The 55,601-nt window shown below is 68.6% G+C and carries 57 protein-coding genes and 2 pseudogenes (1 of these 59 running past the window's edge); 15 read left to right on the top strand and 44 right to left on the bottom strand.

Features of this window, described 5'->3' with window-relative positions:
- The 5 genes from AW273_RS38965 to AW273_RS33510 form a co-directional block, all read right to left on the bottom strand.
- Positions 1–292: the start of an RICIN domain-containing protein gene (locus AW273_RS38965; RefSeq protein ID WP_062357282.1), read on the bottom strand. It extends 2,096 nt beyond the left edge of the window; only the first 292 of its 2,388 coding nucleotides appear in the window; it begins with the start codon at positions 290–292; its stop codon lies off the left edge, out of view.
- Positions 293–334: 42 nt separating this feature from the next.
- Positions 335–1,663 (bottom strand): lectin, encoded by a 1,329-nt coding sequence (locus AW273_RS33525; protein WP_062357279.1) that lies wholly within the window; start codon positions 1,661–1,663, stop codon positions 335–337.
- A 504-nt stretch (positions 1,664–2,167) separates the two neighbouring features.
- On the bottom strand, positions 2,168–3,622 hold the full coding sequence (locus tag AW273_RS33520) for an acyl-CoA synthetase (protein ID WP_062357277.1): 1,455 nt from the start codon (positions 3,620–3,622) through the stop codon (positions 2,168–2,170).
- Positions 3,615–4,913, bottom strand: a complete 1,299-nt coding sequence (locus AW273_RS33515) for an MFS transporter (protein ID WP_062357274.1) — start codon at positions 4,911–4,913, stop codon at positions 3,615–3,617. The genes AW273_RS33520 and AW273_RS33515 overlap by 8 nt, the downstream gene beginning before the upstream one ends.
- A gap of 89 nt (positions 4,914–5,002) precedes the next feature.
- The gene (locus AW273_RS33510; protein ID WP_062357272.1) at positions 5,003–5,863 is read right to left on the bottom strand and encodes an amidohydrolase family protein; all 861 of its coding nucleotides are present in this window, start codon (positions 5,861–5,863) and stop codon (positions 5,003–5,005) included.
- A gap of 72 nt (positions 5,864–5,935) precedes the next feature.
- Here AW273_RS33510 and AW273_RS33505 point away from each other — a divergent pair, with 72 nt between their 5' ends.
- Positions 5,936–6,766 (top strand): PaaX family transcriptional regulator, encoded by an 831-nt coding sequence (locus AW273_RS33505; RefSeq protein WP_062357271.1) that lies wholly within the window; start codon positions 5,936–5,938, stop codon positions 6,764–6,766.
- Here the strand turns inward: AW273_RS33505 and AW273_RS33500 are convergent.
- Positions 6,756–8,105 carry an extracellular catalytic domain type 1 short-chain-length polyhydroxyalkanoate depolymerase gene (locus tag AW273_RS33500; protein ID WP_062357269.1) on the bottom strand — a complete coding sequence of 450 codons (1,350 nt, stop codon included), beginning with the start codon at positions 8,103–8,105 and terminating at the stop codon, positions 6,756–6,758. The genes AW273_RS33505 and AW273_RS33500 overlap by 11 nt on opposite strands.
- A 194-nt stretch (positions 8,106–8,299) precedes the next feature.
- Here AW273_RS33500 and AW273_RS33495 point away from each other — a divergent pair, with 194 nt between their 5' ends.
- Complete coding sequence (locus AW273_RS33495; protein WP_232327725.1) at positions 8,300–8,731, top strand: MarR family winged helix-turn-helix transcriptional regulator; 432 nt, start codon at positions 8,300–8,302, stop codon at positions 8,729–8,731.
- A 32-nt stretch (positions 8,732–8,763) separates the two neighbouring features.
- Here AW273_RS33495 and AW273_RS33490 read toward each other — a convergent pair whose 3' ends face one another.
- Entirely contained in the window at positions 8,764–10,095 is a 1,332-nt protein-coding gene (locus tag AW273_RS33490) for an extracellular catalytic domain type 1 short-chain-length polyhydroxyalkanoate depolymerase (protein WP_232327724.1), read from the bottom strand.
- Positions 10,092–11,516 (bottom strand): endo-1,4-beta-xylanase, encoded by a 1,425-nt coding sequence (locus tag AW273_RS33485; protein WP_232327723.1) that lies wholly within the window; start codon positions 11,514–11,516, stop codon positions 10,092–10,094. The genes AW273_RS33490 and AW273_RS33485 overlap by 4 nt, the downstream gene beginning before the upstream one ends.
- Positions 11,517–12,194: 678 nt before the next feature.
- Here AW273_RS33485 and AW273_RS33480 point away from each other — a divergent pair.
- Positions 12,195–12,602 (top strand): hypothetical protein, encoded by a 408-nt coding sequence (locus tag AW273_RS33480; RefSeq protein WP_062357265.1) that lies wholly within the window; start codon positions 12,195–12,197, stop codon positions 12,600–12,602.
- A 138-nt stretch (positions 12,603–12,740) separates the two neighbouring features.
- On the opposite strand, the gene AW273_RS33475 is transcribed toward AW273_RS33480, so the two are convergent.
- The gene (locus tag AW273_RS33475) at positions 12,741–13,625 is read right to left on the bottom strand and encodes an AraC family transcriptional regulator (protein ID WP_062357263.1); all 885 of its coding nucleotides are present in this window, start codon (positions 13,623–13,625) and stop codon (positions 12,741–12,743) included.
- Positions 13,626–13,719: 94 nt separating this feature from the next.
- Between AW273_RS33475 and AW273_RS33470 the strand changes: the two genes are divergently transcribed.
- Entirely contained in the window at positions 13,720–14,733 is a 1,014-nt protein-coding gene (locus AW273_RS33470; protein WP_062357262.1) for an aldo/keto reductase, read from the top strand.
- 7 nt (positions 14,734–14,740) lie between these two features.
- On the opposite strand, the gene AW273_RS33465 is transcribed toward AW273_RS33470, so the two are convergent.
- The 3 genes from AW273_RS33465 to AW273_RS33455 all read right to left on the bottom strand — a co-directional run bounded on the left by AW273_RS33465 (position 14,741) and on the right by AW273_RS33455 (position 17,537).
- The gene (locus AW273_RS33465; RefSeq protein ID WP_062357259.1) at positions 14,741–15,115 is read right to left on the bottom strand and encodes an SSI family serine proteinase inhibitor; all 375 of its coding nucleotides are present in this window, start codon (positions 15,113–15,115) and stop codon (positions 14,741–14,743) included.
- A 95-nt stretch (positions 15,116–15,210) separates the two neighbouring features.
- On the bottom strand, positions 15,211–16,419 hold the full coding sequence (locus tag AW273_RS33460) for a cellulose binding domain-containing protein (RefSeq protein WP_062357258.1): 1,209 nt from the start codon (positions 16,417–16,419) through the stop codon (positions 15,211–15,213).
- A 170-nt stretch (positions 16,420–16,589) separates the two neighbouring features.
- Entirely contained in the window at positions 16,590–17,537 is a 948-nt protein-coding gene (locus AW273_RS33455; protein ID WP_062357255.1) for a PaaX family transcriptional regulator, read from the bottom strand.
- A 328-nt stretch (positions 17,538–17,865) separates the two neighbouring features.
- On the opposite strand from AW273_RS33455, the gene AW273_RS33450 reads away from it, so the two are divergent.
- The 3 genes from AW273_RS33450 (at position 17,866) to AW273_RS33440 (ending at position 20,047) form a co-directional block, all read left to right on the top strand.
- Positions 17,866–18,612 (top strand): TNT domain-containing protein, encoded by a 747-nt coding sequence (locus AW273_RS33450; RefSeq protein WP_198168491.1) that lies wholly within the window; start codon positions 17,866–17,868, stop codon positions 18,610–18,612.
- 74 nt (positions 18,613–18,686) lie between these two features.
- On the top strand, positions 18,687–19,025 hold the full coding sequence (locus AW273_RS33445) for a PadR family transcriptional regulator (RefSeq protein WP_232327722.1): 339 nt from the start codon (positions 18,687–18,689) through the stop codon (positions 19,023–19,025).
- Positions 19,022–20,047 (top strand): hypothetical protein, encoded by a 1,026-nt coding sequence (locus AW273_RS33440; protein ID WP_062357248.1) that lies wholly within the window; start codon positions 19,022–19,024, stop codon positions 20,045–20,047. The genes AW273_RS33445 and AW273_RS33440 overlap by 4 nt, the downstream gene beginning before the upstream one ends.
- A gap of 143 nt (positions 20,048–20,190) precedes the next feature.
- Here the strand turns inward: AW273_RS33440 and AW273_RS38960 are convergent, their stop codons facing one another.
- From AW273_RS38960 to AW273_RS33420, 4 genes are all read right to left on the bottom strand, one after another.
- Positions 20,191–20,424 (bottom strand): PIN domain-containing protein, encoded by a 234-nt coding sequence (locus AW273_RS38960; RefSeq protein WP_232327721.1) that lies wholly within the window; start codon positions 20,422–20,424, stop codon positions 20,191–20,193.
- Positions 20,425–20,567: 143 nt separating this feature from the next.
- Entirely contained in the window at positions 20,568–20,798 is a 231-nt protein-coding gene (locus AW273_RS33430; protein ID WP_062357246.1) for a hypothetical protein, read from the bottom strand.
- A gap of 255 nt (positions 20,799–21,053) precedes the next feature.
- On the bottom strand, positions 21,054–21,470 hold the full coding sequence (locus AW273_RS33425; protein WP_062357243.1) for a PIN domain-containing protein: 417 nt from the start codon (positions 21,468–21,470) through the stop codon (positions 21,054–21,056).
- Positions 21,446–21,757, bottom strand: a complete 312-nt coding sequence (locus AW273_RS33420) for a hypothetical protein (RefSeq protein ID WP_062357241.1) — start codon at positions 21,755–21,757, stop codon at positions 21,446–21,448. The genes AW273_RS33425 and AW273_RS33420 overlap by 25 nt, the downstream gene beginning before the upstream one ends.
- A gap of 166 nt (positions 21,758–21,923) precedes the next feature.
- Here AW273_RS33420 and AW273_RS37635 point away from each other — a divergent pair, with 166 nt between their 5' ends.
- Positions 21,924–22,103 (top strand): hypothetical protein, encoded by a 180-nt coding sequence (locus AW273_RS37635; protein WP_157556422.1) that lies wholly within the window; start codon positions 21,924–21,926, stop codon positions 22,101–22,103.
- 505 nt (positions 22,104–22,608) lie between these two features.
- On the opposite strand, the gene AW273_RS33415 is transcribed toward AW273_RS37635, so the two are convergent.
- The gene (locus AW273_RS33415; protein ID WP_157556420.1) at positions 22,609–22,953 is read right to left on the bottom strand and encodes a nucleotidyltransferase family protein; all 345 of its coding nucleotides are present in this window, start codon (positions 22,951–22,953) and stop codon (positions 22,609–22,611) included.
- Between the two features lie 171 nt (positions 22,954–23,124).
- On the opposite strand from AW273_RS33415, the gene AW273_RS33410 reads away from it, so the two are divergent.
- Positions 23,125–24,078 carry an ankyrin repeat domain-containing protein gene (locus AW273_RS33410; RefSeq protein ID WP_062357237.1) on the top strand — a complete coding sequence of 318 codons (954 nt, stop codon included), beginning with the start codon at positions 23,125–23,127 and terminating at the stop codon, positions 24,076–24,078.
- 598 nt (positions 24,079–24,676) lie between these two features.
- Here the strand turns inward: AW273_RS33410 and AW273_RS33405 are convergent.
- Together AW273_RS33405 and msrA are read right to left on the bottom strand one after the other, a co-directional pair.
- Positions 24,677–25,006, bottom strand: a complete 330-nt coding sequence (locus tag AW273_RS33405) for a putative quinol monooxygenase (protein WP_030456110.1) — start codon at positions 25,004–25,006, stop codon at positions 24,677–24,679.
- 271 nt (positions 25,007–25,277) lie between these two features.
- The gene (msrA, locus tag AW273_RS33400; RefSeq protein WP_062357235.1) at positions 25,278–25,940 is read right to left on the bottom strand and encodes a peptide-methionine (S)-S-oxide reductase MsrA; all 663 of its coding nucleotides are present in this window, start codon (positions 25,938–25,940) and stop codon (positions 25,278–25,280) included.
- 119 nt (positions 25,941–26,059) lie between these two features.
- Between msrA and rarD the strand changes: the two genes are divergently transcribed.
- A complete protein-coding gene (gene rarD / locus AW273_RS33395) occupies positions 26,060–26,962 on the top strand; it encodes an EamA family transporter RarD (RefSeq protein ID WP_062357233.1) in 903 nt (300 codons plus the stop codon).
- On the opposite strand, the gene AW273_RS33390 is transcribed toward rarD, so the two are convergent.
- From AW273_RS33390 to AW273_RS33310, 17 genes are all read right to left on the bottom strand, one after another.
- On the bottom strand, positions 26,959–27,942 hold the full coding sequence (locus AW273_RS33390) for a polyprenyl synthetase family protein (RefSeq protein WP_062357231.1): 984 nt from the start codon (positions 27,940–27,942) through the stop codon (positions 26,959–26,961). The two genes, rarD and AW273_RS33390, sit on opposite strands and share 4 nt — an antisense overlap.
- 12 nt (positions 27,943–27,954) lie before the next feature.
- Positions 27,955–29,505 (bottom strand): NADH-quinone oxidoreductase subunit NuoN, encoded by a 1,551-nt coding sequence (nuoN, locus tag AW273_RS33385; RefSeq protein WP_062357229.1) that lies wholly within the window; start codon positions 29,503–29,505, stop codon positions 27,955–27,957.
- Complete coding sequence (locus AW273_RS33380) at positions 29,502–31,013, bottom strand: NADH-quinone oxidoreductase subunit M (protein ID WP_062357226.1); 1,512 nt, start codon at positions 31,011–31,013, stop codon at positions 29,502–29,504. Before AW273_RS33380 ends, nuoN begins: the two co-directional genes overlap by 4 nt.
- Entirely contained in the window at positions 31,013–32,917 is a 1,905-nt protein-coding gene (nuoL, locus tag AW273_RS33375) for an NADH-quinone oxidoreductase subunit L (RefSeq protein ID WP_439648649.1), read from the bottom strand. Before nuoL ends, AW273_RS33380 begins: the two co-directional genes overlap by 1 nt.
- Positions 32,918–32,926: 9 nt before the next feature.
- Positions 32,927–33,223 (bottom strand): NADH-quinone oxidoreductase subunit NuoK, encoded by a 297-nt coding sequence (gene nuoK / locus AW273_RS33370; RefSeq protein ID WP_062357224.1) that lies wholly within the window; start codon positions 33,221–33,223, stop codon positions 32,927–32,929.
- Positions 33,220–33,972 (bottom strand): NADH-quinone oxidoreductase subunit J, encoded by a 753-nt coding sequence (locus AW273_RS33365; protein ID WP_062357222.1) that lies wholly within the window; start codon positions 33,970–33,972, stop codon positions 33,220–33,222. Before AW273_RS33365 ends, nuoK begins: the two co-directional genes overlap by 4 nt.
- On the bottom strand, positions 33,965–34,480 hold the full coding sequence (gene nuoI, locus AW273_RS33360; protein WP_083950244.1) for an NADH-quinone oxidoreductase subunit NuoI: 516 nt from the start codon (positions 34,478–34,480) through the stop codon (positions 33,965–33,967). Before nuoI ends, AW273_RS33365 begins: the two co-directional genes overlap by 8 nt.
- A complete protein-coding gene (nuoH, locus tag AW273_RS33355; protein ID WP_062357219.1) occupies positions 34,473–35,819 on the bottom strand; it encodes an NADH-quinone oxidoreductase subunit NuoH in 1,347 nt (448 codons plus the stop codon). Before nuoH ends, nuoI begins: the two co-directional genes overlap by 8 nt.
- Positions 35,816–38,158 carry an NADH-quinone oxidoreductase subunit G gene (locus AW273_RS33350; protein WP_062357307.1) on the bottom strand — a complete coding sequence of 781 codons (2,343 nt, stop codon included), beginning with the start codon at positions 38,156–38,158 and terminating at the stop codon, positions 35,816–35,818. The genes nuoH and AW273_RS33350 overlap by 4 nt, the downstream gene beginning before the upstream one ends.
- Before the next feature lie 41 nt (positions 38,159–38,199).
- The gene (gene nuoF / locus AW273_RS33345; RefSeq protein ID WP_030456125.1) at positions 38,200–39,486 is read right to left on the bottom strand and encodes an NADH-quinone oxidoreductase subunit NuoF; all 1,287 of its coding nucleotides are present in this window, start codon (positions 39,484–39,486) and stop codon (positions 38,200–38,202) included.
- Positions 39,483–40,136, bottom strand: coding sequence for an NADH-quinone oxidoreductase subunit NuoE (gene nuoE / locus AW273_RS33340; protein WP_062357217.1), 654 nt, complete (start codon positions 40,134–40,136; stop codon positions 39,483–39,485). The genes nuoF and nuoE overlap by 4 nt, the downstream gene beginning before the upstream one ends.
- On the bottom strand, positions 40,133–41,449 hold the full coding sequence (locus tag AW273_RS33335; protein WP_062357215.1) for an NADH-quinone oxidoreductase subunit D: 1,317 nt from the start codon (positions 41,447–41,449) through the stop codon (positions 40,133–40,135). The genes nuoE and AW273_RS33335 overlap by 4 nt, the downstream gene beginning before the upstream one ends.
- The gene (locus AW273_RS33330) at positions 41,446–42,099 is read right to left on the bottom strand and encodes an NADH-quinone oxidoreductase subunit C (protein ID WP_062357213.1); all 654 of its coding nucleotides are present in this window, start codon (positions 42,097–42,099) and stop codon (positions 41,446–41,448) included. The genes AW273_RS33335 and AW273_RS33330 overlap by 4 nt, the downstream gene beginning before the upstream one ends.
- The gene (locus AW273_RS33325; protein ID WP_030456129.1) at positions 42,096–42,647 is read right to left on the bottom strand and encodes a NuoB/complex I 20 kDa subunit family protein; all 552 of its coding nucleotides are present in this window, start codon (positions 42,645–42,647) and stop codon (positions 42,096–42,098) included. Before AW273_RS33325 ends, AW273_RS33330 begins: the two co-directional genes overlap by 4 nt.
- Complete coding sequence (locus tag AW273_RS33320; protein ID WP_030456130.1) at positions 42,647–43,006, bottom strand: NADH-quinone oxidoreductase subunit A; 360 nt, start codon at positions 43,004–43,006, stop codon at positions 42,647–42,649. The genes AW273_RS33325 and AW273_RS33320 overlap by 1 nt, the downstream gene beginning before the upstream one ends.
- A 53-nt stretch (positions 43,007–43,059) precedes the next feature.
- Entirely contained in the window at positions 43,060–44,325 is a 1,266-nt protein-coding gene (locus AW273_RS33315; RefSeq protein WP_062357211.1) for a geranylgeranyl reductase family protein, read from the bottom strand.
- Positions 44,326–44,535: 210 nt separating this feature from the next.
- Positions 44,536–45,264 carry a demethylmenaquinone methyltransferase gene (locus AW273_RS33310; RefSeq protein ID WP_062357209.1) on the bottom strand — a complete coding sequence of 243 codons (729 nt, stop codon included), beginning with the start codon at positions 45,262–45,264 and terminating at the stop codon, positions 44,536–44,538.
- 100 nt (positions 45,265–45,364) lie between these two features.
- On the opposite strand from AW273_RS33310, the gene AW273_RS33305 reads away from it, so the two are divergent.
- Positions 45,365–46,579, top strand: a complete 1,215-nt coding sequence (locus AW273_RS33305; protein WP_063910200.1) for an NHL repeat-containing protein — start codon at positions 45,365–45,367, stop codon at positions 46,577–46,579.
- Here AW273_RS33305 and AW273_RS33300 read toward each other — a convergent pair whose 3' ends face one another.
- Complete coding sequence (locus AW273_RS33300) at positions 46,580–46,786, bottom strand: DUF4229 domain-containing protein (protein WP_062340567.1); 207 nt, start codon at positions 46,784–46,786, stop codon at positions 46,580–46,582. It abuts the gene before it with no gap.
- A 240-nt stretch (positions 46,787–47,026) separates the two neighbouring features.
- On the opposite strand from AW273_RS33300, the gene AW273_RS36785 reads away from it, so the two are divergent.
- Positions 47,027–47,251, top strand: coding sequence for a BldC family transcriptional regulator (locus tag AW273_RS36785; RefSeq protein ID WP_030456135.1), 225 nt, complete (start codon positions 47,027–47,029; stop codon positions 47,249–47,251).
- A 272-nt stretch (positions 47,252–47,523) separates the two neighbouring features.
- On the opposite strand, the gene AW273_RS33295 is transcribed toward AW273_RS36785, so the two are convergent.
- Positions 47,524–47,763: a hypothetical protein gene (locus AW273_RS33295; RefSeq protein ID WP_030456136.1), complete on the bottom strand. Its 240-nt coding sequence runs from the start codon at positions 47,761–47,763 to the stop codon at positions 47,524–47,526.
- 10 nt (positions 47,764–47,773) lie between these two features.
- Positions 47,774–48,661, bottom strand: a complete 888-nt coding sequence (locus tag AW273_RS33290; RefSeq protein WP_062357205.1) for a hypothetical protein — start codon at positions 48,659–48,661, stop codon at positions 47,774–47,776.
- A gap of 134 nt (positions 48,662–48,795) precedes the next feature.
- Between AW273_RS33290 and AW273_RS33285 the strand changes: the two genes are divergently transcribed.
- Positions 48,796–49,092, top strand: a complete 297-nt coding sequence (locus AW273_RS33285; RefSeq protein WP_034385986.1) for a PLDc N-terminal domain-containing protein — start codon at positions 48,796–48,798, stop codon at positions 49,090–49,092.
- Positions 49,093–49,099: 7 nt separating this feature from the next.
- On the opposite strand, the gene ccsB is transcribed toward AW273_RS33285, so the two are convergent.
- From ccsB to AW273_RS36780, 5 genes and pseudogenes are all read right to left on the bottom strand, one after another.
- Positions 49,100–50,023 (bottom strand): c-type cytochrome biogenesis protein CcsB, encoded by a 924-nt coding sequence (ccsB, locus tag AW273_RS33280; protein WP_062357203.1) that lies wholly within the window; start codon positions 50,021–50,023, stop codon positions 49,100–49,102.
- Positions 50,013–51,560, bottom strand: coding sequence for a cytochrome c biogenesis protein ResB (gene resB, locus AW273_RS33275; RefSeq protein ID WP_062357201.1), 1,548 nt, complete (start codon positions 51,558–51,560; stop codon positions 50,013–50,015). Before resB ends, ccsB begins: the two co-directional genes overlap by 11 nt.
- Positions 51,557–52,285: a cytochrome c biogenesis CcdA family protein gene (locus AW273_RS33270; protein ID WP_062357199.1), complete on the bottom strand. Its 729-nt coding sequence runs from the start codon at positions 52,283–52,285 to the stop codon at positions 51,557–51,559. Before AW273_RS33270 ends, resB begins: the two co-directional genes overlap by 4 nt.
- Positions 52,272–52,850: a TlpA family protein disulfide reductase gene (locus AW273_RS33265; RefSeq protein ID WP_062357197.1), complete on the bottom strand. Its 579-nt coding sequence runs from the start codon at positions 52,848–52,850 to the stop codon at positions 52,272–52,274. The genes AW273_RS33270 and AW273_RS33265 overlap by 14 nt, the downstream gene beginning before the upstream one ends.
- A gap of 382 nt (positions 52,851–53,232) precedes the next feature.
- Positions 53,233–54,247: pseudogene (locus AW273_RS36780) on the bottom strand (ISL3 family transposase); the annotation flags it as partial.
- Positions 54,248–54,465: 218 nt separating this feature from the next.
- On the opposite strand from AW273_RS36780, the gene AW273_RS33250 reads away from it, so the two are divergent.
- Together AW273_RS33250 and AW273_RS39450 are read left to right on the top strand one after the other, a co-directional pair.
- Complete coding sequence (locus tag AW273_RS33250; RefSeq protein WP_062357191.1) at positions 54,466–54,873, top strand: hypothetical protein; 408 nt, start codon at positions 54,466–54,468, stop codon at positions 54,871–54,873.
- A 258-nt stretch (positions 54,874–55,131) separates the two neighbouring features.
- Positions 55,132–55,293: pseudogene (locus AW273_RS39450) on the top strand (hypothetical protein); the annotation flags it as partial.
- Between the last annotated feature and the right edge of the window lie 308 nt (positions 55,294–55,601).

Genomic DNA, 55,601 nt, shown 5'->3' with positions numbered 1-55,601 from the left:
CCGTCAGCCTGAGCGGCGTGGTCAGCCGGTAGGTGCCCGCGGCCAGTTCGACGACGATGTCACCGGACATGGCGGCGTTCAGCGACCGGACCGCCGTCTGGGCCGCCGAGATCGAGCACGGCTGCGCCGAGGTGCACGCGGTGCCAGAACCGGTGGCCGAGACGTACAGGGTCGTGGTCGCCGCGGCGGCCGGGGAGACCGGGGCCGCGACGGTGACCGCCACGGTGAGCCCGAGCGCGGTGGTCCCGGCGGACAACACCCTTCTCAGGGCGGATAAGGAGAACGGGAGCATGGAGCCTTCCTTGGGGGGAGCGTTCGGCCGGGGGCCGCTTTCTCAGGCGCGCGTCCAGCGCTGGTTGGTGCCGCCGTGGCAGGCCCAGATGTGGATCCGGGAGCCGTTGGCGGTGCCGTAGTTGGACACGTCGAGGCACTTGTTCGCGCCGACGGCGGTGATGCTGCCGTCGGAGTTGAGGCGCCACTTCTGGTTGTTCTGGCCGTTGCAGTCCCAGATGGTCACCGCGGTGCCGTCGGCGGTGCCCGCGCCGCTCACGTCGAGGCACTTGCCGCCGTAGACCCGCAGCTCACCGGCGGCGGTGGTGGTCCACTGCTGGTTGGCCTGCCCGTTGCAGTCCCAGAGCTGGATCACCGCGCCGTTGGCCTGGGAGGCGCCGCTGACGTCCAGGCAGCGGCCGGAGCCGACCCCGCGCAGCGGAGCGGTCGCGCCCGGAGACGTGGTGGGCGTGGGCGACGGCGAGGGGTTGGGGTTGGTGCCGCTGCCGAACTGGGAGAAGAACTTCCACACCTCGCCCTTGGTCCAGGTCGTGACACCGCTCTCCGCGTAGGTGCCGTCGACCGGGCCGGGCATGTGCCCGTTGTCGAAGGCGGCCCAGACGACCGGGTAACCGGAGCGGCAGCCCGAGTAGGTGGTGAGGGTGTGGCTGCGGCTGCCGGCGGCGGGCTCCGGCGGGTTCTGCGCGGTGCATCCGTTGTTGCGGACGAACCGGTCGCGCAGCGACCGTCCCTGGGAGATGTTCAGCACGTTGTCGCTGATCCCGTGCAGGCCCATGTACGCGATGGGCTGCGTGCCGCCCTCACACCCGCTGAGCTGGGCGCCGGCGAAGACGGCGACCGCGCGGAAGACCGTGGCCCGCGAGCACGCCAGGGAGTAGCTCATGCCGCCGCCGTAGCTGAACCCGGTGGCGAAGCGCTGGGTGGTGTCGACGCACAGGTCGCTCTCGATGCGCGCGATCATGTCGTCGACGAAGCGCACGTCCTCGCCGCCGGAGTTGGCCCAGCCGTTGCCGAAGCCCTGCGGCGCGACCAGGATCGCGCTGTTGTTCGACTGCTCCTGCTGCCCGTAGTAGGACCAGGCGGTCCCGCTGGTGCCGCCGGAGGAGACGTCGTTCATGGTGCCGCCCCGCCAGTGGAAGGCGAAGATCAGCCGGTACTGCCGGTTGTTGTCGTAGCCGTCGGGCACCCGCAGGATGAACTGCCGGCTCTTGCCGCTGCTCTGGATGGTGTGGGTGCCGCTGCGGAGCGTCGGCGCCTTCCCGCACCCGGCGGTCGCCGCGGCGCCGGCCGGTGTCGCCGTCAGCCCTGCGGCCAGCACCAGCCCGGCCGCCGCCACGACGGCCGTGAGAATCGATCTTAACCTTGACGTCATGCGACTTCCTCTGCGCTCGGTAGGACGATGAGGTCGCTCTCGACCGGCTTCAGGGCAGGCGAAGAACAGGGCCGGCGCGTCCGGCGTGCTGTCCAAGGGGAGACGAGGCGGCCCGGCCGGTGACCGGAGTGGCACAACCGGATACCAGCCGGGGCCGCCGTGACATCTGTGTGGCGCATATCGGTCTGATCAGGAGCTCGGGAGCAGGAAGAGCCTTCTCACCAGCGGCTCCTCATCGACGACCTCTGCGGAGGGATGCGGCGTCCATCCTCAGACGATGCGCAGTTCACCGACATGTGAGCGTTAACACGCACACATGTCGCCACAGCTCCTTTCTTCCTGTGAATCCACCCTGACAGGTCTTGCGTAGCAAACAACAGCCGACTGGGCAGCGTCAAGAGTATGAAACATTCCGAGAAACAGCGGGGCGTGTCGCGGCGCCAGAGGTCCTGGGGTTTCGGACCTCCCTGCGCCGTTCGCGTAGATCACGAGCCGCTGAAACCTTCATCTCGGCACGCCGAGCGCACGCAGTTCCAGTTTGCGGATCTTGCCGGAGCCCGTCTTCGGGAGGGCGTCGACGACGTCGAAATACACCGGGATCTTGTACTTCGCGAGCCGGTCGCGCAGGAAGCCGGTCAGTTCCCCGGCGCTCACCTCGGCGCCCGCCACGAGCACGAGGAAGGCACGGCCCACCTCACCCCATCGGGGGTCGGGCACGCCGACCACGGCCGCCTCCGCCACCGCCGGATGGGTGAACAACACGGCCTCGACCTCGGCCGGATAGACGTTCTCGCCGCCGGAGATGTACATGTCCTTGACGCGGTCGACGATGGTGAGGTGCCCCTCGTCGTCCATGACCCCGACGTCGCCGGAGTGGAACCAGCCGTCCTCGGTGAGGGCGGCGGCGGTCGCCTCGGGGTTGCGCCAGTAGCCGGGGGTGACGTTCGGCCCCTGGATGAGCACCTCGCCGGGGGTTCCGGCGGGGGCGTCCACCCGCACGTCGGCGAAGAAGACCGGCACCCCGGCCGAGCCCGCCCGGCGTTCGCTGTCGGCCGCCTCCAGGAAGGTGGCGCCGGGGGCCGTCTCGGTCAGCCCGTAGCCCTGGCAGAAGACCAGGCCGCGCTCCTGGTACGCCCGGATCAGCGCCACCGGGATCGGCGCCCCGCCGGACATGAGGGTGCGCAGTGACGACAGGTCGGCGTCGTGCCAGCGGGGCGACCGGGCGAAGTCGGCGAACATGGTGGTGACCCCGAACATCCACGTGACGCCGTGCTCCTCGATGAGGTCGTAGCAGCGGTCGGCGTGCCACGACGGCATGATCACCGAGGTGCCGCCCTTGAGGAAGGTCGGCAGGAGGGTCTGGTTCAGGGCCGCGACGTGGAAGAGCGGCGCGCTGATCAGCGTCACCTCGGTGCTCGTCAGGTCCACGCCGATCATCATGTTGACGCAGTTCCACACCAGGTTGGCGTGGGTCAGCATGGCGCCCTTCGGGCTGCCGGTGGTGCCCGAGGTGTAGAGGATCAGCGCCACGTCGCCCGGTGCGACCGCCACGTCGATCGGGGCGGGGTCGCCGGCCGCGATCCACGCCTCGATCCCGTCGAGGTCCACCGCCGGGATCTCCAGCTCCGTCGGGGCGTACGCGGGGTCGTGCACGAGGAGGGACGCGCCCGAGTCGCGCAGCATGTAAGCGATCTCGGGCGCGGCCAGGCGGAAGTTCAGCGGGACGAACACCCCGCCGAGCAGGTGGGTGGCGAACATGGTCTCGGCCAGCGCCACGTGGTTGGGGCCGAGATAGGCGACCCGGTCTCCCGGCCGGATGTCCAGCCGGGAGGCCAGGCGGGTGGTCCTTTCGTGGAACTCGGCGTAGGTCACCGGACGGCCGGCGTACACGAACGCGGTCCGGCCGGGGCTCATCCGGGCGCGGCGGGCGGGCCAGCCGCCGAGCCCGGCGTTACGCATCGGTGGCGGCGAGGTCTCGGGTGCTGGTCTCCCGCAGCGCCAGCACGCAGCCGACCGTCACCAGGCAGCACACGGCGATGACGATGGAGATCGCCGTCGTGCCGCCGCCGCCCGACGAGGCGTCGAGCTGGGCGAACAGCAGCGGTCCGAGGCCGGCGCCGAGCCCGGCGAACTGGTAGCCGAGCGAGGCGCCCGTGTACCGGTTCCTGGTGGGGAAGAGTTCGGCGTAGAGGGCGGCGAGCGGGCCGTACATCAGCGGGTGGATGATCGCCTGGCCGAGCACCAGCGCCAGGGTGAGCACCACGACGCTCCCGGTGTTCACCATCGGGAACAACACGAACGCGAAGGCGGCCATCAGCAGCGCGCCGGTCAGCACGACGGGCCGCCGGCCGGTCCGGTCGGAGAGCGCCGACCAGCCGATGATGCTCACCACGGCCAGCGCCGACGAGAGGGTCAGGCCGTTCAGCACGTCCTGGCGGGCGAAGCCGGTCCGCACCCCGTAGGCGATCAGGTAGGTGGTGAGCGTGCCCTGCGCCACGAAGGCCGACAGGCCGACGCCCACGCCGAGCAGCAGGGTCCTGGGGTGGTCGCGGAGCACCTCCAGCAGCGGCATCCGGGTGGTGCGCCCGGCCGCCGCGAACACCGGGGTCTCCTCGACCCGCAGCCGGACGAACAGCCCGACGGCCAGCAGGAGGATGCTCAGCAGGAACGGCACCCGCCAGCCCCAGCTCAGGAACGCCTGTTCGTCGAGGAGCGCGGCGGTGCCGCTCAGCGCGCCGGTCGAGAGCACCATGCCGAAGGGGGCGCCGGCGTTGGTGAAGCTCGCCCACAGACCGCGCCTGCTGGTGGCGTGCTCGGCCGACATCAGCACGGCCCCGCCCCACTCGCCGCCGATGGCGAGGCCCTGCACGATCCGCAGCGCGACCAGCGCGACGGGGGCGAGCACGCCGATCTGGTCGTAGGTGGGCAGCACGCCGATGAGGAAGCTCGCCAGACCCATCAGGGTCATGGTGAGGACCAGCATGCGCTTGCGGCCGAGCCGGTCGCCGAAGTGGCCGAAGATCACCCCGCCCAGGGGCCGGGCGAGATAGCCGGTGGCGAAGGTGCCGAAGCTGGCGACCGTGGCCGTGAGCGGGTCGAGGGTGGAGAAGAAGACCTTCCCGAACACCACCGCCGAAGCGGTGGCGTACAGCAGGAAGTCGTAGTACTCGATGACGCTGCCCAGGAAGCTTGAGGCCACCGCGCGGCGGAGCTGAACCTGGCTGTGGGGTAAGACCGACGGGTCCGACATGACAAGCTCCTCGATCAGGGAGTGAGCCGCTGCGCCTGCTGCCCGGAGGTTAGGCACATTCATGACGGACGTCAATCCTTTGCCCACTATCAACTCAGACCGAGCAGCCGGGCCGCGTTCTCCTTGAGGATCTTCGGCCGGACCTCGGGCTTGATGTCGAGCTTGTCGAAGTCGGCGAGCCACCGGTCGGGCGTGATCATCGGATAGTCGGAGCCGAACAGCACCTTGTCCTTGAGCAGCGTGTTGGCGTACCGGACGAGGATCGGCGGGAAGTACTTCGGCGACCAGCCCGACAGGTCGATGTAGACGTTGGGCTTGTGGGTGGCGACCGCCAGCGCCTCGTCCTGCCAGGGGAACGACGGATGGGCCAGGATGATCCGCAACTCGGGGAAGTCCACGGCGACGTCGTCGACCAGCATCGGGTTGGAGTACTTCAGCCGGATCCCGCCGCCGCCCGGCAGGCCCGCGCCGATGCCGGTCTGGCCCGTGTGGAACAGCGCCGGCACGCCCAGCTCCTCGATCGCCTCGTAGAGGGGGTAGGCCGCCCGGTCGTCGGGGGCCATGCCCTGGACGCTCGGGTGGAACTTGAAGCCGCGCACGCCGTACTCGCCCACCAGCCTGCGGGCCTCCCTGACCCCCGCCCTGCCCTTCCACGGATCGACGCTGGCGAACGGGATCAGCACGTCGGCATGGGCGGCGCAACTCTCCGCGACCTCCTCGTTGGAGATGCGCGGATGCCCGGTGGCGTGCTCGGCGTCGACGGTGAACACCACGGCCGCCATGCCGCGCTCGCGGTAGTGGGCGGCCATCTCGGGGATCGTCGGCCGGGCCCCCTCCTTGAAGTACTTCGCCGAGGCGGCGGCCAGGTCGTCGCTCAGCGAGGCGTGCCCGTCGGCGGAGACCTCGGCGTGCGTGTGGACGTCGATGGCGACGAGTTCGCCGACGTTCATGGGACCTCCTTGGGCACAAATCTGACTTTCGTCAATTATGTGCCTGACATCTGGCCCGTCTACGCTTTCGTTGTGACCATCGGCGGCGACGGACCGGCCGCGCCCTCCGCGCGCCCCCAATCCCTGATCTTCAGCTTCCTCGGCGTCTACGCCCTCGACCGCGGCACCGCCATCTCCTCCGGCAGCGTCATCGAGGTCTTCGCCCGACTCGGCGTCTCCGAGGAGGCCGTCCGGTCGACGCTCGCGCGCATGGTCAAACGCAACCTGCTGGTCCGCCACCGGCTCGGCCGGCGGGTCTATCTCGGGCTCACCCCCCACGCCGAGACGGTGCTGCGCGACGGCCGCCGCCGCGTCTGGGAGACCGGCGCGGTGAACCGCGACTGGGACGGCACCTGGACCGTCGTCGGCTTCTCGTTGCCCGACAGCCGCCGGAGCACCCGCCACGACCTGCGCTCACGCCTCGTCTGGGCCGGGTTCGGGCCGCTGCAGAGCGGGTTGTGGATCACCCCGGGCACCAAGGACGTCACCGGCGTCTTCGACGGGCTCGACGTCGACGACCACGTGACGGTGCTGACCGCGCGGGCCTACACCCCGACCGAGGCAGCCGACCTGGTCGCCAAGGCCTTCGACATCGAGCAGATCGCCCGCCGCTACCGCGCCTTCCTGGCCCGCTGGGACGTGCCCAACCCGCTCCCCGAGGCCCCCGACGACCTGGTCAGGCAACTCCTGCTGCACACCGACTGGCTGCAGCTCGTCCGGCAGGACCCGCACCTGCCGGCCGAGCATCTCCCCGACGACTGGCCGGCCATCCGGGCGGAGCAGGTCTTCCACGCGCGCGCGGAAGAATACGTGCGCCCCGCCCGGACGGTCGCCGACGGCGTCCTGGACGAACTCATCCCATGACGCAGGCCGTGCCGTTGAGCGCGAACCCGGCCGGGTTCCCGTTGGTGCCGCTGTGGGTGCCCTGGACGCCGAAGCCGGCCCGGCCCTGCGGCGCGATGGCGCCGTTGTAGGCGACGTTGCGCGCGGTGACCTGCGTGCCCGACTGGGTCACGGTGGCGTTCCACGCGTTGGTGACCCGCTGGTCGCCCGGCCACGACCAGGTGACGGTCCAGCCGTTGACGGGCGTCGTGCCGGTGTTCGTGACGCTGACCTCGGCGGTGAACCCGTTGTTCCACGTGTTCGGCACGTAGGTGACCCGGCACCCGGAACCGGGGTTCGGCGACGGGCTGGGCGACGGAGACGGACTGGGCGAAGGCGAAGGAGAGGGAGAAGGGGACGGAGACGGGGACGGGGACGGAGATGGGGACGGGCTCGGCTCACTGGTCAGGCCGAAGAACTGGATCGCGGCCGCGGCCATGCCGCTGCTCGGGAGGCTGTGCCCGGCGCCCTGGATGCTGTAGGCCTCGACCCGCACCGTGCCGGACGAGTCGGCGTAGCGGCGGCGGTTCCAGTTGGCCTGCGGGGTGTCGCTGCCGGTGGGCGTCTGGCTCAGCCCGAACACGTTCGTCCACTGGTCGATGGCCTGCTGGTGGGTGGCGTAGTAGACGAGGTTGTCGTTGGTGCCGTGCCAGAGCTGGACCCTCGGCCGAGGGCCGCTGTAGCCGGGGTAGGCGGCCCGGACCAGGTCACCCCACTGCTGCGGCGTCTTGTTGATGCGCCCGGAGGCGCAGTCGCTGACCCCCGGCGACGGGACGTAGTCGGCCTCGTTCGGGAAGCACGCGAACGGCACCCCCATGAACGCCGCTCCGGCCTTGAACACGTCGGGGTAGTTGCCGAGCATGATGTTGGTCTCCATGCCGCCGGCGGAGCTGCCGGTGACGAAGAGACGGTTGGCGTCGCCGTTGTGGCGCTGCCGCGTGTAGGTGACCATCGACATCAGCGACACGGGGTCGCTGCCGCCGTTGCGCACCTGCGAGGCCGCCGACCACGAGTCGAAGCAGTTGCCCTTCTTCGACGCCGACGGGTAGATGACGATGAAGCCGTACTGGTCGGCGAGCGACCGGAACTCCGAGCCGGAGTAGAACCCCGGTCCGGAACCTCCGCATCCGTGCATGGCGAGCACGATCGCCGGGCTGGGCCGTACGTTGTCCGGCACGTACAGGTGCATGCGCAGGTTGCCGGGGTTGCTGCCGAAGCTGGTCACCTCGGTCAGCGTCGCGGCGGCCGCGGGTTGTCCGGCCGCCAGGATCGTGGCGGCGTACACCACTCCGGCGGCGACGACGGCGGTCAATCGCTTCATCGGCCCTCCTCTGGTCGACGTCCTGACGACAGCCGGTATACGAGCGCCGCGGAACCCCGGTCAAGCGTCGCCCGTTCAGGATCACAATCGAGCGATCATGGAAATGCGCTGCTCACGCTGGTCATCGGGCCATTGCTTATCAAGTAGCTTGATATTCACGCCCGGAAACTTACATCGCCCGTTATGGTCATGCGGTGAACCCGCCCAGGCTGAGCTATCTGGTCTACCGGCTGGAGCGCCGCATCCGCGCCCGGCTCGACGAGGCCCTCGCGCTCCACGGCGTCACGACGACCGAATACATGGCGCTCAGCGAACTTCGTGTACGCGACGACCTGTCGTCGGCCGAACTGGCCCGGATCGCCTTCGTCACCCCGCAGGCGATGCACCTGGTCGTCCGCGACCTGGAGAAACGCGGTCTCATCCACCGCGACGCCCATCCTGACGGCGGGCGGATCCTGCGTGTCCGTCTGTCGCGCCAGGGCCGGGCGGCGCTGCGGAGGTGCGACCGGGCGCTCGACGGCATCGAAGACGACATGCTGGCCGGCCTCGACGACAGCACACGCGTCACGTTGCTGGAGGCCCTGACGTGGTGCACCCGTGCGCTGCACCCGCCCGGGCCTGGGTGATCGCCCGAAATCACCCAGACCCGGTGGTGGACTCAGGCGTTGCCGCCCCAGGTCCACCGCTGGTTGGTGCCGCCGTGGCACGAGTAGAGCTGGAGGCGGGTGCCGTTTCCGGTCCCGGCCGCGTCCAGGCACAACCCTGACTGAACGCCGGCGATCGTGCCGTCGGAGTTCAGCCGCCACTTCTGGTTGGCGCCGCCCCAGCAGGAGTAGGTCTGGATCCTGGCCCCGTTGCCGGTGCCGGCGGCGTCCAGACACTTGCCGCCGAGAACCCGCAGCTCCTGCGCCGAGGTGAGGGTCCACCTCTGGTTGGTGCCGCCGTGGCAGTCCCAGAGCTGGGTCTGGGTGCCGTCAGCGGTGCTGGAGTTCGGCACGTCCAGGCAGCGCCCGGACGCGACGCCCCTGACCTGCCCGTCGCCGCCCGGGGTGGGGGTCGGCGTGGGCGTCGGCGTGGGGCTGGGGGTCGGAGTCGTCCCGTCGAGGCCGAAGAACCGGATGGCGTGGGCGGCCATCCCGGAGTGCGGCAGGTTGTGCCCCGCTCCGCTGATCGTGTAGGCCTCGACCTGGCCCGAGCCGTAGACCCGCCGCGTCCAGCCCGACTGCGGGCTGGTCGTCGAGGCGGGCGTCTGGCTCACGCCGTGGACGTTGGTGAACTGGTCGACCTCCTTCTGCAACATGGTGAAGTTGAGCACGTCGTCCGCGGTTCCGTGCCAGGCCATCAGCCGGGGCCGGGGCCCGGTGTAACCGGGGAAGGCGTTGCGCACCAGGTCACCCCACTGCTGCGGGGTCCGGTCACCGCACCCCGGCGGGCCGAGGCAACCGAAGGGCACCCCGGCGAAGGGGGCCCCGGCCTTGAACACGTCGGGGTAGGTGGCGAGCAGGTTGACGGTCTCCATCGCGCCCGAGGAGAACCCGGTGGCGAACACCCGGGCGGGGTCGCCGTTGTGACGCTGCACCACGTAGTCGACCATCGACACGATGGAGACGGTGTCGCTGCCGCCACCGTGCCGGAGCGCCTCGTTCGACCACACGTCGAAGCAGTTCGACAGGCCGTTGGCGCTCTTGTTCGCCTGCGGGTAGATGACGACGAACCCGTACCGGTCGGACAGGGACCGGAACTCCGTCTGCTGGAAGAAATCGCTCGCCCGGCCGTTGCAGCCGTGCATCGCCACCAGGATCCCGGGGCGCGGGGTCACGGTGTCGGGGACGTACAGGTGCATCTGGATGTTGCCGGGGTTGTTCCCGAAGTTACCGATCTGCGTCAGCGACGCGGCCTTGGCCGTCGGCGCCTGGGCCACGAGACCGGCCAGCATGGCGATCAAGGCCGCGATCACCGCCGCGATCGGTAGCGAGGGGGACCGGGTCACGTCCGGGTCCACCTCTGGTTCGCGCCGTTCCAGCAGGAGTAGACCTGGATCAGGGCGCCGTTGCCGGTTCCGGCAGCGTCCAGGCACAGGCCCGACTGCACGTTCCTGATGCTGCCGTCGGAGTTGACGGTCCACTTCTGGTTGGCGCCGCCCCAGCAGGTGTAGATCTGCACCTTCGCGCCGTTGCCGGTCCCGGCGGCGTCGAGGCACTTGTTGCCGTAGACCCGCAATTCCTGCGCCGAGGTGTAGCTCCACTGCTGGTTGCTGTTGGAGTGACAGTCGTAGAGCTGGACCTGGACGCCGTCGGTCGTCGAGGCGTTCGGCACGTCGACGCACCGGTTGGACTGCTGCCCGCGGATCTGTCCCGAGCCGCCCGGGGTGGGCGTGGGGGTCGGCGAGGGCGAGGTGCCCGGCGTCGGCGAGGTGGTCGGCGAGGGCGACGGGTTCGGGGTCGCGGCGTTGAGGGCGTTCAGGACCGAGTTGTACGCGGCCTTCTTGTTGCCGCTGCTGTCGAAGAGCAGCGGGGTGGTGTTCGCGCCCAGCCAGGAGTCGCTGTCACGCACGCCCCAGACGGTGATGCCGGTGCAGCGCGGCACCGCGAGGCAGTCGTTGACGACGTTCTGATAGGTCTGGGCCGAGCCGCCCTGGATGTCCAGCTCGGTGATCTGCACGTCGACGCCGAGCGCGGCGAAGCTCTGGATGGTCGTGCGGTAGTTGCTGTTGTACGCGCTCTGGCTGTTGAAGTGGGACTGCAGGCCGACGCAGTCGATCGGCACGCCGCGCTGCTTGAAGTCGCGGACCATGTTGTAGACGCCCTGCGTCTTGGCCCAGCTCCAGTTGTCGATGTTGTAGTCGTTGTAGCAGAGCTTGGCCGACGGGTCGGCGGCCCGCGCGGTGCGGAAGGCCACCTCGATCCAGTCGTTGCCGGTGCTCTGGAGGTTCGAGCTGCGGCGTCCGCCGGAGTTGCCGTCGGCGAAGGCCTCGTTCACGACGTCCCAGGCGTAGATCTTGCCCCGGTAGTGGCTCATGACGCCGTTGATGTGGTCGATCATCGCCTGGCGCAGGCTGCTGCCGCCCAGCGACTGCATCCAGCCGGGCTGCTGGTTGTGCCAGGCCAGCGTGTGGCCGCGGACCCGCTTGCCGTTCTGCACGGCCCAGTTGTAGATCCGGTCGCCCGCGGTGAAGTTGAACTGCCCCCGGTTGGGTTCGGTGGCGTCGATCTTCATCTCGTTCTCGGCGGTGATCATGTCGAACTCGCGGTTCGCGATCGTCGTGTACTGCGAGTCACCCAGCTTGCCCTGGGCGATGGCGGTGCCGAAGTACCGTCCGCTCTGCTGCGCGGCGGCGGCCAGCGTGCTCCCGGCGGCGTCCGCCGGCACCGTCACCATCAGCGCCGCGCCCACGATTCCGACGACGCTCACGACACCGGCGCCGAAGACCCTGCGAAGGGAGGATGAGGGTAATGCGTTCATACCCATGCCTGACTCCATAACTGAAATCACCGAAAGAGGGATATGCGGGAACCCGGCGAACGACGCCGCACCCCAGACCGCTGGCGCGCACCACTGATGGCGTCATGACCGGCGGCCCTCTGATCACCACATCAGGCTGGGCCGACCGCCTCGGAGACTTAGTGTGGAAACCCAACCGAAACATGTCAACACCGGAGCGAAATTTTCGGCAGCCATGCATCCTGGCCTGATATCGCCCCCGTGCCCGCGGACAGGGATCGACGAGGCAGCGCGACGCAGGCGGGCGACGAAAATTTACCGGCACCGGAAAGCTGCAAGTTTCATGCTCACGCCGTAAATTACGGACACCGAAACGGCTTGTCAGCGGGTGACGCCGCGCCGGAACCGCCCCCGACGCCCCTTGACGCCGTCCCACCCGCTGTATTTACTCACCGCCAGCACCACCGACGCCGGGACGCCGAAGGGAGGTCGCACTACGATGTGATAGCGCTAACAGGGCCGAGCCTGTCCGGCGCGACGTCGTAGGGCCTGGGTGGCACCACACTCCTGGGTCCCCGTGTCCGTCGCTCTGCCCCCTTCCCGGAGGCAGGGCGACGCCCGGACGACGTCCACGAAAGGAACCGTCGGATGCGCCCGACTCTCCGCACGATCCTGATCATCGCCCTGATCGCCGTGCTCGACGTGGCCGTGATCGGCGGCATGTTCTGGCACCTCGACGAGGTGAAGCGCAACACGCTGTTCGGCGACGGCGACAGCGTCATCCGAGGGCTCGGCGACCCCACCCGCGAGCAGTACCTGGACGAGATGCGCAGGCGGCTGCTCGGGGCCTACCCCGCCTTCGCCCTGGCGGCGGTCCTCTTGGTCAATCTGCTGTTCCTGGCCAGACGGCAGGGGAAGTGGCCGGCGGTCGCGCAGGCGGTGCTCGTCGGTTACGTCGCCGTGACGGCGCTCTACTGGAACCCCACCTGGTACGACGATCACGACACCGGGTTCACCCCGCCCGTGATCAAGCTGTTCTCCGCGCCCGCCCCCTGACCGATCGGTCCGAGCAGCGCTGCGGACACCGAATCGTACGGCTCCAGTTCCACCGCTCGCCGGAGCAGGCCCGAGTGGTCTGGTCCACGCGCCGCGTCCAGCGCCCGGCGTGAAACTTTCACGCCGGACGGCAGCCCGTCACCGGTTCCGCGCCACGGCCGCCAGTCGCGCGGCGTCCCGGCCGGGGGAGGCGCCGAACGCCTTGCGGTATTCGCGGCCGAACTGCGACGGGCTCTCGTAACCGACGAAGTAACCGACCTCCGCGACGTTCCCCGATCTGGTCATGAGCAGGGTGCGGGCCGCCTGGAGCCGGATCTGCTTCTGGAACTGGACCGGCGTCATCGACGTCGCCGCGCGGAAGTGCCGGTGGAAGGACGACGCGCTCATCCCGCACAACCCGGCCAGGTCGGCGACGACGAGATGCTCCCGGTAGTGCTCGCGGATCCAGCGGATGCCCCGCGAGATGAGCGCGAGGTTGCCGTCGACGAGACCGATCTGCCGCACGAGCGCGCCCTGGTCGCCGCTGAGGAGCCACCAGAGGATCTCCCGCTGGTATCCGGGCGCGAGCACCCGCAGGTCGTCGGGCCGGTCGGCGACGCGCAGCAGGCGTACGACCGGATCCAGCAACTCCGGTGTCGCGTCGCTCACCGCCAGCCCGGTGAAGGCCGGGGGCGGCCCGGTCACGGCGACCTCCAGCAGCAGCGGCGCGACGACGGCCGGGCTCAGCGCCATGCTGAAGACCACGAACGGCTCGTCCGGGCTCGCCTCCAGCGCCTGGCCGATCACCGGGAGGTCGACCGACACGACGACGTACTGCCCGGCGCGATAGTCGTACGGGACGCCGTTGAGCACCGTGCGCTTGACGCCCTGCGCGACGATCGCGAGCGACGGCTCGGAGACCGTGGCGACCGGCGGGGTCGGACACGCCACGGACGCGATGGTGACCCCGCCCGTGATCGTCCTCTGACGGTCGCCGGCGGTGTGGCGGATGATCAGCCGCCGCATCTCGTCCAGGAGCTCCATGCGCGCCAGTCAACCACCCTCGTTGACAGGATCGGGCAAGGCGGCGGCAGGATCGGGCTCACGGCCCGACCGCCCGGCTTGGTGGACTGACCACATGAAACGCAGAACTCTCGGCGCGACCGGGATGTCCGTCAGCGAGTTGTCCCTCGGCGCGATGATGTTCGGCAGCATGGGCAACCGCGACCACGACGACGCGATCCACGTCATCCACCGCGCGCTCGACGCGGGCGTCAACGTGATCGACACCGCCGACGTCTACTCCCACGGCGAGTGTGAGGAGATCGTCGCCAAGGCCGTGAAGGGCCGCCGCGACGACGTGGTGATCGCCACCAAGTTCGGGCTGCCGATGGGCGAAGACCCCAACCGGCGGGGTGGTTCCCGCAGGTGGATCGTCAGGGCGGTCGACGACAGCCTGCGCCGCCTCGACGTCGACCACATCGACCTCTACCAGATGCACCGCCCCGACCACGAGACCGACGTCGGCGAGACGCTCTCGGCCCTGACCGACCTCGTCCGCGCCGGCAAGATCCGCGCCTTCGGCTCCTCCATGTTCCCCGCCGAGCTGATCACCGAGGCGCAGTGGGCCGCCCAGCGCACGGGCGGCCACCGGTTCCTGACCGAGCAGTCGATGTACTCCGTCTTCACCCGCAAGCCCGAGGCGGCCGTGTTCCCGACCGCCCACCGCCACGGCATGGGCGTCCTGACGTTCAGCCCGCTCAACGGCGGCTGGCTCTCCGGCCGCGCCGACCTGGCGACCGGCCACCGCGCCTCACTGCTGCCGGGCCGGTATGACCCGGCGACCCCGGCCGGCGCGCTCAAGGCCGCCGCGCTCGCCGAACTGACCGACCTCGCCGCCGAGGCCGGGCTGACCCTGCCGCAACTCGCGGTCGCCTTCGCGCGGGCACACCCGGCCGTCACGTCCGTGCTGATCGGCCCGCGCACCGCCGACCAGCTCGACGGGCTGCTGCCCGGCGCCGAGGTCGACCTGACCGGCGACATCCTCGACCGCGTCGACGCCATCGTCCCGCCGGGAACCGACCTCGACCCCAGGGACAACTACGAGACCACCCCGCCCGCCCTGCGGCACGCCCGCCTCCGCCGCCGCTGAACGCGCCTCAGAAGGTGAAGACGGCCCCCGTCGCCGCGATCATCTCGCATCGGTTCCCGAAGGTCCTGGCGTAGCGGATCGGCTTGCCCTCCCAGACGCCGACGGCCGTGACCCGGTGCGGGAGGTATTCCTTGGTGCAGATCTGGCCGGGTCCGTGCGTCAGCCTGCCGAGGTCGCCCCGCACCGGCCGGAGCAGGTCGCAGGCCTGCGTGGGAGTGGTGTGCGTGCCTCCGTCCGGATCGCAGAAGAGCTTGGCGGCCGTCGGCGCTCCGCCGTCGACGGTCATGGTGAGGATCAGGGCTCCGACGGGCGTTTCGGCCACGGCCGGGTGGGCGGCGAACAGCGGGACGGCCACGACGGCCGCGGCGAAGAAGGCACGCATGAGCACGAATCGTATTCACTTGATTCCGGAGAGTCACGTATCGGCGTACACCAAAGACCCGTGGCCGATCCGGCCACGGGCTGGTGACGCCTATGTCAGGTGGCGGTGCAGGTGACAGTGGCCCCCGCGCCGGTTCCGGTGCCCTGGAAACCGAGGGTGGCACTCTGCCCGGCTGCCAGTCGCCCGTTGTAGCTCTGGTTGGTGACGGTCACGGATCCGCTGGTGCCGGAGTTGACGCCGTTCCACAACGAGGTGATCGTCGCACCGGAGGGCAGGGTCAGGGCCAACCTCCAGCCGTTGATCGCGGCGCTGCCCGCGGTGACGTTGATGGACGAGACGAACCCGCCGCCCCACTGGTCCTGCACGGTGTAGGTCGCCGAACAACCCTGAGTCCCGGGTGACGGGCTGGGACTGGGGCTCGGGCTGGGCGAGGGACTGGGCGACGGGCTGGGCGACGGGGAAGGGGTGCCGTCGAGCGTGAGGTTCTTCCGCTGGATCTGCCACTGCGTGTTGCACAGACCGCAGTTGTCGCCGACGAAGGCGCCGCCGGCCGTCGTGTCGCCCTTCAGCCGCCACTTCAGCCACAACACCGCCACCCGGCCGAACTCGCCGCCGTTGGTCTGGCCGTAGGTGCCGCCGTGGCCGACGTTCAGGTTGCCCATGAACGCGGGCAGTCCCGAAGGCAGCTTGCCCCAGTCGTCGATGGCGTTCGGGTAGGCGATGTCGCTGGTCCCGCCGATGAAGTAGGCGATCGGCTTCGTCAGCCGCCGGAGCTGGTAGTCGTCGCCGTCGTTCAGCAACCCGCTGCTGAAGATGGTGGTCGTGGAGATGCGCGGGTCGTTGGAGACGGCGTAGGCCTCCAGCCCTCCGCAGGAGAACCCGCCGACCGCGATCTTGCCGGTGTCGAGCCTGTTGTAGAGGACGCTCCCCTGGCGGCCGTTCTCCGAGACCGCCCAGTCGATCGACTGGGTGAGCATCTGGGAGGTCGTCGAGCCGGAGCCGTTCGGGCTGCCGTTGGCGATGACCAGGAATCCGTGCGAGGCGATCTCACGCAGGAAGTTCGCCTGCGACAACCCGTTGGCGGAGCAACCGCCGTTGCCCCACACGTATATAGGGAGTCGCTGGGACGGGATGGTGACGGGCCGGTAGACGGTGTGGTTCTGCAGGCTGCCGTCCCAATCGGCGGGGTACGGGCCCGAACCGCCGACCGCCGCGGCGACCGGCGACACGGTGAGCGCCACTATTCCTGCCAATAACGGGACGACCGCGGCCAATCCCGCGCTGATGATCGTGCGTTTCCTCACTTCACCCTCCGAAGGCGTTCGCGACGTGCAGTTACTGTCACTGCGGTGATAAAAAGTGTCAAACAACTGCACTGGGCCGATTGACAGGTGCGGCGCGCAGACCGGGAACGCCCCTGGAACAGTGGGATCCGGGCCCGGCCCCGGTGCAGATCAGAGAGTGAAAGTTTCCTTCAGCGATCCCTGCGGGCCCGAACCGAAAGGGAGTCCTCCGACGCCTGGAAGTGCGTGATCCAGGACGCGGCGTCCGGCCAATGAGGGGTCGCGATCTCGATGAGTCGCGCCTCGGCGAGCGAGCCGAGAGCGGAATGCACCTCCAGCAGCAGGTCTCTGGCCGCCTGGCGTGGCCACGGCACGGGCAGCAGATGCTCGGGAAGGTCCGGGTCGACGTCCGGGAACTTCCGCCAGGAATCCATGACGGAGGTCCGGGCCACCAGCGCCCGGGTGGCGTCGACCTCGCCCTCGCGGACGGCCACCCGCAGGCCGGAGTACCGCGCGACGAACGCCTCGTACGCCGACGCGAGACCGGCCAGGTCATAGGCGGCGGCCGGACCGTGCGGCCCGGCCTCCTCGTCGAACCGGGTGTGCATCACCGACCATCGGCCCCCGTCGACGCCGTCCAGGATGTCGTGCATCACCTGTTTCACCGGGCCGGACTCGGAGCCGGGCCGGATCCACACGCTGTCGTACAGCCGGGCGAACCCGAGTGCCCCCAGCGCCTTGCGGATCGAGTGCCGCGGAGCCTGGCCCGACTGGGGAAGCGAGAAGGAGACGGTCACCCAGTCGCCGGTCCACCGGGGCGGTCGCGCGCCGAAGCTCAGGAAGTGGTCCATCCGGGAGCGATGCCGGGCGATCGCCTGCGGCGTGAGGTGATAGACCGGCGGCCGTCCCGTTCCCCGCACGGCGATCAGCCCACGCCTGGTCAACCGCGACAACGCGGCCCGCGCGCTCGACTCGCTGATGCCGAACTCCGCGAGCATCGCGACCACCGCCGCCGACGGCAGGTCGGCCTCCGAGGAGTCGAGGTATTCGCCGAGCAGCGTCGCCAGCAGGTGTTGCGGATTGGGGCCGGCCTGCGTCCGCGGGGCGCTGACGTCGTCCGCGGGGAGGGGGGCGTGCACGCCCCAAGCTTGCCGCACGACACCACCCCCGGCCACCCCGAAACACACGAATTCGCACTTTCCGCCATTAATCGCATATCGCGGACAAACGATTTCCCGCCTCATCTTTTGCCCTTCCCTTATGACGCCGCCAATGCAATCTCCGCGATGCCGGGAATGTAGAAGTCGATCACTGGTCCGGAAATGGACGACCACGACCCATTGAGCCGACGGGTCGGCCGGTCGGTCATTTCTCGCCCATCTGCCGTCAACGTCGACAGGGAAAGTCATGCCACATCACCGACGGAGCGTCGCGCCGGCCATCGCGATGAGCGTTATGGTCTGCGCCATGGGCGGCACGGCCGCGCATGCGGAAAGCTCCGCCCAGCCGATGAAGCCGCTGAACACCTCGGCGGCTTTGCGGCACCCGGCGCCGCCGCAGAAGATCGGAACGGTCTGCGGCGCGCCGTATGTGACCGGCGACCCCGACCTCGGACCGGTGCGACTGCCGCGGAAGGGCTATCTCGGCTCACTCATGCGCGGCTACGTGCCATTGGGCGGCCTCGCGCCCCAGCACTTCCTCTCGCGCTACTGGGCCGGGACCGACTATCGCTATCCGCCGAATTCCGGATTCGCCAATTCCGGCAATTACCCCAACGGCAGACTGCTCGTCAAAACGACGTTTCTCCAGGTCGGCATGTTGCTCGACCGTTTCGGCGGCAACGGGGGCGCGTTCCTCTCGCCGATGGGAGACCTTTTCATCAAGCGCGCGCTGCCGCCCCGGAATCTGAACACCAACCCGCAGTATCCCAGGAACCCGTGCAACTATCACGTGTTCAAGGTGACCAAGTCGTTCCAGGTCGACGTTGGCCCGGCCGCCCCCGCGTTCCAGCAGCCGGGCGGCGGCACGCAATACCACGTGCTCAGCAAGTACATTCCCGCCGCCCCGCAGACGAGCGAAGAGGTTCCGGTGAGCTGGCTGCTGGACCACGACTACCTGCGCGAACTCCCGCCACCTGACCAGCGGATCCACGCCCGGATGAGCGCACACCGGGAAGCCACCCGCCGAAGCCTCACCCACACGTCACACCACTGAGCGACCCACGGCTCGCGTCCCACGAGATGGAACGCGAGCCACGATATCTTGCCTAACAAGATATGCTGAGCCCCATGAACTCAAGAGGCATGACGGAGCAGGCGTTCCTCGTCCTCACCGCACTGGCAGACGAGTCCCGCCACGGCTATGGGATCGTCCAGGAGGTCGAGCGGCTCTCCGAGGGGCGCGTCCAGCTCAAGATCGGCACCCTGTACGGCGTGCTCGACCGGCTGGCCGCCGACGAACTCCTCTCACTCGACCGCGAAGAGGCCCATCAGGGACGACTGCGGCGGTACTACCGACTGACCGACCGGGGCGCCCACGCCCTGGAGGCGGAGGCCGCACGCCGCACCGAAACCGCCCGCTACGCGACCGAACGGCTGCGCGCCCGGCACGCGGCAGGCCCGGCGTGAACGCCCTGGAACATCGCTACCGGCGCATACTCCGGCTACTGCCGGCGGGCTACCGCGCCGAACGCGAAGAGGAGATGGTCTCGGCCTTCCTCGACGGCGCGGGACCGGCCGCCGACGACGCCACCGCCCGGCCACGCTGGCCGGAGATCGTCAGCGTGGCGGCGCTCGCGCTGCGCATCCGCCTCGACGGCTCGGGCGCCTGGGGCCGGACCGTACGGCTGACCGCCCTGATCGGCCTCGCCTTCCAGGCCACGATGAGCTGCGTCTACCTGGCGCAGACCCTGAACGTCCACGGCCTCCTCCCGCTGCCCTTCCCGACCGGCGAACCGCCGATCGGCGAACCCGCGTCGGCCGAGCGGCTGTGGCACCTGGCCGGGGACCTCTCGTCCCTTCTCTGGATCGTCGGCTACGTCGCACTGGTCCGCGCCCGCCCGCGCGTCGCGAAGACGGCGGCCACGCTCGGCCTCATCGGGTACGCCCTGTCCCCGGCGGACACGCCGGAGTCCCTCGTGCTCGTCGTCGCCACGCTCGCCCTGCTGGCCGGATATCACCGGGACGTCCCGGCGCACCGCCAGCCGAGGTGGCCGGCCGCGCTCCCCCTGGTCGCGGGAGCCGCGCTCTTCCTGATCGTCTCGACGGCGACCTGGGCCATGACGACGTCGAACCACTCGCCGCAGTGGCCCGGCCCGTGGGTCTGGGCCTGGTCGTGGTTGCCGCCCTCGGGCCTGTTCTGCCTGGCCCTCCTGGTGGCCGGCGCCGGATATGTCGTGGCACACCGGGCGGTCCCCCGGTGGCGCTCCGCCTCCGTGCCGCTGGCGCTGGCGATCCTCACCGTGCCCGTGGCCCTGGCCCGCCTCTCGTACCTGAACCCGGGCTCCGACCAGGTCACCGACACATTGAACGCCGTCACCGTCGCGCAGGCCCTCGCGCTGGTGTTGTGCGGCACGATCCTCGCGGTGCTCGGCGCCAGGATGTCGCCCACCCGGGACGCGCCCGCGGCGGTCATCGGAGCAGCGGAATGAGGCCGATGCCGTAGTCGTCGCGGCATCGCGGCAGGGTGTCGGCGATCTGCCGCGGCGAGCCGACCGCATTCGAGCCTGCGCAGCCCAACAGGGCAGGCCACGCCCGTCCCTGCTAACGCGATGCAGCCGGTGGCATGAAGCGGTCAGCCGGGCACCAGGGTGAAGGCGGTGACATGCGCGGGCCGCACCACGGAGAAGTCCCTGGTGTCCAGGGTGAACACCTCGGCGATGCGAAGACGCTCAGCGACGGCGACCACCGAGGCGTCCGCCGATCCGAGAGGACGGTCTGAATAGCGCTCCACCAAGTCGAAGATTCCGGATCTCAGCGAGCGCAGGAATCCGGCCTCCACTTTGGCTCCGCCGATCTTGCCGAGCATGTAGGAGACCTCACCTGCCACGAAAGCCGGACAATGAGTTCGCGTCGTTCTCTGCGGAACTGGTTGAACACCCCTGCACAGACATCGTGCCCGCGGTCATTTTCGGATGGCAGCGGCAACGATGGGGCCGGTGTCAACGATGATCACACTTCGTGACCATACCCCTGGCGCAGGAGATCCTCAGTGTGTTCGGCGATGTCGTCCCGCTCGGTGGTCACCGATCCGAACCAGGAAGGGGGCCACTCCTGGCCCGACTCACCCTCACCGGAGTGGACGAGACGCAAGGTATGCGCGCGTACCTCATGGAGCTGGTCCGGCGTCAGTTGATCGACCAGTCGATGCATGTCCTCGTACTCTTCAGGAGCAGCGGTCATAGCCGGAATCTACGCCAGCCCGGCCAGAAAGCACCGATCTACCAGCGCACTTGCCCCGAAGCGATACGGTCAGGTCCTGTCGCCTAAAGCAATCGGCTTCGGATCGACGAAAGGACGGCGCGAGCCGTACAAGCAGAACCCGGAGGGTTACTTTTCGGTGGGAGCCAGACCCGTCTGGCAGGCGGCCCGCTCGGAGGGGTCACCCAGCTTGACGTTGATCCCGGCCACTGTGCACTGCCAAGTGGCCGGTGGGCCTCAGATTCCGACGACCTTGACAGTTTTCCCACAGAGCCGGTACATGTCGTCCTCGTCGGAGGTGACGACTATCACCGGCCTGACCGCACGCAGTGCGGTAGCGGCCACCACGGCATCGATGGCGTATTTGTGGCCATGCAGCCGGGCATCACGCAGTAGCTCGATCGCCCGTGCGCAGATATCCTCCGTCACCGGCTCGACCTTCAGCCGGGACAGATGCCATCGGAGGCGATCACTCTTCACCCGGACGTCCTGAGCCTCGATCGGCGTCATCGCGCTGACAACGACCCGGAAGTCGTTGTCCTGAGCCTCCCGCACGATCGCGGTCACCCTCTGATCGGCCTGGCACCACCTGACGAGACCTTCGCAGTCGAGGACGACGGTGCCCGCGCTCAGCTTGCTTCGTGCGCGCGCCATCCGCCCTCTTCTTGCAGCTCGGGTGCCGACTTCACGCTCCGAAACAGCTCCGCCGCCTCATCGCGCAATCCCTGCGGAATCGGCCCACAGGCGGCCTCATTCGCCTGAAGCGCCTCCTCCAGGAGATCCCGTTCGATCTGACGTTCAACCGCGGCATCGACATAGGCGGAGAACCCGCGCGCTCCAACGCGTTCCCTGACCGCCCGGATGTTCCCCGCGCGCAGGGAGACACTGACCTTGGCCGCCGGACCGTCCCCCGGGGCGAACTCCCGCTCAGACCCACTCATGCGACCAGTTTACTACTCGAAGTGGCAAGTAGTTCCGAAGTTCCCCCACCGACAGACCGGAAGAGACACTGCTGGTGGTAACCGTTCACCCCAGGCAACAGGTCTGGCACGAGCCCAGACGGTCGATGACCAGGCCGGCTCGGCAGTCGGTGCCTAGACTGCCGGCATGGAGTTCGACGACTCGAACTCGGGCGCTCCATACGAGACGCCCGACGAGACAGCGCTTCCACGCCACCTCACCGCCCTAGTCGGAGCGCTACAAGGCCCAGCCGACCTCGGCGCCCATCACGATCATTATCTTTCTTATCCTCACGAGGAAGAAACCGACAGAGCGATTACCGTGTGATCCTTTGCGATACCGGTCCTCTCGTCGCAGCCTTCAACCGTGCCGACAAGGATCATGCACGTTGCGTGCGCTTCCTCACGGAAAACTGGATCAGGCTCGTAGCGCCGTCTCTGGCCGTGACGAGATCTGCCACCTGCTCTCTGATCCCATCCGACGTGGCAGCCCTCAGCGCGCCGCTCAATTTTGCGCCGCCATCGCCGACGATGAGCTCCGGGTGATTGAGGAAACGCCACGCTGATGACGGCATACGCGTCCCTGCGCCTTCAGGCTGTCGACGCATGTGTCATCGCGTTGGCTGAACGTTTCGACCTCCAGGAAGTCGCAACGTTGGATCGCCGTGATTATCTGGTCGTGGCCCCACGTCACCTGCGTAAGGGACAGCGGCTCACCATCTTGCCAGAGGACTAATCAAGAGGGTCGATCCGATGTTCACCGAACTGGTCGCCCAAGGAGCCATGTCAAAATGGCATGCCGTCGACGGCCTGACGCCCCTGCTCCCACCTCATCAAGATCTTCCCTCTTCGATCTTCAGTCGTACGAGCGGACGGGACCGCACGGACTCCAGGAACGGATCGCCGTTCGCGGAGTCCCAGTGGATTCGGCTCGTCCGGCGGATGTTCACCTCCCGGCCGAGGCGCCGCTCCGCCTCCCGGGCGACGCCGTAAAGGTCGTCCTCGTCCGCCTCACCGACGACGAGGACGTCGAGGTCTCTGGGGACCCTGCCGGGCTCGCCGCTGTAGCGCGCCGCCCAGGAACCGTAGATGTACGCCTCCTCCACCCCGGATACGCCGCCGAGCAGTTCGGGCAGAACCGCCACCGGCCCGTACGTCAGGGCCAACAGATCCGTCAACGACCGGGCCACCACCAAGTTCCATGTTTGGCGTGCCCGTTTCGCAGTGGCTTATCAAGCGCGGACAACCTCATTGGTGACGCATCGACCTGGTTGGGGTGCGGCGCGAAATGTCGGTCGGCGCCGCCATGCTCTGTCGCGAACGTGTTCGACGTCTCGAGGAGTCTTGCCATGCAGAAACCCGGATGGTCCGGTCTCAGGTGGAACGACTGGAAAGACCTCGAGCTGATCCGGGCCAGGCTCGACGCCGGCGCCGATCCTGACCTGCCCACCGACTTCCACGAGCCGCCGCTGACCGTCGCGGCCCAGGCCGGTTCCCCGGAAGTGATCGCCGAATTGGCCGCCTGTGTCCGTGACGTCGACGCAGAGTACGCCGGATGCACCCCGCTCTGGGACGCCGTCTACGCAGGCCGCCCCGACAACGCCCGCGCCCTGGCCGAGGCGGGCGCCGATCCCTGGCGCCCGATGATGGCCGGATGGTCCCCCGGCCGGCTCAGCCTGGCCAGCCCCACTCCCGATCTGTTCCCCGACCGCCCCGCTGGCGTGCGCCTGTCCGCCGCCGAGACCGCCGCCGTCGCGGAGGCTCGGCGGCTGAACGCGGCCGTGGGCCGCTACTCCCCCCACGAAGGGCTGGGCGTAGCATGCGTGTCCGGCATCGGCGCGGCCGAGGCGGTGCGGCGCCTGGAGGCCACCCCGCTCGGCGACGACGAAGACCCCCACGAGGTCGTGGCGCGGTACGCCGATGGCAAGGAGTCCATGGCCATCGTCGGTGTGAGCGACGTGCCCGGCGGATGCGTCGTCACCCAGCCGTGGGGATTTATGCCGTCCACTCCCAAAGTCGGTGAACTCCTGTCGAAAGGCACCGTCTGTTACGCCATGTACGCCAACGCGGCGAGCGGCAATCAGGGCAGGTTCCACCGCGACGGCGTCCAGATCTATTGGGACGACCGCGGTGACCCGAGCCCCGAGCATGCCACCGACGAACTCCTGGACTGCTATCTCTACAAGCGGCAGGCCGTGGCTTACTCCTGCGCCCGCGCGGGCCTGCGGCTCACCGACCGTCGCCCCATCGTCGGCCCGCCCGACCTGTGGGTCAGGCTCCCAGAACGGGACTACTGGCACTGAACGTCAGACCGTGGATCACAGATCTGCGGCAGGACGAGCCCGCGGGCGAAGAGATCACGGAGGTCGGGCTGGGTCAGAGGCGGCGGCGTGCGCGGATATCGGTTCTGGGTCGTCGGGGTCGCGTTTGTGATCAGATGGTGGCGAGGCCGGTCGGACAGGCTTTCACGTCGATCTGGGCGTGCTGAAATTCCTCGTCCGTGGCGGTCGCCAGGAAGGCCGCAATCCGTCAGGATCATCGCATGCGGTTACTCGTTCTTGGCGGCAGTTGGTTCCTTGGCCGGGCAATCGTGGAGCAGGCCCCTGCAACGTGGACACACAGTGACCACCTTCAATCGGGGCCGGTCGAATAGCGACGTACCCGGAGCGGAACCGATCCGTGGCGATCGCGGTCGGCCAACGGACCTCGCGGCGTTCGCCGCCCGCGGTAACTGGGAGGTTGCCGTCGACACCAGCGGAATGACACCTGAGCTGGTAGAGCGCGCCACCGCCGCACTGTCTGGCACCCTAGGCTGGAATTGCGGCCGTTCCACATCGAGGTGATCGTGGCTCCGGCGGGCAAGGTGAGGGCGAGCCTCCAGCCGGTGATCGCACGCTTGCCTCACGACTCAGGCACGGCCATCTCTCCGAGAAGTGACCAGTCGTCCTGCGGAAGCGTCGCGTTGACGATCCGGGGGGTCTCGGCGAGATGGCGGGGCAACGTCTGCTGCGCCTTCCTGAAGTGATCGGACTGGACGTGCGCACCTCCCGCATCGCCATCCCGAAATGCCTCGACGAGGACGTACTCCGTCGGGTCCTCGACACTGCGCGACCAGTCGAACCACAAGCAGCCAGGTTCACCGCGAGTGGCCTCGGTGAACTCGCGTACGATCTCCGGCCACTGGTCGGCATACTCGGGCAGCACGTGGAATTTCGCCGTGATGAAGATCATGGAATGTCTCGCAAGTCAGTGAGATGGCATGGTACGACCGGCATGACCGGCGCGTGATCCGTCGAGTCTAACCAGACGGCCGCCGCCCGACGGAGACCGCGACCCCCACCCGCCGACGCCGAGGGGTGCGCCCAGTCCCGTCCTCCATGGTGAGCACTACAGCTCGACTGGAGCTCGTGAAGAAACTCGTCGCCGAACACACATCTGGCCCGAGATCAGCTCCCCGCAGGGACCCGACCAAGGGCCAGTGGTTCAGGCCGAAGCCGCAGCTCTACGCCTCACCGGAAGTGAGCCCGACAGGACAAGCGACACCCGTCCCGCCGATCCCGCAGTACCCGTTGACGTTGCGGTGCAGGTACTGCTGGTGATAGTCCTCCGCGTAGTAGAACTCCGGCGCCTCCCGCACCTCAGTGGTGATCTCCCCGTACCCCGCCGCCGAAAGCACCTCCTGGTAAGCCGCCAGCGACGCCGCCGCCGACTTCTCCTGGGCCTCGGAGTGCGTGTAGATCGCCGACCGGTACTGCGTCCCGACGTCGTTCCCCTGTCGCATGCCCTGCGTGGGGTCGTGCGCCTCCCAGAACACGCGGAGCAGCTCCTCGTAGGAGACCTTGGCAGGGTCGAAGACGACGCGGACGACCTCGGTGTGCCCGGTCAGCCCGGAGCACACCTCCTCATAGGTCGGATTGGGGGTGAACCCGCCCTGATATCCCACCGCGGTCGACACGACTCCGGGGGTCTGCCAGAACTTGCGCTCCGCGCCCCAGAAACATCCGAGACCGAAGTCGGCGACCTCGGTTCCCTCGGGCCACGGCGGGGTCAGTGAGGCTCCCAGGACAAGGTGCCGGTCGGCCACCGGCATGGTGGCGGACCGTCCCGGGAGCGCGTCGCCGGCGCTCACCATGGTCGCCTTGTTCGTACCGAAGATCCAGCCCATGTCTACCTCCTGACCACCTCAACCAAGGTGCACCAAGCTTTGTTCCGTTAGAACCACTTAACTATCAAACCAACACCACTTATTTGTAATAAACAAGGTAAGCAGCCAAACTAGGGTTCATGCCTGATTTGCACCGAGGAGTCTGGTACGGCATCGCCGCATACGTCCTCTGGGGCCTGTTCCCTCTGTACTGGCCTCTCCTCAAGCCCAGCGGGGCCGTCGAGATTCTCGCCCACCGCATGCTCTGGTCGCTGGCCGCCGTGGTCGCCATCCTGGCGGTCCGGCGTCACTGGAAGTGGATCAGGCGGATGACCCGAAGGCAGCTTCTGCTGCTGACGGCCGCGGCGGTGCTCGTGTCCGGCAACTGGGGCGTCTACATATACGCGGTCAACACCGGGCACGTCGTGGAGAGCGCCCTCGGCTACTTCATCAACCCGCTGGTCAGCATCCTGTTCGGCGTGGTCATCCTCGGTGAGCGGCTGCGCAGGTGGCAGTGGGTCGCGGTCGGCCTGGGGGCCACCGCCGTCGTCATCCTCACCCTGGGCTACGGGCAACTGCCCTGGATCGCCCTCACGCTGGCCTTCAGTTTCGGCCTGTACGGCCTGGCCAAGAAGAAGGCCCAGGTCGGAGCGGCCGAGAGTCTCACGATCGAGACGCTGGTCATGCTGGTCCCGGCCGCGATCTACCTGTTCACCCTGGGCGGGGGCAACACCTTCGGCGACCACGGCGCGGGGCACGCCCTGCTGCTGATCAGCTCTGGCATCGTGACGGCGGTCCCGCTGTTGTTCTTCGCCGCCTCGGTCATCACCGTGCCGCTGACGATCGTGGGGCTGCTCCAGTACATCGCGCCCGTGCTGCAGTTCCTCTGCGGGGTGCTGATCGTGAAGGAGACCATGCCGGCCGAGCGCTGGCTCGGGTTCGGGGTGGTCTGGCTGGCCCTGGCGGTGTTCACGTGGGACAGCCTCCGGTACGGCCTCGCCAAGAAGCCCGTACCGGAGAAGGAACTGGCGACGGTCGGTTAGCCCGAGCGCTCCACCACGAAGTCGCACAACGACAGCAGCGCGGCGCGGGCCGGGATGTCGGGCAGTTCGGAGAGCTGCTCCTTCGCCCGCGCCGACCAGCGTTCCAGCTCGGCCCGCGCCAGCTTCAGCGACTCCGACGCGCGCAGCAGCTCCAGCGCCTCGTCGATGTCGGCCTCGGGCACCGGGCCGGCGACCAGCGAGCGCAGCCGGGGGTTCTCGTCGGAGCCGAGGGCGTAGAGGACGGGCAGGGTGCGGATGCCCTCACGCAGGTCGGTGCCGGGGGTCTTGCCGGAGGTGTCCGAGGCGACGTCGATGATGTCGTCGCCGAGCTGGAAGGCCACGCCGATGGCCTCGCAGGCCGCCGTCAGCCGCAGCACGACGTCCTGGGGCGCGCCGGCCAGCATCGCGCCCAGCCGGGCCGAGGTGGCGATCAGGGAACCGGTCTTGTCGGCCAGTACGTCGATGTAGTGCTCGACGGGGTCGACGCCCTCGGCGGGGCCGACGGTCTCGCGGATCTGGCCGCGGACCAGCCGGGCGAAGGTCTTGGCCTGGATGCGGACCGGCTCGGGTCCCAGGTCGGCCATGATGTCGGCGGCCCGCGCGAACACGTAGTCGCCCGTCAGGATCGCCAGCGTGTTGTTCCAGCGGGCGTTGGCCGACGGCTTGCCGCGCCGCTCGGACGCCTCGTCCATGACGTCGTCGTGGTAGAGCGTGGCCACATGGGTCAGTTCCATGACGACGGCGCCCGGGATGACCCCGGGCGCCGTGTGGTCGCCGAACTGGGCGGCGAGGAGGACGAGCATCGCGCGGAAGCGCTTGCCGCCCGCCTCTATCAGGTGTCTGGACACGTCCGTGACGAACGTGTCCTCGCTTTCCACCGCCGAACGGAGCTGCTTCTCCACAGCCGCGAGGCCGTTGGAGAGGTCCTCGGCCAGCCGCTCGTCGGCGACGGGCAGGTCAACAACGGGCGGCGCGGCCATAGCAAAGCTCCCTTATTGGACGAACAACGACTTCGCAGCCTTTTCCGCCAGATCGAGCACAGGCTGCGGGAAAACCCCCAGGGCTACCGTAGCGAATGCCGAGAAGCCGACCACAGTCGACGTGGCCCACGACGGCGTGACGACGGTCGGGCCGTCGGCCGAGGGGTCGCTGAAGAACATCAGCACGATCACGCGGACGTAGAAGAACGCCGCCGCCGCCGAGGCCACGACCGCGAGCACGACCAGGCCGGTCAGCCAGCCCTGGCCGAGCGCGACGGCCGACCTGAAGACGGCGTACTTGCCGAAGAAGCCGCTGGTGAGCGGGATTCCGGCGAAGGCCAGCAGGAAGAAGGCGAACACGCCCGCCAGCTTCGGCGAGCGCTTGCCCAGGCCCGCCCAGCGCGACAGGTGCCACGCCTCGCCGCCCGGGTCGCGAACCATCGTCACGACGGCGAACGCGCCCACCGTCGTGATGCCGTAGGTGACCAGGTAGAACAGCAGGCCCGACAGCGCCAGCGCGTTCTGGGCGGCCTCGCCGACGGCCATGACGCCGACGAGCAGGAAGCCCGCGTGGGCGATCGAGGAGTAGGCCAGCATGCGCTTGATGTCGGTCTGGGTGATCGCCAGGATCGAGCCGACCACCATCGTCAGGGCGGCGACGCCCCACATGATGGGCTGCCAGTTCCAGCTGTCGTTGCCCAGCGCGACCCAGAAGACCCGCAGCACGGCGCCGAAGGCGGCCACCAGGGTTCCGGAGGCCATCAGCGCGGTGATCGGGGTCGGGGCGCCCTGGTAGACGTCGGGCTTCCACGCCTGGAAGGGCGCGGCGCCGATCTTGAAGAGCAGGCCGACGCCCAGCATGGCCGTGCCGACGAGCAGCAGGGTCTCGGTCCCGCCCGCCGTGGCGAGCGCCTCGCGGATGCCGGCCAGGTCGACGGTGCCGGCGAAGCCGTACAGCAGCGCGGTGCCGTACAGGAAGAAGGCCGAGGAGAACGCGCCGAGCAGGAAGTACTTGACCGACGCCTCCTGCGACAGCAGGCGGCGGCGACGGGCCAGGCCGCACAGCAGGTAGAGCGGCAGCGACATGACCTCAAGCGCGACGAACATGATCAGCAGGTCGTTCGAGGCCGGGAAGAGCAGCATGCCGCCGATGGCGAACAGGGCCAGCGGGTAGACCTCGGTGTGCGCCGCACCCTCGGTGATCGCCTTCTCCTCCTCGGCGGAGCCGGGGACGGCCGCCGCGGAGGGCACGAACTGCTCCTCGTCGTTGATCAGCAGGACGCTGACGAACGAGAGCACCAGGATGGCGCCCCAGATGAACAGGGTCGGGCCGTCGACCGCGACCGAGCCCATCGCCGCCGGGGTCGTCGGGACGCCGCGGATCGTCTGCAGGATGACCAGCGCGAACGCGCCGACCAGCGACAGCAGCGTCAGCGGGACGTGGACCGCCCGCCGCAGATAGCGAGGCGCGAACGCCTCGACGAGCACCCCGATGATGGCCGCGCCGAAGATGATCAGCAGCGGGGCCAGTGCGAAGTACTCGATGGTGGGAGCCGTGATCACTGGCCCTCCTTAACAGCGACGACCGGAGCCGGGTCGGTGACCTTCACGTTGACGAGCGACTCCTTGACCGCGGGGTTGATCACGTCGAGAAGCGGCTTGGGGAAGAAGCCCAAGACGACGATCAGGGCGATCAGCGGCGCGACGACCCAGCGTTCGCGCCCGTTGAGGTCCTTCATCTCGGCGACCGACTCGGCGGTGGGGCCGTTCATGGTGCGCTGGTACATCCACAGGATGTAGATGGCGGCGAGGATGACGCCGGTCGTGCCGATGATGGCCGGTACGGCGTAGCGCTCGAAGGTGCCCAGGAGCACCATGAACTCGCTGACGAACGTGCTCAGACCGGGCAGCGACAGACCCGACAGACCCGCGATCAGGAACGCGCCCGCCAGCAGCGGGGCGACCTTCTGCACGCCGCCGTAGTCGGCGATGAACTGCGAGCCGCGACGGTAGATCAGGAAGCCCGCCACCAGGAACAACACACCGGTCGAGAACCCGTGGTTGACCATGTAGAGCGTCGCGCCCGAGGCCGCCGTGGTGGTCATCGCGAACACGCCCATCGTGATGAACCCGAAGTGCGAGATCGAGGTGTACGCGATGAGCCGCTTGATGTCGGTCTGGCCGATCGCCACGATGGCGCCGTAGACGATGCCGATCACCGACAACGCGATGACGACCGGGGTCGCCCACTTGGCCGCGTCGGGGAACAGCTCAAGACAGAACCGCAACATGCCGTAGGTGCCGACCTTGTCGAGCACGCCCACGAGCAGCACCGCGGCGCCGGCCGGGGCCTGCGCGGCGGCGTCGGGCAACCAGGTGTGCACCGGCCAGAGCGGCGCCTTGATCGCGAACGCGATGAAGAAGCCCAGGAAGAGCCACTTCTGCGTCGTCGGGTCGGTGACCGCGCCGATGAGCTCGGGGAACAGGAAGCTGTTCTTGTCGGCCACGTTGTAGAGCGCGATCACGGCCACCAGCATCAGCAGGCCGCCGAACAGCGAGTAGAGCAGGAACTTGACCGCCGCGTAGGACCGCTGCGCGCCGCCGTACGACCCGATCATGAAGTACATCGGGATCAGCATGGCCTCGAAGAACACGTAGAACAGGAAGACGTCGGTCGCCGCGAAGACGCCGATCATCATCGCTTCGAGGACGAGCAGCAGCGCGAAGTAGGTCCGGACCGAGCGCTTGCCCTGCTCGGCGTCGTGCCAGGAGGCCAGCACGACGATCGGCACCAGGACGGCCGACAACAGGATCAGCACCAGCGCCACACCGTCGACGGCCACCGCGTAGTGGACGCCGAAGGAGGGGATCCAGTCATACGTCTCGGCGTACTGGAACCGGTCGCCGTTGGGGCTGAAGCCGACCGTCATCACGACGGCCAGCACCAGCACGAGCAGCGAGACGCCGAGCGTCGCCTGCTTGGCGAGCTTGTCGTTCTTGAGGAACGACACGCCGAGCGCGCCCAGGACGGACACGCCCATCAGGATCGAAAGCCACGGGATGGCGGTCATCACAGGGTCCCAACCACGAACCAGGCGCCGGCCAGCACGGCGGCACCGACGAATATCGACAGGGCGTACGACCGGACGTAGCCGGTCTGGATCTTCCGCAGCCTGCCGGAGGATCCGCCGACGCCGGCCGCCAGGCCGTTGACCACACCGTCGATGCCCCGGTTGTCGAAGAAGACCGCCAGGCGGGTGAGCCACTGGCCGGGGCGCATGAACAGCGCCTCGTTGAGGGCGTCGCCGTAGAGGTCACGACGGGCGAAGACGGTGAGGAACGAGCCGCGCGGCGCCACGACCGGCACCTCGGCGCGGCCGTACTTGGCGATCGCGATCCCGGCGCCGACGGCGACCAGGGCCAGGGTCGCCAGGCCGGGGACGCTGATCGGGTGGAACCCGGGCAGCTCCGCGGGCAGGCCGACGGCCGGGCCGAGGAAGACCATCAGGCGGTTGCTGAGGATCAGGTAGGCGCCCAGGCCGACCGAGAAGATCGACAGGACGATCAGCGGCCAGGTCATCACGGCCGGCGACTCGTGCGGGTGGGCCTTCTCGTCCCAGCGCTTGGGGCCGAAGAAGGTCATCACGACCATGCGGGTCATGTAGAAGCCGGTGATGCCGGCGCCCACCACCGCAAGCCAGCCGAGGATCGCGTTGTGGTGAATGACCGTCTCGATGATGCCGTCCTTGGTGAAGTAGCCGGACAGCAGCGGGAAGCCGATGATCGCCAGGTAGCCGATGAAGAAGGTGACGAACGTGATCGGCAGCAGCTTGCGCAGGCCGCCGTAGCGCCGCATGTCGACCTCGTCGTTCATGGCGTGCATGACCGAACCGGCGCCGAGGAACAGGTCGGCCTTGAAGAAGCCGTGGGTGATGAGGTGGCCGATGGCGAAGGCGTAACCGGCCGGGCCGATGCCCGCGGCGAGCATCATGTAGCCGATCTGCGACATCGTCGAACCGGCCAGGCCCTTCTTGATGTCGTCCTTGGCCGTACCGATGATCGCACCGGCCAGCAGCGTGGCCACACCGACGATCGTCACGACCAGACCGGCCGTGCTGCCCTCGGGGAAGAACGCGGCGCCCGAGCGGACCACCAGGTAGACGCCGGCGGTGACCATCGTCGCGGCGTGGATGAGGGCCGAGACCGGGGTCGGGCCCTCCATCGCGTCGAGGAGCCACGACTGGAGCGGCAACTGCGCCGACTTGCCGCAGGCGCCGAGCAGGAGCAGCAGGCCGATCGCGGTCTGCACCCCCTGTGAGGCCTGGGCGGCGTTCGGGAAGACCTCCGCGTAGGACAGCGTGCCGAACTGGGCGAAGATCAGGAACATCGCGATCAGCAGGCCGAAGTCACCGACCCGGTTGACCACGAACGCCTTCTTCGCGGCCACTGCCGCCGACGGCTTGTACTGCCAGAACCCGATCAGCAGGTAGGACGCGAGACCCACGCCCTCCCAGCCGATGAACAGGGCGACGTAGTTGTCGGCCAGCACCAGCAGCAGCATCGCCGCGACGAACAGGTTCAGGTAGGCGAAGAACCGCCGCCTGTCCGGGTCGTGCGACATGTAGCCGATCGAGTAGATGTGGATCAGCGAGCCGACGAACGTGATCAGCAGGCAGAACGAGATCGACAAGGGGTCGATCAGGAGCCCGATGTTCGCGACGCCCGGGATGAACTCGTAGAGGTTCACCGACTGGCGGCGCTGCGCCGGGTCGAGCCCGATGAGCTGAAGGAACACGAGGGCCGCCACCACGAAGGCGCCGACCGACATGAGCACGCCAAGAAGGTGGCCCCACTTGTTCGTGGCGCGGCCACCGATGAGGAGAATCGCGGCACCGGCGAGTGGCAGCACGATCATCAGCCAGGCCAGGCTGATCGCACCGCCCCCGGTGTGCGACAGGATCTCTGCGGGTTCCACGGCCACCTCTTAGTACTTCAGCAGGCTGGCGTCGTCGACCGACGCGGACCTGCGGGTTCGGAAGATCGTCACGATGATGGCCAGGCCGATGACGACCTCGGCGGCGGCCACGATCATCACGAAGAAGGCGATGACCTGACCGTCGATGTTGCCGTTCTGGCGGGCGAAGGTGACGAACGCCAGGTTGCACGCGTTGAGCATGAGCTCCACGCACATGAACACCACGATGGCGTTGCGCCGGACGAGCACGCCGATCCCGCCGATCGCGAACAGCAGTGCGCTGAGCACGAGGTAGTGGGTGGTCACTTGTCCTCACCTTCCAGGATCTCGGCCACCTTCGGGTCGATGGTGCCTTCTTCGGCCTCGTACCTGGCGATGTAGCGGTTGACCGACAGCTTGGAGATCTTGCCGTCGGGCAGCAGCGCGGGCATGTCGATCGCGTTGGCGCGGGCGTAGGTGCCGGGGCCGGGCAGCGGCGAGGGGTCGATGCCCTCCTCGCCGTACTTGACGAAGCGCTCGCGCGACAGTTCCCGCTGGGTCGCCTTCTGCTCCAGGCGCTCGCGGTGGGCCAGCACCATCGCGCCCAGCGCCGCGGTGATCAGCAGCGCCGAGGTGACCTCGAAGGCGAACACGTAGCGCGTGAAGATCAGCTCGGCCAGCGACGGAACGTTGCCCGCCGCGTTCACCGCGCCGAGGCCGACGGCCGGGGCGAACACCACGTTGCCGACGCCCAGCGCCACCAGGGCGGCGAAGGCGAGCCCGGCGACGACCGCCCAGAAGCGCTGTCCCCTGATCGTCTCGACGAGCGAGTCGGACGAGTCGACGCCGACCAGCATCAGCACGAACAGGAACAACATCATCACGGCGCCGGTGTAGACGATGATCTGCACCGCCGCCAGGAACGGGGCGTCCTGGACCGCGTAGAGGATCGCCAGCGAGAGCATCACCACGCCGAGCATCAGGGCGCAGTAGACGGCCTTGCGGCTGAAGACGAGGCCGAGTGCCGCGCTGACCGAGACGACGGCGAGCACCCAGAACGTGATGGTCTCACCCATTGTCGCGTCCCAGTCGGTAGTAGTCCTCTTCGGTCTCCCCGAGGCGCATCGCGTGGGGCGGCTGCTCCATGCCCGCGGTCAGCGGGGCGAGCAGCATCTCCTTGGTGTAGATGAGCGCCTCGCGGCTGGAGTCGGCCAGCTCGTACTCGTTGGTCATCGTGAGCGCCCGCGTGGGGCACGCCTCGATGCACAACCCGCAGAGGATGCAGCGCGCGTAGTTGATCTGGTACGTCCGGCCGTAGCGCTCCCCGGGAGAGAAACGCTCCTCGTCGGTGTTGTCGGCGCCCTCCACGTAGATGGCGTCGGCGGGACAGGCCCACGCGCACAGTTCGCAGCCGACGCACTTCTCCAGGCCGTCGGGCCACCGGTTGAGCTGGTGCCGCCCGTGGAAACGCGGCGCCGTGGGCCGCTTCTCCTCCGGGTAGTTCACCGTCACCGGCTTCTTGAACATGTGGTGGAAGGTGACGCCGAACCCCTTGACGGGGTTCAGCCACTCGAACTTAGGCACTGGGGACCTCCTTGCGATTCGCCCCGTGATAGTGCGGCAGATCCAGCGGCGGGACCGGGAATCCACCGGCGGTGGGCTCCTCGCGGAGCTGCTCGAACTCCTCTTCGACCTGCTCGGCGCGGGCCTCGCGGCGGCGCTGCTGCACGGTGTCGAAGCGGAAGAAGACCGCGAGGGCGCCGATCACCACGATGGCCATCAGGATGAAGACCGGGGTGCTCTGTTCGACACGCAGCGCGCGGAAGGTGGCGACCAGCAGGATCCACGCCAGGTTCAGCGGGATCAGGACCTTCCAGCCGAAGGCCATGAGCTGGTCGTAGCGGACACGCGGCAGCGAGGCGCGGACCCAGACGAAGAAGCAGAAGATCAGCACGATCTTGGCGAAGAACCAGAGCAGCGGCAGCCAGCCGACGTTCGCGCCGTCCCAGAGCGAGATGGGCCAGGGGGCCCGCCAGCCGCCGAGGAACAGCGTGACCATCACACCGGAGACCACGAACACGTTGACGTATTCGGCGAGCTGGAACATCGCGAACTTCAGCGAGGAGCTGTATTCGGTGTGGTAACCCGCGACCAGCTCGCCCTCGCCCTCGGGGAGGTCGAAGGGCACCCGGTTGACCTCGCCGAACATCGTCATCGCGTAGATGAGGAACGACGGGATCAGCAGGATGGCGTACCAGCTCGGCAGCGGGACGTCGAGGCCGAAGATGGTCGCGGTGCCGCCGTCGGCCTGCTTGGCGACGATCTCCGAGGTGGAGAGCGTGCCGGCGTACAGGAAGACCGCCACGAACGACAGGCCCATCGCGATCTCGTAGGAGACCACCTGGGCCGACGAGCGCAGACCGCCGAGGATCGCGTAGGGCGACTTGGAGGCCCACCCGGCCAGCACGATGCCGTAGACGCCGATCGAGGCCATCGCGAGGATGAACAGGACCGCCACCGGCATGTCGGTGAGCTGGAGCGGGGTCTTGTGGCCGAACATCGAGACGACCGGGCCCATCGGGATGACCGAGTAGGCCAGGATCGCCGGCACCGAGATGATCACCGGTGCCAGGAAGAAGATGACCTTGTCGACCTTGCGCGGCATCAGGTCTTCCTTGAGGCCCATCTTCAGACCGTCGGCGACGGTCTGGAGCAGGCCGAACTTGCCCGCCCGGTTGGGGCCGTAGCGGTGCTGCATGCGCGAGATGAGCTTGCGCTCAAGCCACACGCCGAACAGCACGCCCAGCAGCAGGAAGACGAAGATGACCAGGCCCTTGATGATGCTGATCCACACGGGATCGTGGCCGAAGTCGGCCAGCCCGGGGCCGGGGCTGGCCGGGCTTGCCAATGTCAGGAGGCTCATGAGGCACTTCCGATCGTGACGACGTCGCCCGCCTCGGCCCGCAGGTCGCGGGCGACCGAGACTCCGCCGGAGTTGGCCGGCACCCAGACGACCCGGTCGGGCAGGTCGGCGATCCGCAGCGGCAGGATGGCGCCGTTGACGGAGACCTTGTCGACCGCGCCGATCTCGGCGGCGGTGGCCGGGGACAGCAGCGCGACCGCGTCGCGGGCGGTGCCCGCGAGGAACGGCTCACCGTCCTGCAGCTTGCCGTCGTCGAGCAGCAGGTGCCAGCTCGCCAGGACGGCCTGACCCTCACCGGGCTCGGCGACGGTGCCGCCGGTGACGCTCGGCGCGGCCGGGCGCCCGCCCTTGTAGGAGCCCAGGGCGCCGAGCTCGCGGCGGACCGCGGCGACGTCGGGCAGGCCCAGGTGGACGTCCATCGCGTCGGCGATGGAGGCGATGGCGCGCAGGTCGCTCATCAGGCCGGGCTGCGGGATCGACGCCTCGAAGGAACGGCCGCGGCCCTCCCAGTCGACGAACGTGCCGGCCTTCTCGGCGACCGCCGCGACCGGCAGCACCACGTCGGCGCGGTCGGTGACGGCGCTGGCCCGGATCTCCAGGCTGACGATGAACGGCGTGTTCTCCAGCGCCCGCAGGGCGAGCTCGGGGTCGGGCAGGTCGTAGGGGTCGACGCCCGCGATGACCAGCGCGTCGAGCCGCTCGTCGAGGGCGGCCCGCAGGATCTCGCCCGTGTCGAGGCCGACCTGGGCCGGCAGCGAGGCGACGTTCCAGACCCGGGCCACTTCGGCGCGGGCGGCCTCGTCGTCGACCGGGCGGCCGATCGGCAGCAGGTTGGGCAGCGCGCCCGCCTCGACGGCGCCGCGCTCACCTGCCCGGCGCGGCACCCAGGCCAGCCGGGCGCCGGTCGAGCCGGCCAGCCGGACCAGGGCCGACAACGCGCCCTTGGCCGAGGCCAGGCGCTCACCGGCCATGATGATCGTGCCCGCGGGCAGCTTGACGCCGTCGGAGATGAGCTCGCCGATCGACTCGGCCTCGGCGCCGGGGACGGTCCGGATCAGGGTGCCGCCCATCTTGGCCAGGCCCGGCGTGGCGAACGGCGCCAGCGAGTAGACCTTGAGCCCCTTCTTCTGGGCCGCCTTGCGCAGCCGCAGGAAGACGATGGGCGACTCCTCCTCGGGCTCGAACCCGGCCAGCAGCACGGCCGGGGCGTTCTCGAGGTCGGTGTAGGAGATCTCGATGCCCTTGCCGGCCACCGAGTGGGCCAGGAACTGGGCCTCCTCGGCGGAGTGGGCGCGGGCCCGCATGTCGATGTCGTTGGTGCCGAGGGCGACCCGCGCGAACTTGCTGTAGGCGTAGGCGTCCTCGACGGTCAGCCGGCCACCGGTGAGCACACCGGCCTTGCGGCCCGCGAGCCCGGCGGCGGCGGCCGCGAAGGCCTCCGGCCAGGAGGCCGGGACCAGCACGCCCTCTTCGTTGCGGACCAGCGGGGTGCGCAGGCGGTCGGGCTGGGTGGCGTAGGAGAACGCCCACCGGCCCTTGTCGCAGTTCCACTCCTCGTTGACCTGCGGGTCGTCGCCGGCGAGGCGGCGGGTGACCTTGCCGCGCCGGTGGTCGGTGCGCAGGGCGCAACCGGAGGCGCAGTGCTCGCACGCGCTCGGCTGCGAGACCAGGTCGAACGGGCGCGACTGGAAGCGGTAGGCCGAGCCGGTCAGCGCGCCCACCGGGCAGATCTGGATCGTGTTGCCGGAGAAGTAGGACTGGAACGGCTCGCCGTCGGCGACGCCCACCTGCTCCTTGGCCCCGCGCTCGAAGAACTCGATGAACGGGTCGCCCGCGATCTGGTCGGAGAAGCGCAGGCAGCGTGCGCACTGCACGCAGCGCTCACGGTCGAGCAGCACCTCGGTCGACAACGCGATCGGCTTCTCGAAGGTGCGCTTCTGCTCGACGAACCGCGACTCGCCCTGGCCGTTGGACATCGCCTGGTTCTGCAGGGGGCACTCGCCGCCCTTGTCGCAGACCGGGCAGTCGAGCGGGTGGTTGAGCAGCAGCATCTCCATCACGCCGCGCTGCGCCTTCTCGGCGACCGGCGAGGTGAGCTGGCTCTGCACGACCATGCCCTGCGCGACCTCGATCGCGCACGAGGGCTGCGGCTTGGGGAAGCCCCGGCCGTTGCCCGCGTCGGGGATGTCGACGAGACACTGACGGCAGTTGGCCGCCGGGTCGAGCAGCGGGTGGTCGCAGAAGCGGGGGATCTGGATCCCCAGCAGCTCGGCCGCCCGGATGATCATCGTGCCCTTCGGCACGCTGACCTGGAAGCCGTCGATGGTGAGCGTCACCATCTCGACGACCGCCCGCTCCTCGGGCTGGGTTGCTTGGATGGTCACTTGGCCCCCCACACAGTGGCGAGTGCGGGATCGAACGGGCAGCCGCCGATCTCGAAGTGCTTGAGGTATTCGTCGCGGAAGTGCTGCACCGAGGAGTAGATCGGGCTCGTCGCGCCGTCGCCCAGGGCGCAGAACGACCGGCCCAGGATGTTGTCGGCGATGTCGGTGATCGTGGTCAGGTCGTCTTCGGTGCCCTGACCCTTCTCCAGCCGCTTGAGCACCTGCTTGAGCCAGAAGGTGCCCTCACGGCAGGGGGTGCACTTGCCGCACGACTCGTGGGCGTAGAACTCGGTCCAGCGCAGCGTCGCCCGGACCACACAGGTGGTCTCGTCGAAGATCTGCAGCGCGCGGGTGCCGAGCATGGAGCCCTTGGCGCCGACCGACTCGAAGTCGAGCGGCACGTCGAGGTGCTCGTCGGTGAAGATCGGCGTCGAGGAGCCGCCCGGCGTCCAGAACTTCAGCCGGTGGCCCTCGCGGATGCCGCCCGCCATGTCGAGCAGCTCCCGCAGGGTGATGCCCAGCGGCGCTTCGTACTGGCCCGGCCGGGTGACGTGGCCGCTGAGCGAGAAGATGCCGAAGCCCTTCGACTTCTCGGTGCCCATGCCGGCGAACCACTCGGCGCCGTTGGCCACGATCGAGGGGACCGAGGCGATCGACTCGACGTTGTTCACGACCGTCGGCGCGGCGTAGAGGCCCGCGACGGCCGGGAACGGCGGCTTGAGCCGGGGCTGACCCCGGAAGCCCTCCAGCGAGTCGAGCAGCGCGGTCTCCTCACCGCAGATGTACGCCCCGGCGCCGCTGTGCACGACGATCTCCAGGTCGTAGCCGCTGCCGAAGATGCCGCGCCCGATGTAGCCCTTCTCGTAGGCCTCGCGCACCGCCGCCTGCACCCGCCGGATGACGTGGACGACCTCGCCGCGGATGTAGATGAAGGCGTAGTTGGCCCGGATGGCGAACGCCGTGATGATGACGCCCTCGATCAGCGAGTGCGGGTTGGCCATCATCAGCGGGATGTCCTTGCAGGTCCCCGGCTCCGACTCGTCGGCGTTGACGACGAGGTAGTGGGGCTTGCCGTCACCCTGCGGGATGAAGCCCCACTTCATGCCGGTCGGGAAGCCCGCGCCGCCGCGGCCGCGCAGACCGGAGTCCTTGACCGCCTGGATGATCGCGTCGGGGTCCATCGCCAGCGCGCTGCGGGCGGCGGAGTAGTCGCCGTAGCCCTCCAGCGTGAAGGAGTTGGGCAGGTCCCAGTTCTTGGTGAGGACCGGAGTCAGCGTGGTCACTTGGGAGCCTCCCAGCCGTTGGCCTTGGCGACGCGCAGGCCCTCAAGCGAGGGACCGGCGGCCGAGGGACCCTCGCCGGCGAGCTCGTCGGGCAGGCCCGAGAGCACCCGCGAGGTCTCCTTGAAGGTGCAGAGCCGGCCGGGGCCGCGGGTCGGCACGACGGGCTTGCCTGCCCGCAGGTCGTCGACGAGCTGCTTGGCCGACTCGGGCGTCTGGTTGTCGAAGAACTCCCAGTTCACCATCATCACCGGCGCGAAGTCGCAGGCCGCGTTGCACTCGATGCGCTCCAGCGACACCTTGCCGTCGGAGGTGGCCTCCTCGTGGCCGATGCCGGTGTGCTCGCTGAGCTCCTCCCAGATCTGGTCGCCGCCCATCACCGCGCAGAGGGTGTTGATGCAGACGCCGACGTGGTATTCACCGGCGGGCTTGCGCTTGTACATCGTGTAGAACGTCGAGACGCCGACGACCTCGGCCTTCGACAGGCCCAGCATCTCGGCGCAGAACTCCTGACCGGCGTCGGAGACGTAGCCGTCCTCCGACTGGACCAGGTGGAGCAGCGGGAGCAGCGCCGACCGGGCCTTGGGGTACTTGCCGATGATCTCCTTGGCGTCCAGTTCGAGACGCTCGCGGACCTCTGGGGAGTAGGTCATCGGTCCACACCTCCCATGACGGGGTCGAGCGAGGCCACCGCCGAGATGACGTCGGCGATGTAACCGCCTTCGCACATGGCCGGCACGGCCTGCAGGTTCGTGAAGGACGGGTCGCGGAAGTGGACCCGGAAGGGCCGGGTGCCGCCGTCGCTCACCACGTGGGCGCCCAGCTCGCCGCGGGGCGACTCGACCGGCACGTACGCCTGGCCGGCCGGCACCCGGAAGCCCTCGGTCACCAGCTTGAAGTGGTGGATCAGGGCCTCCATCGAGCTGCTCATGATGTGCGCGATGTGGGCGGGCGAGTTACCGAGGCCGTCGGGGCCGAGCGCGAGCTGCGCGGGCCAGCCGATCTTCTTGTCCTCGATCATGACGGGCTGGTTCTTCAGCGGCCCGGTGAGCCGGTCGAGCGCCTGCTCGATCAGCTTCAGCGACTCCTCCATCTCCGAGACCCGGACCTGGTAGCGCCCGTAGACGTCGCAGGTCTGCTCGGTGGCGATCTCGAAGTCGTAGGTCTCGTAGCCGCAGTAGGGCTGCGACTTGCGCAGGTCCCACGGCAGGCCGGCGGCCTTCAGCACCGGGCCGGTGATGCCCAGCGCCATGCAGCCGGTCAGGTCGAGGTAGGCGATGTCCTTGGTACGCCGGGTGTAGACCGGGTTGGCGTCCAGGATCTTGCGCATGTCCTTGATCCGCTCCGGCATGACCTTGAGCAGCTCGCCGATCTTGTCGACGGCGCCCGCCGGCAGGTCGACGCTGACGCCGCCCGGCCGGATGTAGGCCATGTTCATCCGGAGACCGGTGATGTACTCCATGATGTCGAGCACCATCTCGCGCTCGCGCAGGCCGTAGAGGAACGGGGTGGTGGCCCCAAGCTCCATGCCGTAGGTGCAGATCGCCATCAGGTGGGAGGAGATGCGGGTCAGCTCCATCGTGAGCACCCGGATCGCCTGCGCCCGGTCGGGGATGCGGTCCTCGATGCCGAGGAGGCGCTCCACGCCCAGGCAGTAGGTCGCCTCGTTGAAGATCGGCGACAGGTAGTCCATGCGCGTCACGAACGTGACGCCCTGGGTCCAGGTGCGGTATTCGAGGTTCTTCTCGATGCCGGTGTGCAGGTAGCCGATGACGGTCCGGGCCTCGGTCACCGTCTCACCGTCGAGGGTGAGCACCAGCCGGAGCACGCCGTGGGTCGACGGGTGCTGTGGGCCCATGTTGATGACCAGCCGCTCCTCGGACGACTCGGCCACCGCCTCGGTGAGCTTGTCCCAGTCCTGGCCCGCGACGTCGTAGACCTTGCCTTCGGTCGCTTCCTGGGTCATGCGTACGACCTCCTCTGGTCCGGCGCGGGGATCTCGGCGCCTCGGTATTCGACGGGGATGCCGCCCAGCGGGTAGTCCTTCCGCTGCGGGTGGCCCTCCCAGTCGTCGGGCATCTCGATGCGGGTGAGCCCCGGGTGCCCGTCGAAGATGATGCCGAAGAAGTCGTAGGTCTCCCGCTCGTGCCAGTTGTGCGTCGGGTAGACCGACACCGTCGAGGGCACGTGGCGGTCGTCGTCGGGCGTCGAGCACTCCACCCGCACGCGGCGGTTGTGGGTGATCGAGCACAGGTGGTAGACCGCGCGCAGCTCCGACCCGGTCTCGTGGGGGTAGTGCACCCCCGAGACACCCAGGGACAACTCGAACCGCAGGGCGGGGTCGTCGCGCAGCTTCTTCATGACCTCGACGAGGTGCTCGCGCGCCACATGGAGGGTGAGTTCGCCCCGGTCGACGACGACCCGCTCGACGCCCTCGTGGTCGAGGCCGTCGACGATCTCGTCGAAGTAGCTCCCGTAGGGGCGCGGGCTGGAGACCGGCGCCGGGCGGCGGACCACGAGGCCGCCGTAGCCGGAGGTGTCGCCGGTGCCGGAGGTCCCGAACATGCCGGTCCGGGCGATCGGCTGCTCCGGGACCTCAGGAAGGTTGTCGCTCATTTCTGCCCTCCCTGGTCGATGAGCGGCAGGGTGCGAAGCGCCTGGAGTTCGAGCTCCTGGACCTGCTTCTCCCTGTGGGCGCCGAACTTCATGTTCTGGATCTTGTCGTGCAGCTTGACGATCGCGTCGATGAGCATCTCGGGCCGCGGCGGGCAGCCGGGCAGGTAGATGTCGACGGGCACGACGTGGTCGACGCCCTGGACCACCGCGTAGTTGTTGAACATGCCGCCGGACGAGGCGCACACGCCCATGGAGATGACCCACTTGGGCTCGGCCATCTGGTCGTAGATCTGGCGCAGCACCGGCGCCATCTTCTGCGACAGGCGACCGGCCACGATCATCAGGTCGGCCTGGCGGGGCGACGCGGACGCGCGCTCCATGCCGAAGCGGGCCAGGTCGTGCTTGGGGCCACCGGTGGACATGAGCTCGATCGCGCAGCACGCGAGACCGAAGGTGGCCGGCCAGACGGAGTTCTTCCGCGCCCAGCCGGCGACCTGCTCGACGGTGGTCAGCGCGAAGCCGCTGGGCAGTTTCTCTTCAAGGCCCATTAGTCCCAGTCCAATCCGCGACGCCGCCACACGTAGGCGTACGCCACGAGCACGGTGACGATGAACAGCACCATCTCGACCAGACCGAAGACCCCGAGCTTGTCGAAGGCCACGGCCCACGGGTAGAGGAAGATGATCTCGATGTCGAAGACGATGAAGAGCATCGCCGTGATCATGTACTTCAGCGGGAACCGGCCGCCGCCGATCGGCTGCGGCGTGGGGTCGATACCGCACTCGTAGGCGTCGAGCTTGGCGCGGTTCCACCTCTTCGGCCCGGTGAACGGGGCGATGCTCACGGAGAAGACGGCGAATCCCGCCCCGAGGACCGCGAGCACCAGGATGGGGGCGTAGAGCTCCATCGCTTAAGGCGTCCTCTCGGTGAATGTGGTCATGATTCTTCGATCCAGTGGTGTCATGCCGACGGCGCGACCTTCGACAGGGCGTTGATGATCCGGTCTGACGCGTCGCCACCGTGGTCGGTCAGGTTGCCCAGGAGTTTCAGGCCGAACCTCATCAACCGGGGGTGGGGCAGCGCGTGCCGCGTCAGGAAGTTCATCACGCCTGGTTTGCCGATCGCCTCGACGAAGGCCCGGCCCAGGGTGAAATAGCCGCCGTACGCGTCTTTGAGTATCCGCGGGTAGGCCCGCAGGACCCGCTCGCGCGCGGCGGGGGTCGGCTGGGCGAGCGCGGTCACCACGGCGTCGGCCGCGATGCGGCCGGTCTCCATCGCGTACGCGATGCCCTCGCCGTTGAAGGGGTTGATCATCCCACCGGCGTCGCCGACGAGAACCAGGCCCCGGGTGTAGTGGGGCTGCCGGTTGAAGGCCATCGGCAGCGCGGCACCCCGGATCGGGCCGACCATGTTCTCTTCGACGAAACCCCACTCGGCCGGCATGTTCTTGGTCCAGCGCCGGAGCAGGTCGCGGTAGTCGATCTTCTTGAACGCCTCACTGGTGTTGAGCAGCCCGAGGCCCACGTTGGAGGTGCCGTCGCCGACGCCGAAGACCCAGCCGTAGCCGGGCAGCAGGCGCTCGCCGTCGTAGAGCTCCAGCCAGGTCTCAAGGTAGTCGTCGTCGTGGCGCGGGCTCGTGTAATAGGTGCGGACCGCGACCCCTATCGGGCGGTCTTCGCGTTTGTGCAGGCCCATGGCCAGGGAGATGCGGGTGGAGTTGCCGTCGGCCGCGATCACCAGGCGGGAGCGGTAGACGTCGCCCGAGGCGGTCTTCACGCCGACGACGTGGCCGCTGCGCTCGTCGATCACCGGGGCGGTCACGTTCACGCCCTGGAGCAGGGTGACGCCCTTCGACACGGCGTTGTCGGCCAGGATGACGTCGAAGTCCTTGCGGGTGCGGACCAGCCCGAAGTCGGGGAAGCTCGACAGCTCCGGCCAGTCGAGCTCGAACGACAGGCCGCCGCCGACGACGCGCAGGCCCTTGTTCCTGATCCAGCCGGGCGCGTCGACGTCGACGCCCATCGCGAGCAGTTCCTTGACCGCGCGGGGGGTCAGGCCGTCGCCGCAGACCTTCTCCCTGGGGAAGGTCGTCTTCTCCAGCAACAGGACCGACAGCCCGGACTGCGCCAGATAAAACGCGGTCGTCGATCCGGCGGGGCCGGCGCCGACGACGATCACGTCGGCATCGGTCTCGCTTCGCCGGGCCGCAAGGGCTGGCTCGCTCACGAGGGGACCTGTCCTGTCCTTTTGAGTTTCTTGGGGCCGCAGACCGTGTAGGCTGAGCCTTTCGTGCCTTTGTGAACTACTTCACAAACTTGTCGCGCCGCAGTCTAGTCCCTCTTCCGACACCTTCGTCAGGGGGTAGACACCTACCGGCGGGTAAACATGCACAGTCGTGACGAAAAGATCGCCCGGCCTGGCGTGGCGATGCAAATTTCATGACTTTTCCGGTCGGATCCCCCGGTGCAGCGCCACGATCCCCATGCTCAGGTCACGCCACGCCACCCGCTTCCAGCCGGCGCCCTGGATGACCGCCGCGAGGCTCTTCTGGTCGTGCCAGTCGCGGATGGACTCGGCGAGGTATTCGTAGGAGTCGGGGTTGGAGCTGACCGTCCGGGCCACCACCGGCAGCAGGCGCATCAGGTAGTGGGTGTAGACCAGATCGAACGCCTTCGGCTTCGGCCGGGAGAACTCGCACACCACGAGCCGCCCGCCGGGCCGGGTCACCCGCAGCATCTCCGCGAGCGCCTGCCCGGTGTCGGCGACGTTGCGCAGCCCGAACGAGATCGTGACCGCGTCGAACACCCCGTCGGCGAACGGCAGCCGCAGCGCGTCGCCTGCGACGAACGTCACACCCGCGACGCCGCCGGTCAGCCCCGACGAACCGCGCCGCCGCACCCCCGTCCGCAGCATGCCGATCGAGAAGTCGCAGGCGATGGCACGCGCTCCGAGCTGGGTGAACGCGTCGGTCGAGGTGCCGGTGCCGGCCGCCAGGTCGAGCACCAGCTCGCCGGGCCCGGCGTCGACCGCGGACGCGGTCGCCCGCCGCCACAGCCGGTCCTGGCCGAGCGACAACACGTCGTTGACCAGGTCGTAGCGCGCGGCCGTGCGGTCGAACATGGCCGCGACCTCATGGGGCTGTTTGTCCAGCGAAGCGCGCGTCATGGTGCCCAGCCTAGGACGACCTCACACACCGTCACGCCATGCCCGGTCGAATGTGCGCAACGTAGTGCGTTGATTACTCTGCGTCTGCTAGGACTTGGCCATGCGTGCCAGATTCATGATCACAGTAAGCGCTCTCGCGCTCATGGCCACTCCGGCCTGGGCGGGCGTCCGTCACCCCTCGGTCGTGTCGCCGAACCCGGTGAACCACACGCCCCACGTCTTAGACGGGATCGTCAACGCGTTCGCGCTGGTGGGGAACACCGTGGTCGTCGGCGGCGAGTTCTCTTCGGTGAAGTCGGGCACGTCCACCTTCCGCCGCGCCAACCTCTTCGCCTTCGACCTGACGACCGGCCAGGTCTCCCCCTTCGCCCCCTTCCTCGACGGCCCGGTCAACACGCTGGCCGCCGGGACGAACGGCACGGTCTACGCCGGCGGCTCGTTCTCCCGGGGCCTGGCCGCGTTCTCCGTCCCGTCGGGCGCCCCTGTCCCGTCGTTCGGGGCCACCGCCTACGGCGGTGAGATCACCTCTCTTGTACGCCGGGGCGCGCACCTCTACGTCGGCGGTGATTTCTCCCACATCGGCGGAGTCCAGCGCACCGCGCTGGCCCGGCTCGACGCCGCCACGGGAACGGTCGACCCGGCATTCGGCGTCGCCGTCGGCGGCGGCCGGTCCGAAGGCGATCCGAAGGTCCACGCGATGGCCGCGACGAAAGACCGGCTGATTCTCGACGGCTCGTTCACCACCCTCGGCGGACAACCGCGCGACCAACTCGGCCAGATCGATCTGAAGACCGGCAAGGTCGCCCGCTGGCGCACCAATGCCTACGCCCCCCATTGCCGCGACGGATTTCCCTCCTATGTACGCGGACTCGACGTCTCCCCCGACGGCTCCTATTTCGTCGTCGTCACCACCGGGGGCGCGGCGCCCAAGACGGGGAAACTCTGCGACACCGCGGCCCGCTTCGAGACGTACGCGAAAGGCGTGAACGTGAAGCCGACCTGGGTGAATCACACGGGCGGCGATTCGCTCTACAGCGTCGCCATCACCGGCGCGGCCGTTTACGTCGGAGGCCACCAACGCTGGATGGACAACCCGCTGGGAAAGGACTCCGCCGGGCCGGGGGCGGTCCCGCGAGAGGGCATCGCGGCGATCCATCCACGCACCGGAAAGGCGCTCGGGTTCAATCCCGGCCGCGAGCGAGGAATCGGGGTGAAGGCCTTTCTCGCGGTAAAGAAGGGGCTTTTGGTGGGAAGCGACACCACGAAGCTCGGGCACGAGTACCATGCCCGAGTCGGAATGTTCCCGATGCCCTGACTAGCCCTCGGGCTGGCGCCTCTTGTCGCTGATCTTCTCGCTGACCGCGTCCCGCTGCTTCGACAGCAGAACGTAACTGGCGAGCCCGCTCAGCACCACGGCCACTGCGAGCAACACGTAGGTCCGCAGACCCAGCAGATAGAGGACGCCCAGGGCGACGGCGAACAGGCCCAGGCGGGACAGGGTGTAGACGATTACCGGATGCACGCCGTAGAGGTTACGTCACTGTCCCGTATGGCGGACTCTCTTCGCATCCGGCACGAGCGCTGCTAGTGTGCCCATCACGGCGCTTTCGTAAAGAAACACCCATGAGCGCCCCAAAGAGGCTCTATCATATAACAATCGGGCACTGAGCCGGTAACATCCCGTGATCTTCTCTGAAAACCACGGATAAATCAGGCTTCGCTCGGCACACTGGTTACCTGTCCGCCCGCTGCATGACGCGGGATGCGAGGGGGAGAGATTGTGGAGAGTAGCAGCGAGCGACTGCTGACCCCTGGAGAGGTTGCCGCCCTCTTCCGGGTCGACCCGAAGACCGTGACTCGCTGGGCCGCGGCGGGGCGAATCAGCAGCATCCGTACCCCCGGAGGGCACCGGCGTTTCCGCGAGTCGGAAGTGCACGCCCTTCTCCGTGGAGAAGACGTCCTGACGGCCGACAAGCCGAACGGGTAGAGCTTCGCGGGAAGAAGCAGAGAGGCGCGGCGTACCCAGAAGCCGCGCCTTTTCTCTGTCTACGGCCGCGCCTTCGGCGCGGCGGTCCTCGCGCTTATACCCGGCGTCTTTCCTCGTCGCTTCGGGTCGCTTCGCTCCCCTGCGCTCCTCAGTCCAGACGCCGGCGCGCTGCGGCACTTCATGAATCTCGCCTGGATATTTCCGCCCCGTGGCCCAGTTGATTCAATGTTTGACCAATGGTGGCATGTGAAATTGCACCTTCGGCCCGGTGGCTACTTTTCCTGCTCGGCTTTGAAGGCTAGGAATTCTTGTTCTAGAGCGTCGTTCTCTTCTTGCCATCTTCTGCGGCGTTCGGCCTCTTCTTCCTCCGTGATGGACTCTTCCAGCCACTGGTCGTAGTCCGGCTCGCCGGGCGCTATCTCGACATACGCGTTGCCGATCAGGCGGCCGTCGTCGCTGGTCAACGACTGCGGGACCCGCAGCGTGCCGTCAGCGAGCCGGATCACGAACATCAGGGGACCTCTAGATTCCGTAGCGCCTGTTGAAGAAGAGCATGACGTTGAGTGCCGTGCGGGTGTCGCCGCCCAGCATGTCTATCAGGGCGGGACGCTGCCTCGACGCGATGGCGGCGAAGGCGTCGGCGAAGAACTCCTTGCGGCCGAGTTCTCCGGACTGCTTGTGGAAGGCGGAGGCCAGATGGGGGATGCACTCGTCGTAGAGCGCGGCGAACTCGGGTGAGTCCGAGACCCACTCTCCCGGACGGGAGTCCACGTCGTCCAGCGCATGACCGACTTCGTGCATCATCACATCGGGCGTGGGGCTCGGGCGGTCGCCGACGACGATCTTCCGGTCGCCGTACGCCCCCGCGCAGATGTCCCACGTCGCGCGGCCGCTGGGCAGCGGGGCGCCCCTCAGGTAGCCCATGTCGTCGAGGTCGGGCACGCCGCCCGGGCCGACGTAGATGCCGTCGAGGCCGACCGCCAGCATCTCCTTCAGGCGGTCGGGTAACCGGGCCAGGCTGTCGACCGCGCGGATGACGTCGGGGGGCGGCGGGCCGTCCATGGCGTCCCACTGCCGGTAGAGGATCGTCTCCAGCGCGCCGCAGTTGCGGCGGCCGTCGCGGTAGTCGGGGCTGTCGGGACGGTGCGGCTCGGCGCGGGCGGGCTGGTCGTCCAGCTCGAAGTCGCGCCAGGTGTACTGCGGGCGGTCGACGACCGGGGCGGTCACCGGTGTGTCGAACGGGGTCTCGGCGACCCTGGGGGCGTCGGCCCACCTGTCGGTGACCTTCGTCTCGATGCGTTCCTGTGTCGCCTCCGCCCCACGACGGGAGACGTAACTGGCCCCTGCGTGGCTCCGCTGCCACCACCGATTCCCTCGCCGGTGGCGGCCTCTGTCGCCCTGCTGCGCCATCGCACCTCTCTTTGGTCGGGAAGGTGCTGTACCGGTGCAGCGTACGATGCCCGTCTGGTCCGAGTCATCCCGCTTCGTCGGTCGCTATACAAGACGCAACACGATCAGCCCACGGGATGGCATACCGTGTTGGAATGGCGAACGTGGTTGTCGGCCTGGCGTTGCTGGCCTTCTGGCTCTACTGCCTCTTCGACGTCATCACCACTCCCCCGGAGATCGTGCGGACCCTCCCCAAGGCCGCGTGGGTTCTGGTCGTGATGATTCCGGCGATGGGCGGAGTGTTGTGGCTGCTCGCCGGGCGGCCGGTGCCCGAACCGATCACCCCCGGACAGAACCTGCTCCCCTCGCCGCCGCCCGAGGCGCCGAGGGGTCCCGACGACGACCCCGACTTCCTGCGCAGCCTGGAGCGCAAGCTGCGCGACGAGGACTAGCCGGCGGCTACTTCACATCCGCATAGGAGTGCAGGCCGCCGATGAAGATGTTCACCCCGACCAGGTTGAACATCAGGCACGCGAACGCGATCAGCGAGACGATCATCGCGGCCTTGCCCTTCCAGCCGGCGGTCGCGCGGGCGTGCAGGTAGGCGGCGTAGGCCACCCAGGTGATGAACGCCCAGACCTCCTTCGGGTCCCAGCCCCAGTAGCGACCCCACGCCTTGTCGGCCCACAGTGCGCCCGAGATGACGGCGAACGTCCAGATCGGGAACGCGATGACGATGACCCGGTGGGCGACCCGTTCGAGGTCGGCACGCGACGGCAGCCGCGACGGGCCCTCCTTGCGCACCAGGAACAGCGCCGCGGCGACGCCGCCGACGATGAACAGGCCGCTGGCCGCGACTGCGGCGGTGACGTGGATGGCCACCCAGTACGAGTCGAGCGCGGGCACGACCGGCCCCGCCTGCGTGTAGAGCACGCGGACCGCGAAGCCCAGGCCGATCGCGGCGACCACGCCGACGAACGCGCCGAGGAACCTCACCGGGTAGCGGATCTGCAGGAGCAGGAACACCGTCACGGCCGCGAGCAGCATGGCGACGACGAACTCGTACATGTTGCCCCACGGCCACCGGTCGACCGCGAGACCGCGCGTGAGCGTTCCGGCCGCGTTGGCGGCCCAGCCGAGCCACATGGCGGCGGTGCCGACGAGGCCCGCCTTGGGGGCCCACGAGGCGGGCTCGGGCGCGGGAGCGGGTTCGGGGAGGTCGTCGGACGGACCGCCGACCGTGACCAGACGGCGCTCCCTGACCGTCTCGGTGACCCGGCCGAAGGCCAGCTCCAGGGCGTAGCCGATCATCGCGGCCAGGTAGAGGAGAATGGCGGCCAGCACGAGCTGGTCGCTCAGCGTGGCCAAACGATCAGGAGACATCCTTCACCTCTGCGCGAGCGTGGTGTTCCAGGGCTTTCGTCAGCTCGGCGAACTCCTCGCCGAAGTCTCCGCCCTCGGTGCGGGTCAATCCTCCCACCGTGACCCCTCCGTCCCTTACCCGCACCCAGACGCGGCGGCGGTGGATGAGCAGGGACAGCAGCAGGCCGAGAATGGCGGCGCCGGAGGCGAGCAGGGCCGGGAAGCGGCCCGGGTCGTAGGTGGTCTGAAGGGTGATCCACTCCTTCACACCGGTGAACTCGATCTTCCCCGCCCCTTCGGGCAGGTCGACCACGTCGCCGACGGCCATCGGCTTCGGCGAGGCGGACATCTGGCCGAGCGGCTTGAGGTTCTGGTGGCCGCCCAGGTCGTACACCGACTGGGGGACCCCCGCGTCGAGCCCCAGGTCGCCCTTGAACGGCCAGATCTGCACGGTCGGGTTGGCCGCGCCCGGGAAGATCGACAACCACTCCGTGCCGCTGGGCACCGTGGAGGGCAGGAACCGGCCGAGGAACGCGAGCTGCTCGGGGGCCGCGTCGGGCACCTTGATGACACATTCCGATTCGTAGGTCGAGGTGTCGTTCACCAGGCACGGCACCGCGCCCTCGAAGGCGACCTTCCCGTCGCCGCCGGTGATGCGGAACGTGGGGGCGTAGCCGTGCCCGATCAGGTACGTCAGCGCGCCGTCGGCCTCAAGGGGTTCGTTGACCCGGAGGGTGAACTCGCGCTCGGGCGCGGTCGGCGAATCCTGCACGGCCAGCTTGGCGTAGTAGTCGAGCGGCTGGCCCTGCTTCTCGTGGCCGGGCCCGATGTAGGTCGCCTGGAAGTCCTTGAGCGTGAACGAGAACGGCTGGAGGTCCTCGGGCGACACCTGCGACCCGGGCAGGTAGCGGTCGTACGCCGCCACCGTGTTCGCGAACCCGTCGCCCTCCACCACGAGCACGTTGCCCCGGTAGCCGAACAGCCCGCCCACCCCGACGGCGACCAGCAGCACGAGCAGCGCGACGTGGAAGAGCAGGTTGCCGGTCTCGCGCAGGTGGCCCTTCTCGGCCGACACCCAGCCGTCGCCGGTCGTCACCCGCCAGCGCTTCGACCGCAGGTAGGCCTCGGCCGAGGCGAGGTCGCCCTCGATGTCGGCGTGGTGCGGCAGCCGGGAGAGGTTGCGGGGAGCGGGCGGCGGCGTGCGCCGCATCTCCTTCAGGTGCACCGTCGTGCGCGGCAACACGCAGCCGATCAGCGACAGGAATAGCAGCAGGTAGATCGCCGCGAACCAGGGCGAGGTGAAGACGTCGAACAGCGAGAACCGGTCGAGCCACTCGGCCTTGGTCGGGTCGTTCTGGAAGTAGCGGGCGACCGCGCCCGGATCGACCCCGCGCTGGGGGTAGAGCGACCCCGGCACGGAGGCCAGGGCCAGCAGGAACAGCAGGATGAGGGCGGTGCGCATCGAGGTGAGCACCCGCCAGCCCCAGCGCAGCCAGCCGACCACGCCCAGCCCCGCGGGGCCGCTGCCGGTCGTCTTCTCTTCGTCGGTCAGTGTCATATCACCGGCTCGAATCCGCCGATCCACACCTGGAGACCGGCGATGAGCTCGCCCCACAGACCGGTGACCAGCAGCAGCCCGACGGCGACCAGCATGGCTCCTCCGATCCGCGTGATGAGCTGGGTGTGTCGGCGCACCGCGCGGAACGTGTGGAGCGCCTTGCGGTAGGCGAGCCCGGCCGCCACGAACGGCAGCCCGAGCCCGAGGGCGTAGCCGAACGCGAGCAGCGCGCCCCTGGCGGCGCTGCCCTGGTCGACCGAGAGGGTCAGCACGACGGCCAGCGTCGGGCCGATGCACGGCGTCCAGCCGAGTCCGAACACGATACCCAGCAGCGGAGCCCCGGCGAGCCCGGCCGCCGGCACCCGGTGGATGCGGAAGTCACGCTGCAACCCGGGGATGATCCCGATGAAGGCCAGCCCCAGCACGATCGTGACCACGCCGAGGATGCGCGTGATCACCTCGGCGTTCCCGAGCATCGCCGCCCCGAGCCCGCCGAACAACGCCCCGCCCAGCACGAACACGAGGGCGAACCCGAGCACGAACAGCCCCGAGCCCAGCACCAGCCGCCCCCGCTTGGGGTCGGCGCTCATGCCGGTCACGTACGACAGATAGCCCGGCACCAGCGGCAGCACACAGGGTGACAGGAACGACACCAGGCCCGCGAGCAGCGCGATCGGCAGGGCGACCAGCAACGACCCGGAGGCGACCGTGTCAGCGAGATTCACTGGAGACCTTGGTCACGGCGTCGAGGAGAGCCTGGTATTTCACCGCGCCCAGGGCGCGGGCCGCGATCCGGCCCTCCCTGTCGATGATGAGCGTGGACGGGATGGCGGCGGGCGGGACCGTGCCGGAGAAACCGAGCAGGACCTTGCCGCTCTGGTCGTGGATGCTCGGGTAGCCCGGCGTGAGCTGGGCGTCGTAGGCGGTGGCGGCGGCCTTCTGGTCCTTGAAGTTGATGCCGAGGAACTCGACGCCGTCGGCCTTGGTGCGGGCGGCGACGTCCTTGAGCGTGGGCCCTTCGGCCCGGCACGGCGCACACCACGAGGCCCAGAAGTTGATCACCGTGACCTTGCCGGCGGCCATCTTCGTGGCCGCGCCTTCGAGGGTCTGCCCCTCGACGACGGGAGCCGGCTTCCGCTCCCCCACGTCGAAGACCTGGACCTTGCCGTCGCCGGCGACGAACCGGGTGTCGTCGGACTCCGGCTGCCCCGAACCCCCGACGTTTCCGGCGCACCCGGTCAGAACCAGCACCGAACACACGGCGACGAGAGCACGCGAAAAGGGGGACATGGAGGAGATCTCCTTGAACTACAACCGGTAGAGCAACTCATATTATCGGCCCACCCCTTGGGTGGGCCGTCCGGGCGCTCCTGTCTGATGGCCGCGCCTCCGGCGCGGCGGGTCCGGGCGCTTGTCTCCGGCGTCTTCCCTCGTCGGTGCTATGGCCTTCTTAGAGTTACCTTCGATGTTCGACCACGTCATTGCATCCCAGGTCGAAGGGGTTATCCGCCTCCCTGCTCCCCGGTGATGACCTGCCGGGAAGGGGACTGTAAGACGAACGGCTCTGTCTCTCTTTCAGTGGTGGCGGAGCGTTGAGCCAGGAGAATGGGGTGGCGGAGCAGCGCGAAGCCGGCCCGGCCGTGCATCTGACGCATGATGCGCTTGGTTTTGGTGCGGTGGTGATGCCGTCCAGCAGGCGTCGGTGCTCGTCGTTGAGGTTGCCGGGCCGGGTGAGCAGGAGCCTGGTCAGGCGGCGGGGTGAGATGGGCAGGCGGCCGGCTTCGACCCGGCCCTGGGTGATGTAGCGGTAGAGGAGGTTGAAGCTGCCCTGGTAGCCCAGGGCCTTGATCTCGGTGAACAGATGCGAGACGGAGACGGCGGGATCAGCGGATCGGCGGCGCCGCAGGTGGTCGCGGTAGGGGTCGACGAGGGTGGGTCGGTATTGCGGGGCGCATTGCAGGCGTTCGGATTCGCTCACGCGGGCGTAGCGTTTGACGGTGTTGAGGGAGACGTTCAGGCGGCGGGCGCATTCCAGCAGGCCGACGCCTTTGCCGAGCAGGTCGTGGACCTGATGCCAGCGCTCGCGGGTGGTGGTGGCGCGCCGGCCGTCCCGCGGGGGCGGTCCGGCCTTGGCCCAGCAGGAACTGTGTGCGGCCACTTCCTTTCCGGCGGCCTGGGCCGAGGTTGTGCCACAGGTGCCGGCGGTCGCTGATCTGGACGGCGTCCGGCAGCACGCGGCGCACGGTTTGGGCGTAGGCGCCTGAGCCGTCCCGGCACACGACCTGCACCCCGGGATGGGCACGAAGCCAGGCCTCCAGGACATCGGCGGTGCGGCCAGGCGAAACGTCGGCGCGCTGGCGTGTCTGCGCGTCGATGAGCACGGTGGCGTATCGGTGACGCCGACGCAGAGCGAAGTCATCGACGCCGAGCACACGGGGTACCCGAGGCGGGGGTGTGGGCAAGCGCAGCAGTAGGCGCAGCGCGGTGTGCCGGGACAGGGCGACGGCCAGCGCGGATGAGGCGCGCACGCCGGCTCGTCCGGCCAGTTCACGGACCACCGCGCCGATCTGCGCGGTCAGACGTGGTGTGCGCCGCTGGTAACGCTCCAGCACACCGGGCAGTTGTTCGCGGAAGGTCCGGCGGCAGCCGCGCGTCGGGCAGACCAGGCGGCGGATCCGCACCACCACATCGGCCCACGGTCTCCTGATGAAGACCAGCGGCCCGCAGAACGCCGCCCTCCCCTCGCCGGGCGTGCGGCCTCTGGGCCGGTCCCGGCGAGGAGCGGCAAGCCACCCCCGGACATCATGGCGGCAGGCCGTGAGGTTGATGACATTCCGCACATTGATCGTTACTGTACGCAGCGGGCGACATCGCCGCAGTAGTCATCACGACCGGGAGGTCTCTCATGAACAAGAAACGCATCGGCCTTATTGCCTCTAGCGGGCTCGCCACAGTGCTGCTTGCGGCGGCTCCCTGCGCCGCAGCCTCGGCCTCCGCCCCGCCCGCCTTGACCTGTCACGCGGTGGCCAAGGAGGGGGCCACCCGCTATGCCTACGACGACAAACTGAAATTCTGGATGCGCGACAGCGGGACCACATGGGAGACCGGGCAGACCCTCCCCCCGTCCCACAAGAACTGGGAAGGACAATGGATCGAGGCGATTATCCGCAAGAATTTCCGCAAGGTGCTTGGCGGGGTAGGTGCCTTCTATGACGCCTTCTACGAGACCCAAGACCCGATTCCCTCAGGACAGTACAAGGGAGATTGGTCGATCTTCCGGGACTCCGAGATCACTTGGACCGACTGCAAGTGATCATTGCGGCGGCCTGATCTCACATCAATTGTCATAAGGGGCAGTCCAAGTACGGCCGAGAGGGGCGACTGCCCTGCCGTACCGACAGGTAACGTGCGGGAACACCTTCCCCGGGGTCGGAGACCGTTCTTCCGATCAAGGCGCCGACCTTCGGACTGCCCCATTCCGGCCTACTTGATCTCCCTCGGCGCGCGTGCGGCCTCCGGCCGGGCGCGGCGAGCCGCCCATCACTGATCCCGACTCAGGCCGCCGCCGGCTGAACGGGAACGGCTCCAGATTCCTCAGGGTGTGCCGCTGGCCCAGACTGTACGACTGGCGCACGCCGAAGATGGCCGCATCGTGGAACTACTCGAATCGCTCCTACCGGCCGATGGCTACACCATCGAGTACGAGATCGACGTTCCGCCACCCAGCGCCTAAGGAGCCATGACTCCGCGCCGTGTTCTCGCCGTAACCCGTACCCGCCGCTTGATTCTCCGGGGCAGCCGGAACCCGTCAAGAACGGCTGTGCACGTAGGGCAACCAGTGCAGGCGGAAGGCCACCGGCGCGGGGACGGGGCAGGAGTGACCGTGGTTGCGGCAGCCAGGTGGCCGACGAGAGGCAGCCGACCAGCGCCGCGCAGACGTTGACCACCACCCGCACCGCATCACAGTTCGGACATCGACATCACCTTAAGAAGGCCCGTTTTTCCGGACGCCAGCGCGCCCGGACACGGCATGAAGCTTGA

The organism is Herbidospora yilanensis (assembly GCF_001570565.1).
In the GTDB taxonomy this organism is placed as follows: domain Bacteria; phylum Actinomycetota; class Actinomycetes; order Streptosporangiales; family Streptosporangiaceae; genus Herbidospora; species Herbidospora yilanensis.
This window is presented reverse-complemented; position numbering and strand designations above follow the sequence as displayed.

Bases quoted from the DNA above. Each gene is read 5' to 3' on its own strand.
- AW273_RS33525 (WP_062357279.1), bottom strand. From the start codon at position 1,663: ATGACGTCAAGGTTAAGATCGATTCTCACGGCCGTCGTGGCGGCGGCC.
- AW273_RS33520 (WP_062357277.1), bottom strand. From the start codon at position 3,622: ATGCGTAACGCCGGGCTCGGCGGCTGGCCCGCCCGCCGCGCCCGGATG.
- AW273_RS33515 (WP_062357274.1), bottom strand. From the start codon at position 4,913: ATGTCGGACCCGTCGGTCTTACCCCACAGCCAGGTTCAGCTCCGCCGC.
- AW273_RS33510 (WP_062357272.1), bottom strand. From the start codon at position 5,863: ATGAACGTCGGCGAACTCGTCGCCATCGACGTCCACACGCACGCCGAG.
- AW273_RS33500 (WP_062357269.1), bottom strand. From the start codon at position 8,105: ATGAAGCGATTGACCGCCGTCGTCGCCGCCGGAGTGGTGTACGCCGCC.
- AW273_RS33480 (WP_062357265.1), top strand. From the start codon at position 12,195: ATGCGCCCGACTCTCCGCACGATCCTGATCATCGCCCTGATCGCCGTG.
- AW273_RS33475 (WP_062357263.1), bottom strand. From the start codon at position 13,625: ATGGAGCTCCTGGACGAGATGCGGCGGCTGATCATCCGCCACACCGCC.
- AW273_RS33470 (WP_062357262.1), top strand. From the start codon at position 13,720: ATGAAACGCAGAACTCTCGGCGCGACCGGGATGTCCGTCAGCGAGTTG.
- AW273_RS33465 (WP_062357259.1), bottom strand. From the start codon at position 15,115: ATGCGTGCCTTCTTCGCCGCGGCCGTCGTGGCCGTCCCGCTGTTCGCC.
- AW273_RS33450 (WP_198168491.1), top strand. From the start codon at position 17,866: ATGGGCGGCACGGCCGCGCATGCGGAAAGCTCCGCCCAGCCGATGAAG.
- AW273_RS33445 (WP_232327722.1), top strand. From the start codon at position 18,687: ATGAACTCAAGAGGCATGACGGAGCAGGCGTTCCTCGTCCTCACCGCA.
- AW273_RS38960 (WP_232327721.1), bottom strand. From the start codon at position 20,424: ATGCTCGGCAAGATCGGCGGAGCCAAAGTGGAGGCCGGATTCCTGCGC.
- AW273_RS33430 (WP_062357246.1), bottom strand. From the start codon at position 20,798: ATGACCGCTGCTCCTGAAGAGTACGAGGACATGCATCGACTGGTCGAT.
- AW273_RS33425 (WP_062357243.1), bottom strand. From the start codon at position 21,470: ATGGCGCGCGCACGAAGCAAGCTGAGCGCGGGCACCGTCGTCCTCGAC.
- AW273_RS33420 (WP_062357241.1), bottom strand. From the start codon at position 21,757: ATGAGTGGGTCTGAGCGGGAGTTCGCCCCGGGGGACGGTCCGGCGGCC.
- AW273_RS37635 (WP_157556422.1), top strand. From the start codon at position 21,924: ATGGAGTTCGACGACTCGAACTCGGGCGCTCCATACGAGACGCCCGAC.
- AW273_RS33410 (WP_062357237.1), top strand. From the start codon at position 23,125: ATGCAGAAACCCGGATGGTCCGGTCTCAGGTGGAACGACTGGAAAGAC.
- AW273_RS33405 (WP_030456110.1), bottom strand. From the start codon at position 25,006: ATGATCTTCATCACGGCGAAATTCCACGTGCTGCCCGAGTATGCCGAC.
- msrA (WP_062357235.1), bottom strand. From the start codon at position 25,940: ATGGGCTGGATCTTCGGTACGAACAAGGCGACCATGGTGAGCGCCGGC.
- rarD (WP_062357233.1), top strand. From the start codon at position 26,060: ATGCCTGATTTGCACCGAGGAGTCTGGTACGGCATCGCCGCATACGTC.
- AW273_RS33390 (WP_062357231.1), bottom strand. From the start codon at position 27,942: ATGGCCGCGCCGCCCGTTGTTGACCTGCCCGTCGCCGACGAGCGGCTG.
- AW273_RS33380 (WP_062357226.1), bottom strand. From the start codon at position 31,013: ATGACCGCCATCCCGTGGCTTTCGATCCTGATGGGCGTGTCCGTCCTG.
- AW273_RS33365 (WP_062357222.1), bottom strand. From the start codon at position 33,972: ATGGGTGAGACCATCACGTTCTGGGTGCTCGCCGTCGTCTCGGTCAGC.
- nuoH (WP_062357219.1), bottom strand. From the start codon at position 35,819: ATGAGCCTCCTGACATTGGCAAGCCCGGCCAGCCCCGGCCCCGGGCTG.
- AW273_RS33350 (WP_062357307.1), bottom strand. From the start codon at position 38,158: ATGGTGACGCTCACCATCGACGGCTTCCAGGTCAGCGTGCCGAAGGGC.
- nuoE (WP_062357217.1), bottom strand. From the start codon at position 40,136: ATGACCTACTCCCCAGAGGTCCGCGAGCGTCTCGAACTGGACGCCAAG.
- AW273_RS33335 (WP_062357215.1), bottom strand. From the start codon at position 41,449: ATGACCCAGGAAGCGACCGAAGGCAAGGTCTACGACGTCGCGGGCCAG.
- AW273_RS33330 (WP_062357213.1), bottom strand. From the start codon at position 42,099: ATGAGCGACAACCTTCCTGAGGTCCCGGAGCAGCCGATCGCCCGGACC.
- AW273_RS33325 (WP_030456129.1), bottom strand. From the start codon at position 42,647: ATGGGCCTTGAAGAGAAACTGCCCAGCGGCTTCGCGCTGACCACCGTC.
- AW273_RS33320 (WP_030456130.1), bottom strand. From the start codon at position 43,006: ATGGAGCTCTACGCCCCCATCCTGGTGCTCGCGGTCCTCGGGGCGGGA.
- AW273_RS33310 (WP_062357209.1), bottom strand. From the start codon at position 45,264: ATGACGCGCGCTTCGCTGGACAAACAGCCCCATGAGGTCGCGGCCATG.
- AW273_RS33305 (WP_063910200.1), top strand. From the start codon at position 45,365: ATGCGTGCCAGATTCATGATCACAGTAAGCGCTCTCGCGCTCATGGCC.
- AW273_RS36785 (WP_030456135.1), top strand. From the start codon at position 47,027: ATGCGAGGGGGAGAGATTGTGGAGAGTAGCAGCGAGCGACTGCTGACC.
- AW273_RS33295 (WP_030456136.1), bottom strand. From the start codon at position 47,763: ATGTTCGTGATCCGGCTCGCTGACGGCACGCTGCGGGTCCCGCAGTCG.
- AW273_RS33290 (WP_062357205.1), bottom strand. From the start codon at position 48,661: ATGGCGCAGCAGGGCGACAGAGGCCGCCACCGGCGAGGGAATCGGTGG.
- AW273_RS33285 (WP_034385986.1), top strand. From the start codon at position 48,796: ATGGCGAACGTGGTTGTCGGCCTGGCGTTGCTGGCCTTCTGGCTCTAC.
- ccsB (WP_062357203.1), bottom strand. From the start codon at position 50,023: ATGTCTCCTGATCGTTTGGCCACGCTGAGCGACCAGCTCGTGCTGGCC.
- resB (WP_062357201.1), bottom strand. From the start codon at position 51,560: ATGACACTGACCGACGAAGAGAAGACGACCGGCAGCGGCCCCGCGGGG.
- AW273_RS33265 (WP_062357197.1), bottom strand. From the start codon at position 52,850: ATGTCCCCCTTTTCGCGTGCTCTCGTCGCCGTGTGTTCGGTGCTGGTT.
- AW273_RS33250 (WP_062357191.1), top strand. From the start codon at position 54,466: ATGAACAAGAAACGCATCGGCCTTATTGCCTCTAGCGGGCTCGCCACA.